55 protein-coding genes, 1 other RNA gene and 1 pseudogene (1 of these 57 cut by a window edge) are annotated in these 55234 nt (G+C 62.9%); 39 read left to right on the top strand and 18 right to left on the bottom strand.

Annotation, left to right across the window (positions count from 1 at the left end; translation table 11 throughout):
- Window positions 1–363, top strand: the end of a protein-coding gene (locus tag AC1D1L_RS18255; protein ID WP_477342882.1) for an ATP-binding cassette domain-containing protein. It extends 435 nt beyond the left edge of the window; 363 of the gene's 798 nt are visible here — the last part of the coding sequence; the start codon falls outside the window, past its left edge; the stop codon is at window positions 361–363.
- A complete protein-coding gene (locus AC1D1L_RS18250; protein ID WP_436260595.1) occupies window positions 360–1400 on the top strand; it encodes an ABC transporter permease in 1041 nt (346 codons plus the stop codon). The genes AC1D1L_RS18255 and AC1D1L_RS18250 overlap by 4 nt, the downstream gene beginning before the upstream one ends.
- A gap of 21 nt (window positions 1401–1421) precedes the next feature.
- Here the strand turns inward: AC1D1L_RS18250 and AC1D1L_RS18245 are convergent, their stop codons facing one another.
- Window positions 1422–4097 (bottom strand): ATP-dependent helicase, encoded by a 2676-nt coding sequence (locus tag AC1D1L_RS18245; protein ID WP_477342881.1) that lies wholly within the window; start codon window positions 4095–4097, stop codon window positions 1422–1424.
- Window positions 4098–4337: 240 nt separating this feature from the next.
- Here AC1D1L_RS18245 and AC1D1L_RS18240 point away from each other — a divergent pair, with 240 nt between their 5' ends.
- Together AC1D1L_RS18240 and AC1D1L_RS18235 are read left to right on the top strand one after the other, a co-directional pair.
- Complete coding sequence (locus tag AC1D1L_RS18240) at window positions 4338–4460, top strand: hypothetical protein (RefSeq protein WP_477342880.1); 123 nt, start codon at window positions 4338–4340, stop codon at window positions 4458–4460.
- Between the two features lie 155 nt (window positions 4461–4615).
- Complete coding sequence (locus tag AC1D1L_RS18235) at window positions 4616–6928, top strand: glucose/quinate/shikimate family membrane-bound PQQ-dependent dehydrogenase (protein ID WP_477342879.1); 2313 nt, start codon at window positions 4616–4618, stop codon at window positions 6926–6928.
- Window positions 6929–6933: 5 nt separating this feature from the next.
- On the opposite strand, the gene AC1D1L_RS18230 is transcribed toward AC1D1L_RS18235, so the two are convergent.
- Both AC1D1L_RS18230 and AC1D1L_RS18225 read right to left on the bottom strand, forming a co-directional pair.
- Window positions 6934–7365, bottom strand: coding sequence for a hypothetical protein (locus AC1D1L_RS18230; protein WP_477342878.1), 432 nt, complete (start codon window positions 7363–7365; stop codon window positions 6934–6936).
- Window positions 7366–7387: 22 nt separating this feature from the next.
- Complete coding sequence (locus AC1D1L_RS18225; RefSeq protein ID WP_162712035.1) at window positions 7388–7528, bottom strand: hypothetical protein; 141 nt, start codon at window positions 7526–7528, stop codon at window positions 7388–7390.
- A 286-nt stretch (window positions 7529–7814) separates the two neighbouring features.
- On the opposite strand from AC1D1L_RS18225, the gene AC1D1L_RS18220 reads away from it, so the two are divergent.
- On the top strand, window positions 7815–8726 hold the full coding sequence (locus AC1D1L_RS18220; RefSeq protein ID WP_477342877.1) for a dienelactone hydrolase family protein: 912 nt from the start codon (window positions 7815–7817) through the stop codon (window positions 8724–8726).
- 86 nt (window positions 8727–8812) lie between these two features.
- Here AC1D1L_RS18220 and AC1D1L_RS18215 read toward each other — a convergent pair whose 3' ends face one another.
- Both AC1D1L_RS18215 and AC1D1L_RS18210 read right to left on the bottom strand, forming a co-directional pair.
- Window positions 8813–9010 (bottom strand): hypothetical protein, encoded by a 198-nt coding sequence (locus AC1D1L_RS18215; RefSeq protein WP_056582983.1) that lies wholly within the window; start codon window positions 9008–9010, stop codon window positions 8813–8815.
- Between the two features lie 146 nt (window positions 9011–9156).
- Window positions 9157–9642 carry a thioesterase family protein gene (locus tag AC1D1L_RS18210; protein WP_112560425.1) on the bottom strand — a complete coding sequence of 162 codons (486 nt, stop codon included), beginning with the start codon at window positions 9640–9642 and terminating at the stop codon, window positions 9157–9159.
- A gap of 120 nt (window positions 9643–9762) precedes the next feature.
- Here AC1D1L_RS18210 and AC1D1L_RS18205 point away from each other — a divergent pair, with 120 nt between their 5' ends.
- The 4 genes from AC1D1L_RS18205 (at window position 9763) to AC1D1L_RS18190 (ending at window position 16801) form a co-directional block, all read left to right on the top strand.
- Window positions 9763–11172 carry an FAD-binding oxidoreductase gene (locus tag AC1D1L_RS18205; protein ID WP_477342876.1) on the top strand — a complete coding sequence of 470 codons (1410 nt, stop codon included), beginning with the start codon at window positions 9763–9765 and terminating at the stop codon, window positions 11170–11172.
- Between the two features lie 27 nt (window positions 11173–11199).
- Complete coding sequence (locus AC1D1L_RS18200) at window positions 11200–11697, top strand: hypothetical protein (protein WP_477342875.1); 498 nt, start codon at window positions 11200–11202, stop codon at window positions 11695–11697.
- A gap of 156 nt (window positions 11698–11853) precedes the next feature.
- A complete protein-coding gene (locus AC1D1L_RS18195; protein WP_477342874.1) occupies window positions 11854–15861 on the top strand; it encodes an AsmA family protein in 4008 nt (1335 codons plus the stop codon).
- Window positions 15862–15865: 4 nt separating this feature from the next.
- A complete protein-coding gene (locus AC1D1L_RS18190) occupies window positions 15866–16801 on the top strand; it encodes a trypsin-like peptidase domain-containing protein (RefSeq protein WP_477342873.1) in 936 nt (311 codons plus the stop codon).
- 56 nt (window positions 16802–16857) lie between these two features.
- Here the strand turns inward: AC1D1L_RS18190 and AC1D1L_RS18185 are convergent, their stop codons facing one another.
- From AC1D1L_RS18185 to AC1D1L_RS18170, 4 genes are all read right to left on the bottom strand, one after another.
- Window positions 16858–17085, bottom strand: a complete 228-nt coding sequence (locus tag AC1D1L_RS18185; protein WP_477342872.1) for a ribbon-helix-helix domain-containing protein — start codon at window positions 17083–17085, stop codon at window positions 16858–16860.
- A 13-nt stretch (window positions 17086–17098) separates the two neighbouring features.
- Complete coding sequence (locus AC1D1L_RS18180) at window positions 17099–17293, bottom strand: DUF4169 family protein (RefSeq protein ID WP_477342871.1); 195 nt, start codon at window positions 17291–17293, stop codon at window positions 17099–17101.
- 13 nt (window positions 17294–17306) lie between these two features.
- Complete coding sequence (locus AC1D1L_RS18175; RefSeq protein WP_112560431.1) at window positions 17307–17852, bottom strand: SspB family protein; 546 nt, start codon at window positions 17850–17852, stop codon at window positions 17307–17309.
- A 133-nt stretch (window positions 17853–17985) separates the two neighbouring features.
- Entirely contained in the window at window positions 17986–18669 is a 684-nt protein-coding gene (locus tag AC1D1L_RS18170) for a TetR/AcrR family transcriptional regulator (protein ID WP_477342870.1), read from the bottom strand.
- A 187-nt stretch (window positions 18670–18856) separates the two neighbouring features.
- Between AC1D1L_RS18170 and AC1D1L_RS18165 the strand changes: the two genes are divergently transcribed.
- Window positions 18857–20062, top strand: coding sequence for a multidrug effflux MFS transporter (locus AC1D1L_RS18165; protein WP_477342869.1), 1206 nt, complete (start codon window positions 18857–18859; stop codon window positions 20060–20062).
- 208 nt (window positions 20063–20270) lie between these two features.
- Here the strand turns inward: AC1D1L_RS18165 and ssrA are convergent.
- Window positions 20271–20630: a transfer-messenger RNA gene (gene ssrA, locus AC1D1L_RS18160) on the bottom strand.
- Window positions 20631–20796: 166 nt separating this feature from the next.
- Between ssrA and AC1D1L_RS18155 the strand changes: the two genes are divergently transcribed.
- On the top strand, window positions 20797–21108 hold the full coding sequence (locus AC1D1L_RS18155; protein ID WP_477342868.1) for a DUF2853 family protein: 312 nt from the start codon (window positions 20797–20799) through the stop codon (window positions 21106–21108).
- Between the two features lie 338 nt (window positions 21109–21446).
- Window positions 21447–22241 carry a thymidylate synthase gene (locus tag AC1D1L_RS18150; protein ID WP_477342867.1) on the top strand — a complete coding sequence of 265 codons (795 nt, stop codon included), beginning with the start codon at window positions 21447–21449 and terminating at the stop codon, window positions 22239–22241.
- A gap of 12 nt (window positions 22242–22253) precedes the next feature.
- Here AC1D1L_RS18150 and AC1D1L_RS18145 read toward each other — a convergent pair whose 3' ends face one another.
- The gene (locus AC1D1L_RS18145) at window positions 22254–22415 is read right to left on the bottom strand and encodes a TOBE domain-containing protein (protein ID WP_477343114.1); all 162 of its coding nucleotides are present in this window, start codon (window positions 22413–22415) and stop codon (window positions 22254–22256) included.
- On the opposite strand from AC1D1L_RS18145, the gene AC1D1L_RS18140 reads away from it, so the two are divergent.
- From AC1D1L_RS18140 to AC1D1L_RS18120, 5 genes are all read left to right on the top strand, one after another.
- A complete protein-coding gene (locus AC1D1L_RS18140; protein ID WP_477342866.1) occupies window positions 22342–22605 on the top strand; it encodes a hypothetical protein in 264 nt (87 codons plus the stop codon). The genes AC1D1L_RS18145 and AC1D1L_RS18140 overlap by 74 nt on opposite strands.
- Window positions 22606–22616: 11 nt before the next feature.
- A complete protein-coding gene (gene modA, locus AC1D1L_RS18135; RefSeq protein ID WP_477342865.1) occupies window positions 22617–23414 on the top strand; it encodes a molybdate ABC transporter substrate-binding protein in 798 nt (265 codons plus the stop codon).
- A gap of 15 nt (window positions 23415–23429) precedes the next feature.
- The gene (gene modB, locus AC1D1L_RS18130) at window positions 23430–24134 is read left to right on the top strand and encodes a molybdate ABC transporter permease subunit (RefSeq protein ID WP_477342864.1); all 705 of its coding nucleotides are present in this window, start codon (window positions 23430–23432) and stop codon (window positions 24132–24134) included.
- Window positions 24131–25243, top strand: coding sequence for a molybdenum ABC transporter ATP-binding protein (gene modC, locus AC1D1L_RS18125; RefSeq protein ID WP_477342863.1), 1113 nt, complete (start codon window positions 24131–24133; stop codon window positions 25241–25243). Before modB ends, modC begins: the two co-directional genes overlap by 4 nt.
- Before the next feature lie 69 nt (window positions 25244–25312).
- Window positions 25313–25654 carry a winged helix-turn-helix domain-containing protein gene (locus tag AC1D1L_RS18120; RefSeq protein WP_112560439.1) on the top strand — a complete coding sequence of 114 codons (342 nt, stop codon included), beginning with the start codon at window positions 25313–25315 and terminating at the stop codon, window positions 25652–25654.
- Window positions 25655–25680: 26 nt separating this feature from the next.
- Here AC1D1L_RS18120 and cobF read toward each other — a convergent pair whose 3' ends face one another.
- On the bottom strand, window positions 25681–26451 hold the full coding sequence (gene cobF / locus AC1D1L_RS18115; RefSeq protein WP_477342862.1) for a precorrin-6A synthase (deacetylating): 771 nt from the start codon (window positions 26449–26451) through the stop codon (window positions 25681–25683).
- A gap of 261 nt (window positions 26452–26712) precedes the next feature.
- Between cobF and AC1D1L_RS18110 the strand changes: the two genes are divergently transcribed.
- From AC1D1L_RS18110 to AC1D1L_RS18080, 7 genes are all read left to right on the top strand, one after another.
- Complete coding sequence (locus AC1D1L_RS18110) at window positions 26713–27732, top strand: DUF4424 domain-containing protein (RefSeq protein ID WP_477342861.1); 1020 nt, start codon at window positions 26713–26715, stop codon at window positions 27730–27732.
- Window positions 27732–28262 carry a dihydrofolate reductase gene (locus AC1D1L_RS18105; RefSeq protein WP_477342860.1) on the top strand — a complete coding sequence of 177 codons (531 nt, stop codon included), beginning with the start codon at window positions 27732–27734 and terminating at the stop codon, window positions 28260–28262. Before AC1D1L_RS18110 ends, AC1D1L_RS18105 begins: the two co-directional genes overlap by 1 nt.
- A gap of 65 nt (window positions 28263–28327) precedes the next feature.
- Window positions 28328–28870 carry a dimethylsulfonioproprionate lyase family protein gene (locus AC1D1L_RS18100; protein WP_477342859.1) on the top strand — a complete coding sequence of 181 codons (543 nt, stop codon included), beginning with the start codon at window positions 28328–28330 and terminating at the stop codon, window positions 28868–28870.
- A 157-nt stretch (window positions 28871–29027) separates the two neighbouring features.
- A complete protein-coding gene (gene hflK / locus AC1D1L_RS18095) occupies window positions 29028–30152 on the top strand; it encodes an FtsH protease activity modulator HflK (protein ID WP_477342858.1) in 1125 nt (374 codons plus the stop codon).
- The gene (gene hflC, locus AC1D1L_RS18090; RefSeq protein ID WP_477342857.1) at window positions 30152–31087 is read left to right on the top strand and encodes a protease modulator HflC; all 936 of its coding nucleotides are present in this window, start codon (window positions 30152–30154) and stop codon (window positions 31085–31087) included. Before hflK ends, hflC begins: the two co-directional genes overlap by 1 nt.
- Window positions 31088–31091: 4 nt before the next feature.
- Entirely contained in the window at window positions 31092–31277 is a 186-nt protein-coding gene (locus tag AC1D1L_RS18085) for a DUF2065 domain-containing protein (RefSeq protein WP_112560446.1), read from the top strand.
- A gap of 143 nt (window positions 31278–31420) precedes the next feature.
- On the top strand, window positions 31421–32938 hold the full coding sequence (locus AC1D1L_RS18080) for a DegQ family serine endoprotease (RefSeq protein ID WP_477342856.1): 1518 nt from the start codon (window positions 31421–31423) through the stop codon (window positions 32936–32938).
- 46 nt (window positions 32939–32984) lie between these two features.
- Here the strand turns inward: AC1D1L_RS18080 and AC1D1L_RS18075 are convergent, their stop codons facing one another.
- Window positions 32985–33557, bottom strand: a complete 573-nt coding sequence (locus tag AC1D1L_RS18075) for a GNAT family N-acetyltransferase (RefSeq protein ID WP_352583998.1) — start codon at window positions 33555–33557, stop codon at window positions 32985–32987.
- Complete coding sequence (serB, locus tag AC1D1L_RS18070) at window positions 33554–34441, bottom strand: phosphoserine phosphatase SerB (protein WP_477342855.1); 888 nt, start codon at window positions 34439–34441, stop codon at window positions 33554–33556. The genes AC1D1L_RS18075 and serB overlap by 4 nt, the downstream gene beginning before the upstream one ends.
- On the opposite strand from serB, the gene miaA reads away from it, so the two are divergent.
- Both miaA and AC1D1L_RS18060 read left to right on the top strand, forming a co-directional pair.
- Entirely contained in the window at window positions 34431–35396 is a 966-nt protein-coding gene (miaA, locus tag AC1D1L_RS18065; RefSeq protein ID WP_477342854.1) for a tRNA (adenosine(37)-N6)-dimethylallyltransferase MiaA, read from the top strand. The two genes, serB and miaA, sit on opposite strands and share 11 nt — an antisense overlap.
- Window positions 35397–35527: 131 nt before the next feature.
- Window positions 35528–36319 carry a GGDEF domain-containing protein gene (locus AC1D1L_RS18060; RefSeq protein ID WP_352559184.1) on the top strand — a complete coding sequence of 264 codons (792 nt, stop codon included), beginning with the start codon at window positions 35528–35530 and terminating at the stop codon, window positions 36317–36319.
- Window positions 36320–36535: 216 nt separating this feature from the next.
- Here AC1D1L_RS18060 and AC1D1L_RS18055 read toward each other — a convergent pair whose 3' ends face one another.
- Window positions 36536–38365, bottom strand: coding sequence for an ATP-binding protein (locus tag AC1D1L_RS18055; RefSeq protein WP_477342853.1), 1830 nt, complete (start codon window positions 38363–38365; stop codon window positions 36536–36538).
- 152 nt (window positions 38366–38517) lie between these two features.
- On the opposite strand from AC1D1L_RS18055, the gene AC1D1L_RS18050 reads away from it, so the two are divergent.
- Genes AC1D1L_RS18050 through AC1D1L_RS18040 form a run of 3 tightly spaced genes read left to right on the top strand, consistent with a single transcriptional unit; the run spans window position 38518 to window position 39940 of the window.
- Entirely contained in the window at window positions 38518–39084 is a 567-nt protein-coding gene (locus tag AC1D1L_RS18050) for a helix-turn-helix domain-containing protein (protein WP_477342852.1), read from the top strand.
- A gap of 4 nt (window positions 39085–39088) precedes the next feature.
- Window positions 39089–39397, top strand: a complete 309-nt coding sequence (locus tag AC1D1L_RS18045) for a hypothetical protein (protein ID WP_477342851.1) — start codon at window positions 39089–39091, stop codon at window positions 39395–39397.
- Between the two features lie 15 nt (window positions 39398–39412).
- The gene (locus AC1D1L_RS18040) at window positions 39413–39940 is read left to right on the top strand and encodes a GNAT family N-acetyltransferase (RefSeq protein ID WP_477342850.1); all 528 of its coding nucleotides are present in this window, start codon (window positions 39413–39415) and stop codon (window positions 39938–39940) included.
- Between the two features lie 10 nt (window positions 39941–39950).
- Here the strand turns inward: AC1D1L_RS18040 and AC1D1L_RS18035 are convergent, their stop codons facing one another.
- Together AC1D1L_RS18035 and AC1D1L_RS18030 are read right to left on the bottom strand one after the other, a co-directional pair.
- Entirely contained in the window at window positions 39951–41753 is a 1803-nt protein-coding gene (locus AC1D1L_RS18035; protein WP_477342849.1) for an NAD(P)-binding domain-containing protein, read from the bottom strand.
- 139 nt (window positions 41754–41892) lie between these two features.
- Window positions 41893–42783, bottom strand: coding sequence for a LysR family transcriptional regulator (locus tag AC1D1L_RS18030; protein ID WP_477342848.1), 891 nt, complete (start codon window positions 42781–42783; stop codon window positions 41893–41895).
- Between the two features lie 121 nt (window positions 42784–42904).
- On the opposite strand from AC1D1L_RS18030, the gene tmpA reads away from it, so the two are divergent.
- The 10 genes from tmpA to AC1D1L_RS17980 all read left to right on the top strand — a co-directional run bounded on the left by tmpA (window position 42905) and on the right by AC1D1L_RS17980 (window position 54825).
- Complete coding sequence (tmpA, locus tag AC1D1L_RS18025) at window positions 42905–44056, top strand: 2-trimethylaminoethylphosphonate dioxygenase (RefSeq protein WP_477342847.1); 1152 nt, start codon at window positions 42905–42907, stop codon at window positions 44054–44056.
- Window positions 44053–44637, top strand: coding sequence for a (R)-1-hydroxy-2-trimethylaminoethylphosphonate oxygenase (tmpB, locus tag AC1D1L_RS18020; RefSeq protein ID WP_477342846.1), 585 nt, complete (start codon window positions 44053–44055; stop codon window positions 44635–44637). Before tmpA ends, tmpB begins: the two co-directional genes overlap by 4 nt.
- A 409-nt stretch (window positions 44638–45046) precedes the next feature.
- Window positions 45047–46828 (top strand): acetolactate synthase 3 large subunit, encoded by a 1782-nt coding sequence (locus AC1D1L_RS18015; RefSeq protein ID WP_477342845.1) that lies wholly within the window; start codon window positions 45047–45049, stop codon window positions 46826–46828.
- Between the two features lie 139 nt (window positions 46829–46967).
- Window positions 46968–47540, top strand: coding sequence for an acetolactate synthase small subunit (gene ilvN / locus AC1D1L_RS18010; RefSeq protein WP_023668352.1), 573 nt, complete (start codon window positions 46968–46970; stop codon window positions 47538–47540).
- A 330-nt stretch (window positions 47541–47870) separates the two neighbouring features.
- A complete protein-coding gene (locus tag AC1D1L_RS18005) occupies window positions 47871–48467 on the top strand; it encodes a LysE family translocator (RefSeq protein WP_477342844.1) in 597 nt (198 codons plus the stop codon).
- 250 nt (window positions 48468–48717) lie between these two features.
- Window positions 48718–50001, top strand: coding sequence for an efflux RND transporter periplasmic adaptor subunit (locus AC1D1L_RS18000; RefSeq protein ID WP_477342843.1), 1284 nt, complete (start codon window positions 48718–48720; stop codon window positions 49999–50001).
- The gene (locus AC1D1L_RS17995) at window positions 49998–53162 is read left to right on the top strand and encodes an efflux RND transporter permease subunit (protein WP_477342842.1); all 3165 of its coding nucleotides are present in this window, start codon (window positions 49998–50000) and stop codon (window positions 53160–53162) included. The genes AC1D1L_RS18000 and AC1D1L_RS17995 overlap by 4 nt, the downstream gene beginning before the upstream one ends.
- A gap of 64 nt (window positions 53163–53226) precedes the next feature.
- Window positions 53227–53832, top strand: coding sequence for a nitrile hydratase subunit alpha (gene nthA / locus AC1D1L_RS17990; protein WP_477342841.1), 606 nt, complete (start codon window positions 53227–53229; stop codon window positions 53830–53832).
- Window positions 53829–54488 carry a nitrile hydratase subunit beta gene (nthB, locus tag AC1D1L_RS17985; protein WP_477342840.1) on the top strand — a complete coding sequence of 220 codons (660 nt, stop codon included), beginning with the start codon at window positions 53829–53831 and terminating at the stop codon, window positions 54486–54488. Before nthA ends, nthB begins: the two co-directional genes overlap by 4 nt.
- A complete protein-coding gene (locus tag AC1D1L_RS17980; protein WP_477342839.1) occupies window positions 54457–54825 on the top strand; it encodes a nitrile hydratase accessory protein in 369 nt (122 codons plus the stop codon). The genes nthB and AC1D1L_RS17980 overlap by 32 nt, the downstream gene beginning before the upstream one ends.
- Before the next feature lie 220 nt (window positions 54826–55045).
- On the opposite strand, the pseudogene AC1D1L_RS17975 reads toward AC1D1L_RS17980, so the two are convergent.
- Window positions 55046–55234, bottom strand: a pseudogene (locus AC1D1L_RS17975) (integrase); the annotation flags it as partial.

The following is a 55234-nucleotide window of genomic DNA, read 5'->3' as shown; positions in this document are numbered from 1 at the left end:
CTCTCGGGCGGCGAACGCCAGGGCGTGGCGATCGCGCGCGCCATCTACAAGCAGGCGGAGCTTATCATCCTCGACGAGCCGACCACGGCGCTGTCGCTGACCGAGACCGCCAAGGTGTTCCACTTCGTGCGCCAGGTGCGGGCGAGCGGCCGCTCGATCCTGTTCATCGGCCACAACATCCACCATGTCTTCGACATTGCCGACCGCTTCGTGGTGTTGGACCGCGGCAAGGTGGCACTGACCGCCGACCGCGCCGAGGTCAAGTCGGCCGAGGATCTCATCAATTTCATGGAAGACGTCGCGCATCCCGGCGGATTGGCTGGCTTGCACGATGCCGGCGACGCGGAGAGGGCAATGCGATGAGCAAGACCATGGAACCCGATCTGCAGAGCCCGCTGGGCGGGGAGGCAGCGCGACCTGAGTGGAAACACCCGTCCGATCACTGGCTGCGCGGCTTCGTCATCGATAATCGCGCCGCTCTCGGCACGCTTGCCGTGTTCATCGTCATGATGGCGGTGTTCCTGGTCGCCAACCCGACCGTGTTCACGACCTGGTATCTCTACAGTTCGGTGCTGACGACGCTGCCGGTCGCGCTGTTCGTGGTGGTGCCGCTGGTCTTCGTCGTCACCTGCGGCGAGATCGACCTGTCGTTTCCGGCAACGATGGGCTTTGCCTCCTGGGTGTTCGCGCTGGTGGTGCAGGCCGGCTATGATCCGTTCCTCGGCATTGCGGCAGCAATCGTCACCGGGACGCTGCTCGGCTTCCTCGTGGGATCGCTGGTGGTCTATGGCGGGCTGTCGTCGCTGATCGCCACGCTCGGCATGAACTTTCTGCTGCGCGGCCTGATCCAGATCATCAACGAAGGCAAGTCGACGGCGCTGACCGGCCTTGCCGACAGCTGGGCCTACAAGATCTTCTCCAGCCAGGTGTGGGGTATCCCGGTGCAGATCTTCTGGGCGCTCGCCTTCGTCGTTTTGTCAGCGATGCTCTACAACCGCCACCGCTTCGGCGCGCAGGTCAGGGTGGTCGGCGACAATCCCGACAGCGCCCAGCAGATGGGCATCGACGTCAAGCGTGTGCGGGTGAAGGTGTTCGTCTTCGTCGGCATCGGCGCTGCGATCGCCGGCACGTTTTCGGTGATGATCAACTTCACCTGGTGGCCAACGGCGGGCGACGGCTATCTCTTGCCGGTTCTGGCCTCGGTGTTCGTCGGCGGCACGCCGACCTGGGGCGGCATCGGCACGGTCGCCGGCGGAGCGATCGGCGCGGTCACCGTCGCCTTCATCCAGACCGGCGTGGTGGCGGCGGGGCTGAGCGGCTTCTATGTGCAGTTCTTCAACGGCCTGATCATCATCCTGTCGCTGCTGGGCCATAAGTGGAACCAGGCGAGGTACAGGTGAGCGGTCGGTAATTCCGGCTACTCACACCGCCGCGACGAACCCATCCAGCACGCGCTTTTGGCCGGCCTTGTCGAAGTCGATGGTCAGCTTGTTGCCTTCGATGGCGGATATGTTGCCGTTGCCGAATTTCTGGTGGAAGACGCGGTCGCCGACGCTGAAGGGGGACGGCGTGTCGGCGACGGATTTGGCGACCAGTTCGCCGTCGATGGTGCGGCCCTTGACCGAGGTGCGGCCGGCGCCGTAGCCGGAGTCGGTCTCGCCATAGCCGATGCGCTCGACCTGGTGGCCGGAGCGCGAGCCCCAGTTGCGGTCGGTCGCCTCGGTGCGGTTGGCCTGCGCGCGCTGCCAGCCCGGCGTCGCATAGGTGTTGGAGAAGGCGCCGGATTTTTCCGCGCCGACATTGTCGAAACGTGAGGCGCCATAGGGGTTCTGGCGGCCGCCACGACCGGAAGCAAACGAGCCGCCGCCATAGGAATTGCCGTAGCCGCCATAGGAGTTGCCGCTTTCGGCGACCTCGACATGGGCGTTCGGCAACTCTTCGAGGAAACGCGACGGGATGGTCGACTGCCACAGGCCGTGGATCTGGCGGTTGGAGACGAACCAGATATGCAGGTTCTTCTTGGCCCGCGTCAGGCCGACATAGGCGAGCCGGCGCTCTTCCTCCAGTCCGGAACGGCCACCTTCGTCGAGCGCGCGCTGATGCGGGAACAGGCCTTCCTCCCAGCCGGGCAGGAAGACGGTCTCGAACTCGAGGCCCTTGGCCGAATGCAGCGTCATGATGCTCACGGCATCGAGCCCGGCATTCTGCTCGGCATCCATGACAAGCGCGACATGTTCGAGGAAGGAGCGCAGCGACTCGTACTCCTCCATGGAACGGATCAGTTCCTTCAAATTTTCCAGCCGGCCCGGCGCTTCGGCCGAGCGGTCGTTCTTCCACATGTCGGTGTAGCCGCTCTCCTCCAGAATGGTCTCGGCGAGTTCGGTGTGCGGCGTGGTTTCAAGCGCCTTCTGCCAGCGCTCGAAATTGGCCGCGACTTCGCGCAAGGCGGCGCGCGGCTTCGGCTTCAGCTCGTCGCTTTCGGCGAGGTTGCCGGCCGCTTCCAGCATCGGGATGCGCAATGCTCGCGCCGTGTCGTGAATCTGGCGGATGGTGGCTTCGCCGAGACCGCGCTTCGGCACATTGACGATGCGCTCGAAAGCGAGGTCGTCGCCGCCATTGGCGACGACGCGGAAGAAGGCCAGCGCATCGCGGATTTCCATGCGCTCGTAGAAGCGCGGACCGCCGATGACGCGGTAATTGAGGCCGAGGGTGATGAAGCGGTCTTCGAAGGCGCGCATCTGGAACGAGGCGCGGACAAGAATGGCCATGTCGTTGAGATTGTGCTTGGCGCGCTGGTAGGTTTCGATGGTCTCGCCGACGGCGCGTGCCTCCTCCTCGGAATCCCAGGCGGCATGGACATGCACCTTCTCGTCGTCCTCGGCGACCTTTTCGGTGAACAGCGTCTTGCCGAAGCGGCCCTCATTGTGGGCGATCAGGTGCGAGGCGGTGCCGAGAATGTGCGCGGTCGAACGGTAATTGCGCTCCAGCCTGATGATGGTGGCGCCCGGAAAATCCTTGTCGAAGCGCAGGATGTTGTCGACCTCGGCGCCGCGCCAGCCATAGATGGACTGGTCATCGTCGCCGACGCAGCAGATATTCACGGTGGCGCGCTGGGATCCCTCCCCCTTGAGGGGAGGGTGGCCGGGCGAAGCCCGGTCGGGTGGGGTCCGTGCGGCAGCGCTCGACGGCCTGGTGGTGCCTTCTGCGGCGACCCCCTCCGCCCGCTTCGCGGGCACCTCCCCCTCGAGGGGGGAGGATTGCGGCCTTTGCGCCAAGAGCCGCAGCCACATGTATTGCGCGGTGTTGGTGTCCTGGTATTCGTCGACGAGGATGTATTTGAAGCGCTTGTGGTAGTCCTTCAGTACGTCCGGATTGGCGCGGAAGATCCGGATCGGATGGCAGAGCAGGTCGCCGAAGTCGCAGGCGTTGAGCGTCTGCAGCCGCTCCTGATAGGCCTTGTAGAGCTCGCGGCCCTTGCCGTTGGCAAAGCTGCGGGCGTCGCCCTCGGCGATATCGGCGGGGCCTTGGCCCTTGTTCTTCCAGCCGTCGATCATCTGCGCGAACTGCTTGGCCGGCCAGCGCTTGTCGTCCAGCCCTTCGGCCTGGATCAGCTGCTTGATCAGCCGCACGACATCGTCGGTGTCGAGAATGGTGAAATCGGATTTGAGCCCCGCGAGCTCGGCGTGGCGGCGCAGCAGCTTCACGCCGATCGAGTGGAAGGTGCCGAGCCACGGCATGCCCTCGACATTGCCTTCACCGATCAGAATGCCGATGCGCTGCTTCATCTCGCGCGCGGCCTTGTTGGTGAAAGTCACCGCCAGGATCTGCGAGGGGAAGGCTCGGCCGGTGGCGAGGATGTGGGCAATGCGGGTGGTCAAGACGCGGGTCTTGCCGGTGCCGGCGCCGGCCAGCACCAGGACCGGGCCTTCGGTGGTTTCCACCGCCAGCCGCTGCTCGGGGTTGAGGCCGCTGAGATAATCGGGCGCATCGTTGCGGCCGCTGCGGGCCGCCATGGCGCGCGCGGCGATCCCCGACGGGCCCGCGGGCCGCGCATTCGGTTCGTCAAAGAAAGGCATGTCTTCCGAAAAGCCGGACATCGTCCCCGAATGTAGTGATTCGGGAGCGAAAGACCAGCAGTGTCTACGTTTTGTTCTGGTTTGGAAGCCAGATTCCCGCGCGCCGTGCGAATATTATCGCCCCAGCGCCCGACAGCCTGTGCAAAACCTTTCGCCCGGCCTACCTGGCTGCTGCCCGCATACGCTCGCCGACCTTGTCGGCGACATAGACGGCATCCCGCGCCGCGCCATGGATCATGGTGGAAGAGGTCGAGTGCTGGAATGAAGATCGCAGACATAGAGGCCGCCAGGGGCGATCCGATCGCCCAGGTGCCGACCGATATGGTCGTTGCGCATGTCCAGCGCGCGACCGGTCAAAATCTCATGGATGTGCTGCACCGCTAAGCCGTCGCGAAAGGCGGTAAAAGGGACCTCCTTGTTCTCACCCTATGCTGGCAGGCCAAGCTTGACACACGCGGCCTGCGGGAGAAAGCTGGCGACAGGGCAGGGACGGCTGCCTGAGAGGCGCCGCAAAGCGCAACAGTCGAAGGAGTATCGTCTTGGCTGTGGTCATCACCTCCCTCATACTGTTCCTCATCGGCCTGGCACTTGGCGGCGGCGGCGTCCGGCTCGTGATGCTGGGCGGCAGCTGGTATTATGTCATCGCCGGTCTCGCCTTCCTGATAACCGCCTGGCTGTTCTTCCGGCGCAAGTCGACGGCGCTGTGGCTCTACGCTGCGATCGTGCTCTGCACGCTTGCCTGGGCGGTGTGGGAAATCGGCTTCGACTGGTGGGAACTCGGCCCGCGCGGCGGCGTCATCGTGCTTCTGGCGCTGTGGTTGCTGACGCCGTGGGCAAGGCAGGGCCTCACCGGCCCCGACGCGCGTGCGCCGCTCATCCTGGCCGTGCTCGCATCGCTCGCAGTGGCCGGCTATTCGATGACCGCCGATCCCAAGGACATCGCCGGCGAGCTCAGCGCCGACAAGGTAACGCCGGCCGCGGATCTCGGCGGCAACGTGCCTCCAGGCGAGTGGCACTTCTACGGCCGCACGCCCTATGGTCAGCGCTATTCGCCGCTCGACCAGATCACGCCGGACAATGTCGCCAAATTGCAGCCGGCCTGGACCTACCAGACCGGTGACGTCAAGGGTCCGGATGACATCGGCGAAACCACCTATCAGGTAACGCCGCTCAAGGTGGGCGACACGCTCTACATCTGCACGCCGCACAATTTCGCCATCGCCATCGATGCCGCGACCGGCAAGGAGAAATGGCGCTTCGACCCCAAGATCAAGCTCGACAAGGACCGCCAGCACCAGACCTGCCGTGGCGTGTCCTATTACGCCGATGCCAAGATCGCCGCAGGCCAGCCCTGCGCGACACGCGTCTATCTGCCGACCTCGGACGCGCGGCTGATCGCGCTTGATGCCGCCAATGGCCAGGTCTGCCCGTCCTTTGCCGAAGCCGGCACGCTGAACCTGTTGACCAACATGCCGTACCCGAAGTCGGGCTACTACTATTCGACATCGGCGCCGCTGATATCAGGCGGCAAGATCATCGTCGGCGGCGCGGTCAACGACAATTATTCGACCGAGGAACCGTCCGGCGTCATCCGCGCCTTCGATGTCGACACCGGCGCGCTTGTATGGAACTGGGATTCCGGTAATCCGGACCAGACGACACCGCTGGCGGTGGGCCAGACCTACACCCACAACTCACCCAACATGTGGTCGACACCGAGCGCCGACGAGAAGCTCGGCCTTCTCTACGTGCCCCTCGGCAACCAGACGCCGGACCAGCTCGGCGCCGGGCGCAGCGCCAATGTCGAAAAGTTTTCCTCCTCGATCACCGCGCTCGATCTTGCCACCGGACAATTGCGCTGGGTGCGCCAGACCGTGCATCACGACCTCTGGGACATGGACGTCCCGGCGCAGCCGACCCTGGTCGACATCACAACGGCTGCCGGCCTGGTGCCGGCGCTGGTCGGGCCGACCAAACAGGGCGACCTCTATGTGCTCGACAGGCGCAGCGGCGAACCGATAATCCCGGTCAAGGAAGTGCCGGCGCCAGGCGGCGCCGTCGAGGGTGATCACACCTCGCCGACGCAGCCGGTTTCGGATCTGTCCTTTAACCCGAAGCCGCTGACCGGCGCCGACATGTGGGGCATCACCATGTTCGACCAACTGGCCTGCCGGATCGAATTCCAGGGCCTGCGCTATGAGGGCCGCTATACCCCGCCTTCCGTGCAGGGGTCGCTGATCTATCCCGGCAATTTCGGCACCTTCAATTGGGGCGGCGTCGCCGTCGACCCGGTGCGGCAGGTGATGTTCGGCATGCCGACCTATCTCGCCTTCAAATCGCAGCTCATTCCGCGCGACCAGGTGCCACCGCCGGATGAAGGTCGCGGCAGCGAACAGGGGCTCAACCGCAATGAGGGTGCGCCATACGCAGTGGTGATGGGGCCGTTCCTGTCGCCACTCGGCGTGCCATGCCAGGCGCCGCCATGGGGCTATGTCGCAGGCGCCGATCTCAGAACCGGCAAGATCGCCTACAAGCACCGCAACGGCACCATCTACGACATGACGCCGTTGCCGCTGCCGCTGAAGGTCGGCGTTCCCGGCATTGGCGGGCCGATGATCACCGCCGGTGGCGTTGCCTTCCTGGGTGCGGCGGTCGACGACTATTTGCGCGCCTATGATGTGACATCGGGCAAGCAGCTCTGGCAGGCCAGGCTGCCGGCCGGCGGGCAGTCGACGCCGATGACCTACACCGTCGCCGATGGCCGCCAGTTTGTGGTCATCGTCGCCGGCGGCCATGGCTCGGTCGGCACCAAGCCGGGCGACTATGTGATGGCGTATACGCTGCCGAAGTAGATGGCCTAGAGTCCGAGATGGCCCTTCAGGCTCGGCACCGAGTCGAGCACTTCGTTGGTCAGCTGCGGCCCTGCGGCGGCTTCGGCCTGCTGGATCAGCGTGGTGCCGGCCTTCTGGATCTGCGCCATGTCGAGGCCGGAGGCTTTGAGCGCGGCGACACCGTTGATCAGCGCGCCGGTCTTTTCGCCAAGCACGCCGCCAAGCGCACCTTGCAGCGACGACAAGAAGCCACCACCGCCGGCAGGGGCGGCAGCCATGACGTCGTATTTCTGGGCGAGCGCGTCAGCGCCCGGGATCTTGGCAAAGAAGCTGGAGACGGTGGTGCCTTCGGCTTCATGTTCGAGCACCGAGAAGATGGTGCCGACGACCTTTTCGGTGACCGCCTGATCGAGGCCGGCTTTCTGCGAGACGATGGTCACGATGCTCTGGGCGTCCATGATATTTCCCCTCGGCTGTCAGTTAGCGGGTTTTCGAACGGCGCCGGTCGACCCGGACCTTCACCATCCGCTTGGCAGCTTCCGACGCGGCGGAGCGCAGGGCCAGCAAGGCGGCTGCGGCAACCACGAGCGCGCTTAAAAGGATCGGAGTAGACAAGGTCATGGCGTTGTTCCTTCTCGTCTGGCTGCCGCAACGGGCGAAGCCACAATCAACTTCCCCTGATATTGTGGCGGCACCATCAACATTCTCTGAAATGACCAAAATGTGATGGCCGCGCGGTGGGCGCAGCTGACTTGTGCCAAATGCACGGCCTGACGACGAAAGCGTCACTGATCCGTGACTGGACCGTGCGAGCTTGCACCCTATCTTGACCCGCAAGGTCATACCGGAGTGACCCGCAGGTCATCCCGGAGTGACCGTGAGGTCATCTCCTAGCGAGGAGCACGCCATGACGAAAGCCGCCGCCGAAGCCACCAAGCCTGCCATCACGACTCCTGCCATTAGCCAGGCGATGATCGATGCCTATGACGAATACACGCATCTGACGCTCGACCGCCGCCGCTTCATGGAACAGCTGACCAGGCTTGCCGGATCGGGCGCCGCAGCCGCCGCGATCGCGCCGCTGCTGGCCGCCAATTCGGCGCAGGCGGCAATCGTCGCCGACAACGATCCGCGGGTGAAGGCGCAGGATATTACCTATCCCGGCAGCAGCGGCGAGATGAAGGGCTATCTGGTCAAGCCGGCGGACCAGTCGGGCAAGCTCGGCACCGTCATCGTGGTGCATGAGAACAGGGGCCTCAACCCGCATATCAAGGATGTGGCGCGGCGGGTGGCGCTGGAAGGTTTCGTGGCGCTGGCGCCGGATTTCCTGTCGCCGCTCGGCGGCACGCCCGCTGACGAAGACAAGGCGCGCGACATGTTCACCAAGCTCGATGCCAGCCAGGTCACCGCCGATGGCCTGGCGACCATCGCCTATCTCAAGGGCGAGAAGGATGGCAATGGCAAGGTCGGCGCCGTCGGCTTCTGCTGGGGCGGCGGCGCGGTCAACGATTTGGCCGTCAATGCGCCCGATCTCGCGGCCGGCGTCGCCTATTACGGCATGCAGCCGAAGGCCGAGGATGCAGCGAAGATCAAGGCGGCGCTGTTGCTGCACTATGCCGGGCTCGACGAGCGCATCGACGCCGGCATCGATGCTTACAAGAAGGCGCTCGACGCGGCGCATGTCGAATACACCGTCTATGTCTATGACGGCGTCAACCATGCCTTCAACAACGACACATCGGCCGCGCGCTACGACAAAAAAGCCGCCGATCTGGCCTGGGGCAGGACGATCGCTTTCCTAAAGGCGAAGCTGGCTTAGCCTTTAAGTAGCCGTCGACGCCCATACGGTCTCGTGGGTGGTGCGCTCGCCGCTAGCTGCGGGTTGTCAAGAACAGGTGAAAAACGTCAGGCGTGGCCGCGTTTCATACGCGCCTGCTTCAGGATGGCGCGCCAGCGAATCATGTCGAACGGGATCGGTTCGTTGCTGTTGGCGATGTGGAAGATCTCGTTGTTGACGTTCTTCAACGAGCGCCAGAAATCATAGTCGGTGATGCGCGGATCGGCAGCCAGCCTGTCCACCTCGACCTTGATGTCGGTTTTCATGCACGTTCCTCGAACCGCCTGTGCCCCGCCGCCCGCATCGCAACTTGGATTGACCCGTTCTCAAACGGTCTGCTGAGTCGTTCAATGGCTCAAATGGTTTGTTAACGTTAAAAGCTCGGTAAGGTTAACGCGGGCACGGAAGCGCATCAAGCGGTCTTGCGGCGAATACCGATCGAACGGCCGGCGCGCTCGGGCATGGGCAGTGCAGAATGGGCGGCGCGCATGGCTTCCACCTTGGCCTGCACGTCGGCGGGGAAGGGCGCGACTTTCGGCCCGGACATGTCGACATGCAGCGACAGGGTTTCGGAGGTGGCGGCGAGCCAGCCGTCGACATGGCGGATTTCCTGATAGGCCCTGAGCCGCTTGTCGTCATGGTCGATCAGCTGGAACGAGACGACGACCTTATGCTCGAGATGCAGTTCCTGGACGTAGCAGACATGCACCTCGGCCGTGTAGATGGTCAGGCGCCGCTCCTTGACATAGTCCAGCCCCATGCCCATTGCCGCAAAGGCTTCATCCGAGCAGCGGTCGAACAGCACGTTGTAGTAGGCCATGTTGAGGTGGCCGTTATAGTCGATCCAGTCCTTCTCGATGTCCATCGGTTTGGAGACGTAGGGGGCAGGGATGGACATTGGAACTTCCTTGTTCTGGTGCTGGACCGAGTTCTGGTGCTGGACAGGCGGCGGTAGGTGAGACTACGCATCCATAATCGCATAACAAGCGTGGACGCTGGTCCATTCGCGGAGGAATTCATGGCTCTGAGCGACCTCAACCCGGTCGAACGCAACGAGGAAGGCATCGCCGCCGTGCTCGGCATCCTCAAGCAGCAGTTCGGCGAACGTTTCCAGACCGGCGCGGCGATCCGCTCGCAGCACGCGCATACCACTACGTATATTCCGACGCAGGCGCCTGACGGTGTCGCTTTCCCGGCGACGACAGAAGAGGTGCAGGAGATCGTGCGCGCCTGCGCCGCGCACCGCGTTCCTGTCATCGCCTTCGGTGTCGGTTCCTCGCTTGAGGGCCACACCAACGCGCCGGGCGGCGGCATCTCGGTCGACACCTCGCGCATGAACCGTATCCTGGCGGTCAACCCTGAGGATCTCGACTGCACGGTCGAGCCGGGTGTTACGCGGGAGGACCTGAACCGTCATTTGCGCGACACCGGCCTGTTCTTTCCGATCGATCCCGGCGCCAATGCGTCGCTGGGTGGCATGGCGGCGACCAGGGCGTCGGGCACCAATGCGGTGCGTTACGGCACGATGCGCGAGAATGTCTTGTCGCTGACAGCCGTGATGGCCGATGGCGAGACGGTGACCACCGGCAAGCGGGCGAAGAAGAGCTCTGCCGGCTACGACCTGACGCGGCTTCTGGTCGGCTCGGAAGGCACGCTCGGCATCATCACGTCGCTTACCTTGAAGCTGCAAGGCATTCCGCAGGCGATCTCCGGCGGCGTCTGTCCGTTTCCAAGTCTGGAGGCGGCCTGCAACGCGGTCATCGCGACCATCCAGATGGGCATTCCGGTGGCGCGCATCGAACTGGTCAACGCGCTGCAGATGCGGGCGATGAAGGATTATTCCAAGCTCGATTATCCCGAGAGCCCGTGCCTGTTCGTCGAATTCCACGGCAGCGATGCCGGCGTTGCCGAGCAGGCCGAAACCTTCGGCGCGATCGCCGAGGACAATGGCGGCGGACCGTTCCTGTGGACCAGCGTTGCCGAGGAACGGACGAAACTGTGGAAGGCCAGGCACGATGCCTACTGGGCGTCGCTGACGCTGCGTCCCGGCACCAAGGGCCTGTCGACCGATGTCTGCGTGCCGATCTCGCGGCTGGCCGAATGCGTTGCCGAAACCGAGGCCGATATTGCCGAAATGGGTCTGGTGGCGCCGATCGTCGGGCATGCCGGCGACGGCAATTTCCACGTGCTGGTGCTGATGGATGTCAACGACCCCAAGGAGATCGCGCTGGCGGAGAAATTCGTCTCGCGGCTCAACATGCGGGCGATCGCCATGGACGGCACCTGCACCGGCGAACACGGCATCGGCCAGGGCAAGATCGGCTTCCTGCGCCATGAGCTCGGCCATGGCGTCGATATCATGCGTTCGATCAAAAAAGCGCTCGATCCGCAAGACATAATGAACCCGGGCAAGATATTACCTGGATAGCCGAAATGTGACCGGGCGAGGGCGGCAATGCGGTACGGGACCAAGACTGTGGAGCCGCTGGTTATAAGGGCATCGCGCGGCAAGACATTGTTGATGCTGTCGGCCAGACTCGTCTTTGTCCTGGGCAGTGCTTTCATGATCTATGTCTCCAAGGACGACGACACCACCGTGCTTTGGTGGTGCATGGCATTCTTCGGGCCATGCGCGCTGGTGTTTGCCTGGCTGCTTGTGCGCCCACAGATGCTGGTGCTGAACGGACAAGGTTTTGTTCTCGGCGGCGGTCTCGTCCGATCGCCGAAACTGGTCCGCTGGCAAGACGTTGAAGGCTTCCACGTCTACAGCCTGCCCAAAGCCGGCGAGATGATCGGCTATAATTTCGCACCGGGCGTCAAGAAAAGCTTCGTCATGCGCAGCATCACCAAAAGCCTGGGGGCTGAAGCAGCATTGCCCAAGGGCTGGCCATTTTCCCCTGAGGAGATGGCCGTGCTGCTGAACGAATATCGCCGAAGGGCCATGACGCGGTAGTTTTGGCGCATAGGCTGGTACCCAGTTACAGGCGTCCGAAAATCTCCGCTCTTCCAGATACATCGGAGATCAAGCAACTCCGCATGAATTGCCTCTTTATCGACACGCTGATGCGGGTAGAGTGCGGCTGACTTTCAATCAACCCGTTCGGAGCTGATGCTCGCACGCCTGTTCGTGATCTTCGGTGGCTTGTTCGTGCTGGTGCTGCTTGCGGCGCTGGTGGTGCCGTATTTTATCGACTGGACCGGCTACCGCGCCGAGTTCGAACGCGAGGCGAGCGCCATTCTCGGCCGCAAGGTGACGGTGCAGGGCGACGCCACGGCAAGGCTGTTGCCGTTCCCCTCGGTGACGTTCTCCAACGTCACCGTCGCCGGCGGCCCCGGCGGCCAGCCGGCAATGACCGTCGAGACGTTTTCGATGGATGCGGAGCTGGCGCCCTTCCTGCGCGGCGAAGTGCTGATCTTCGACATGCGGCTCGTACACCCCAAGGCGACGATCGACATTGCCGATGACGGCACGGTCGACTGGGCGATGCGGCCGTCCTCGCCTTTCGACGTCAACCAGATCTCGATCGAGAAGCTGACGGTGACGGAGGGAGAGATTGCGCTCCGCCATGCCGCCGGCGGTCGCAGCCATCTGATTTCTCAGATCAATTCGACTATCTCTGCCAAGTCGCTGGCAGGGCCGTGGCGCATGGACGGGACGTTGCGGCTCGACGGCCTGCGCTCGACGGTCGTCGCTTCGACGGGGAAGGCCGAGGGCAATGGCCAGATGCGGCTGAGGCTCAAGGTCGATCCGGATGCCTATCCGCTGGTCGTCGAAACCGACGGCAATGCCGGCATCGTCAACGGGGCCGCCGTCTACTCCGGCCAGTTCAAGATTTCCGGTAACGACAAGAATTCAGCTGCGCTGCGCGGCACCGATGGCGAGAGCGTCAAGGTCAGCGCCGGCAAGCCCGATCCGGGGTTCAGGCTGAACGGCAAGTTCTCGCTCGATCACCAGAAGCTCGGCGTCGACGAATTCCGTTTCGAGACCGGGCCACTCGACAATCCCTACACCGCCGACGGCAAGGCTTCGGTCGATCTCGGCCTCAAGCCGAGCTTCGCCATCGAGGCCAATGGCGCGCAGGTGCAACTGGATGAGGCGGTCGGCGCTGAAAAGGGCGCCGGCTTGACACTGGACCAGCGCATTGCCGGGATCGAGCAGGCGCTGCTCGACCTGCCGAAGCCGACCATTCCCGGCACCGTCGAGGTCAAGCTGCCTGCGGTGGTGGCCGGCGACACCACGGTGCGCGACGTGCATCTCTCGGCCGAGCCGGTCGAGGGTGGCTGGTCGGTGAAGTCGATGGCTGCGACCTTGCCCGGGCGCACCACGCTGGAAGCCAGCGGCATGCTTAGCGTGCAAGACCATTTCGGCTTCACCGGTTCCATGCTTCTGGCGGTGGCGCAACCTTCCGGCTTTGCCGCCTGGCTGTCGAAGGATGTCGACGAGGCGATCCGCCGCCTGCCTGCCGCCGGCTTCAAGGCCAAGGTCGATCTGTCGGAGAAGCGCCAGTCGTTCAGCGATCTCGAACTGATCCTCGGCAAGGCAAAGTTTTCCGGCCGCATCGATTCCAGCCAGCCCGACGACGCCAAGCCGTCGGTGCTGATGCGGCTCACGGGCGGCGAACTCGATGTCGACGGGCTGACGGCGTTCGCCTCGATCTTCGTCAGCGACAAGGGCGCCAACCGCTTTTCCGACCGCGACCTCGATTTCCAGATCAAGGCTGGGCCGGTCAGCGCCGGCGGGCTGACCGCCGACACGGTCGATACCGCGCTCCGGCTGCGCGATGGGCTGCTCGAAATCGACCGGCTGTCGATTGGCGGCCTGGCCGGCGCGTCGATCAGCGCCACCGGCCGGATCAAGGATTTCCCGGCGAGCCCGACCGGCAAGCTCGACGCCTCGGTGGTCGCCGTCGATCTAAAGCCGCTGATCGACATCGCTGCGCAACACTACCCCGACAATGATGTGCTGAAGGGACTGGCAAGCCGCACTTCTGCCTATCCCGAGTTGTTCCAGGACGCGCGCGTCGATCTGGTGGCAAGTGCCGCCGACAATGGCGACGGCACGACAGGGCTGGCGGTGAGCGGGCAAGGCAAGGCCGGCGGTTCGGCCTTCTCGGCGTCGCTGTCGGGCAAGGGTGCTGTCGGCCGGCTGCTCGACGCGCCGGTGACGCTGACCTTCAATGCCAAAAACCCAGACGCCACCGCGCTGCTGGCGCTCTACGGAATGCCGGCGCTGCCGCTCGGTATGCTCGGCCAGGCAAGTACCGACATTTCGGCGAAAGGCACGCTTGGCGGCGGCCTGGCGACGAGCTTCAACCTCGCCGCCGATGATTTCAAGGCAACGTTCGACGGCACCGTTGCCGAAAGCCCGCAAGGCGCCACCGTCAAGGGCAAGATCGGCCTCGATGCCTCCGATATCGAGCCCTGGCTGATGACCACCGGCGTCGGCCTGCCGGGCATGGGCACCGGCACATCGACCTCGCTCAGCGCGGATGCCGATTTCGGCAGTGGCCTTCTGGTGTTGAGCAGCCTCAGCGGGTCCATCAACGAAGCGGCGGTGTCCGGTGACATCAATCTCGACGTGAAGCAGGGACTGCCGCACCTTGCCGGTGCGCTGGCGCTCGACGAACTCGACCTCGACCCGATGGCGGTGGCGCTGTTCGGCGACCAATCTTTCATCGCCAGCAACGGCAACTGGCCGACGGCGCCGTTCAGCCAGAAGTCCAGCCTGCCGTTCACCGCCGACCTGGATTTAACGACAGCCACGCTTGCCGTCGGACCGCTGGCGACAGCGTATGACGCTTCGCTGTCGCTAAAACTCGACCAGGAAGGCATCCGCGTTTCGGATCTGAAGGCAAAGCTGCTCGGCGGCGCACTCACCGGTCTGTTCGAATTGAAGAACACCGACGGCAACGGGCTGTTCTCCGGTCAGATGAGGCTTGCCGGCGCTGATCTCACGACTGTGCTGCCCAATGCTGGCCTGAGCGGCAGTGGCGATTTCTCGACTGGCCTGTCGACCACAGGCAAATCGGTCGACGCGATGATTGCCGCACTCTCCGGCTCCGGCACGGCGGCGCTGAAAGGGCTGACCATTGCCGGTGTCAATCCCGATGCCTTCGGCGCCTTGATCGCCAAGGCCGATACGATCGGGCGCGACATCGACTTGGCCAAGACCGCGGGCTTTGCGCCTGACATTGCCGGCGACGGCAATTTTGCCGCCGGTGATACCGACATCGCCTTTACGGTTGCCGGCGGTACGCTCAGGGCGCCGCCGGTCAAGCTGGAAAACGCTGGCGCGGCGTTGTCCGCCGACATCACGGCGGACCTGAACACCAGTACCGTCGCCGCCAGGGGTACGATCACCTACAAGCCCGGCGACCAGGCGCTGGTCGGTTCGGATCCCTCGGTCAATTTCAGCGTCGACGGGCCGTTCGGCGCGATGAAGAAGCTGTTCGACAGCGAGCCGCTGGCGCAGTTTTTGACGCAGCGCGCGCTGGAAAAAGAGCAGCAGCGGGTCGAGGCGATGCAGGCAGCACTGCTCGAGAAGCAGCGGCTGCGGCGCGAGGTGCGCTACTACGCTGCCCTGCAGACCGAACGCGACAACGCGGCTGAGGAATTGCGCAAGCAGGAGGAAGCGGCGCGGCTGAAAGCCGAGGCGGACGCCAAGGCGAAAGCAGAAGCCGACGCAAAGGCACAGGCCGAAGCCGATGCGAAGGCCAAGGCGGATGCGGAGGCAAAGGCAGCGGCTGATGCGAAAGCGCAGGCGGAAGCCGACGCCAAGGCCAAAGCGGATGCGGAGGCAAAGGCGGAAGCCGATGCGAAAGCGCAGGCGGAAGCCGATGCAAAGGCCAAGGCAGATGCGGATGCGAAGGCGCAGGCCGAGCAGCAGGCAGCCGAAGACGCCGCCAAGGCCGAAAACGAACGCAAGAAGGCTGAACAGGCGATGCGGATTGCGTCGCAGGAAAAGGCCAGGCTGGAGGCCGAACGCAAGGCCCAGGAGCAGGCGCCGAAAGTCGACCGCTCACTGCCCGGCGTCAATGACGGTTCGGCCCCGGCACCGCCAAAGCCCAAGATAAATCCGTTCTCGGTCGACAATCTTCTGAAGTCGCTGGGCAACTAGGACGATGTTTCCGGACTTCAAGGCAGAGCTTCAGCGCGTCGTCTTGCCCATCCTCGCGACCGGGGAGCAAGGACTGTTCGAGCCGATCGGCACGGGTTTCGTGGTGGGCGCATTCGGGCGACAGGCGCTTGTTCTCTCAGCTGCCCACAACTTCGATCATATCCGGCGCCTCGATAGACCGCACATTCGGCATCACCCGTCCACACCATTCTTTGTGGAAGAGACCGACGTGACGCTTAGCCGTACGACTATGAGGATGGCCTTCTGGGATGGTGATCGAGGAGTCTTCCTGGCTTCAGTTGACAAGGTTTGGATCAGTAACCCCCTCGACATAGCCGTTTGCTCGGTGCGGCTTGGTGAGGACACTCCGCTTGAAGTCGCCTTTCAAACCAGACTGGCTATTGACACGGCACCTCCCAGCGTCGGTGACCAAATAGCTGCTGTAGGATACGCGGATATGGAGGCTGTGCCGATGGGCGAGGCTGCCGCCTATCCATATGTCGTTCGGATGGAGCAGCGACTCGATTGGCGCGAAGGTGCTATAACCGAAGTGTTCAATCGAACGGGGCCGCGGGGCCAGCCGTGGCCATCCTTCCAGTGCGATGTTGGCTTTGATTCCGGCATGAGTGGAGGACCGATTATTGCCAAGAAACACGGAGAGGTACTAGTTGCGTGCGGCGTGATCAGCACCGACTCTTCACTGGACAGTGAGCGGATGAGGCAGGGTTCGGGACTCGATGCTATCGCTGCGATGCTTTGGCCGGCTATGGTAACCAGCATTCCGATTGAGACAGAGAGCGGGCCGTCTGTCGTTTCACTAATGGAATTACAGCGACAAGGCTTCGTGGATGACCGGGGTGATGCGGCTCGACATATAATCTTCGATCGAGACGCTCAGGGTGAGATAACGACAGTCAGGTGGGCTGCCCTCGAATTGTAAATTTGTAACAAATGTTTGGATCTAAATAGAATTCGCCTTCTTTAAGATTGGGCAATTCACACGGCATTGCTGCCGTGCTTCGCCCAGTCCAGCACATGCAGCCGGAGCGCCGAGGACAAATTGGCGTCGCGCGGCCTTGTCTCGTCGATTTCGGCGACCAGCGCGGCGAGCGTCAGCTTGCGCGCCGCGGCGATGGCGACGAGATCGTCGTAAAAGGGTTTTTCCAGGGAATAGCTGGTGCGGTGGCCGCGGATCGTCACGGAGCGTTTTTCGACCGGGCTCACCGCAGGCTGTCCATCAATCGCCTTGATCTTCAGGGCGTTCGCGTCGATGGCCGGCAACGAAATTCTCGGCCTTATCTGATGTCAGCCGGTCGCGGGTTTTTTCGGCTTTGGAACGGCCGTGCAGAGCGCGGTTCTCGCCGGCGAGCTTTTCCTTATCGGTGCGCGCCTTCTGCTTGCGGACCTGGCGAAGGTTGACGATTTCGCCCATGTCGCGCTGTCCGCTACTTCTTGCGGAAGGCGTCGAGCGACACGACGTCGGCGCCCTTGCCGGCGGCGGCGTCAGCCACGGCGGGCTTTTTCTCGGCTTCGGCCGCAGTGGCCTTCTTCTCGGCCTTCGGCTTTTTCTCGGAGACGATGGCCAAAGGCTCGGGAGCCGGCTGTGCCGGCGCTTCGTCTTCCGAGGGAATGTCGGTCTTGACGTCGAATTCGAGTTCGAAATTGACCGACGGATCGTAGAAGCCGCGCACGGCCGAGAACGGGATTTCGAGTTTCTCCGGAACGTCGGAGAAGGACAGGCCTACCTCGAAGCCGGTGTCGGTCACCTTGAGGTCCCAATACTGGAACTGGATGACGATGGTCATCTGTTCGGGATAGCGCTCGCGCAGCCTGGACGACACGCGCACGCCCGGCGCGCCGGTCAAAAAAGTGATGAAGAAATGATGATTGCCGGGAAGGCCGGTGCGCGCGACTTCGGCCAGCACCTTGCGCATGACTCCGCGCAACGCCTCCTGGGCCAGAATGTCGTAGCGGATGTGGTCGTCGGCCATGTGCTGGTCGGGTTCCGTTGAATCGTCCGCATAGCTGTAATCAAGCTTGAGGGCGGCGTAAACCGCATATAGATCGCTGATGCGCCTAAGCGAGGCCCGTCACGGACGATTTGATCGCCGACTTTAGATTCGTTCAGGCGCTGGCCAACTGCTTTTCCACCGCCGCTGCGGATCTGCGCTTGCCAAAGGCGCGCAGGAAGGTGCGCACGCCGTGGGTGGCGGATTGCAGCACTTCATCTTCCGACGGCATGCCGCCGAGCATGAAGGTGGTCTGCAGTTCGGCGTTGGCCAGCGCCAGGAACTGGCGCGCGGCGACGTCGGGGTCGTCGACCGCGAGGTGGCCGGCATGGGCGAGGCGGGCGAAACGGGCGGCAAGTGCGGGCCAGGTCCGCCCCGGACCCTGGTCGCGCCATTCGGCGAATAGATCGGGATAGCGCTCGCCTTCGGTCTGGATCAGCTTGCGCAGGAAGCGTCCGTCGCGATTGCAGATGCAATTCTGGTTCATGCGCACGGCAAAGCCGATCAAATCGGCCTCCAGATCCCTGGGCTGGTCGGGGAAGCTGGCGAAGGTGGCGAAGATGCCGGCATTGCAGCGCTCGGTCAGGTCGCGCACCACGGCCATGAAAAGCTTTTCCTTGTCGCGGTGGTGATTGTAGATGGTCTGGCGCGAGACGCCGGCCTCCGCCGCGATCAGGTCGATATTGGCGCCGGCAAAGCCTTCGCGGCAAAACACCGAGGCCGCCGCATCGATGATCGACATACGCTTGGCCTCGTGGCCGCGTGGCGGGAAAATGTCAGGAGAAACGGCAGGCTTCATAAAAATATATATAGAGGTGATTGACGAATTAGACAAGACTGTCTAAATTTGTGGACATAAGAAAACGGAAATTTGCTCCGAGGGGACGAATGAATTCGCCCCGGGATGTCGGATTTCCACGGGATGGAACGTCCTGGGGTTAGACGTCGCTTGCCGGCGGCAACCAGATTCGAAAGAAGCCTTTATCATGAGTCCCAAATTCCTCCGCATCGCGGTCGTGCTCGGGTTGTTGTCCGCCATCGGCCCTTTCGCTATCGACATGTATCTGCCCGCGCTGCCTTCGATCGGCGAGGATTTGCATGCCGGCACCGCCGCCGTGCAGATGAGCCTGCTGATTTTCTTCCTGTCGATGGGCTTCGGCCAGATCGTCGTCGGGCCGATCTCCGACATGGTTGGCCGCAAGCTGCCGCTCTATGGCGGCTTGGCGCTGTTCATGGTCGGCGGCATCGGTTCGGCAATGGCGCCGACCATCGAATGGCTGATCGCCTTTCGCTTCCTGCAAGGCCTCGGCGCCAGCGCCGGCATGGCGGTGCCGCGCGCCATCGTGCGCGACCTGCACACCGGCACTGAAGCTGCCAAGCTGATGTCGCTGTTGATGCTGGTGTTTTCGGTGTCACCGATCCTGGCGCCGCTGACCGGCAGCCAGATCATCGAGAATTTCGGCTGGCGCACGGTGTTCTGGACGGTGACGGGCGCGGCCCTGCTGGCGACCATTCTTTTGGCGACCTCGCTCAAGGAGACGCGGCCGGCCGAAGAGCGCGTCGGTTCCTCCTTTGGCACCGCACTCGCCGGCTACCGCTTCCTGATGGGCGACCGCAACTATCTCGGCTTGGTGGCGATCGCCGGCTTCGGCATTGCCAGCTTCTTCGTTTACCTCTCGAGCTCGTCCTTCATCCTGATCGACCATTACGGGCTGTCGCCTTCGGTCTACAGCGTGTTCTTCTCGATCAATGCGGTGGCCTTCATCGGCATGTCGCAGCTGACGGGAATGCTGTCCGAGCGGTTCGGCCTGAAGCGCGTCGTCTGGGTTGCGGTGACCGGTTACGCCACGACGATGGTGGTGCTGTTTGCGATCATGGCGACCGGCGTCGACAGGCTCGGCGTTATGGCGGCGCTGCTCTTCGTCGGCTACGGCTTCCTCGGCCTGGTCATCCCGACCACGTCCGTGCTGGCCATGGAAGAGCATGGCCAAATCGCCGGCACCGCCTCGGCACTGATGGGCACGCTGCACTTTGCCATCGGCGCGCTGGCCATGGGTGTCGCCGGCATCTTCTTCGACGGCACGCCGCTGCCGATGGTGGCCGGCATTACGCTGTGCGCCGTGATCTCCTTCACGCTGGCCAAGCTGACGCTCGGCCGCACGCGCGAAGCGGCGGAAGCACCGGCGGAGTAAGCAAACGACACTCAATGAAAAGGCCGGATCAGCCCGGCCTTTTTCATGTCTGGGATAATCCGGCCTCAGTCAGCGCGAGCTCGAGTCGTGTTTCGACCGGCGCCCGCGGCAGGTCGAGCAACTCATATCCCAATTCGTCGTAAACGCCGACCAGCGAATGGTAGGTACGTTCGCGGCTGCGCTTGGGCGCATGTCTAGGGGAGGGAGAAGTGGAGGTTTCTGTTGCCAGGTACCTCCGAACCCCGCCTAGAAGTGCGAACCTCTAGGGCTTGATTTGAAGCGTTCGCACTGCATTAAGCAGCGAGACGAGCTTCCGCATAGTTGTCGTTGGCAACTATAAGTTTAGCCCGATGACGGTGGTACAATGCCGGGCAAAAGTACGATCTTTACACCTTCGTCGATCCTATTTCGCCCCCAGCAAAAACCGCTTCGTCGTCAAAGCGGCTTTTGGTGGAGGCGCCGGGTACCGCCCCCGGGTCCGAACGGCTTATTTCATCGCCCATTTATCGCCATAGTCGGTCAAGCCGACAAAACGAATATAGGGGGTCGTCGCACGAAATGAAAGGCCGCAATCGCGCTTCTTCCCAGAGCCAAACTGTGACGCCGAGGGTTGACTTGGACACGGTCTCAACCGAAGCTTTGCGCCGGTGAGGAGTATCGACCTAGCGCACAGGTTGCGTAGCGCGCCACAGCCCTCATCGACCGGATCCGTGGCGCCGACGAGGGGAAGTCTGATGGCCGACTATCTTGCGGATGTGAAGAAATACGACGCTGGCGCCAGCGTCGATGCGGTCGAAAAGATCGTCAAACATCTCGGTATTGCGCTGAGGAACCGCGATTCCTCGCTGGTATCGTGTACCGACCCCAAAGAACTCGATCGCGTGAAGACCAACTGGGTCGCCAAGAAGCTCGGCGTCGCCGACGGCGCAAAGGCGGATGCATCCATCGAAAAGACCTGCAAGGCGATGGCTGCCGACAACACCAAGAGCCGCGTGACCTTTTACTATCTCGTCGCCAAGGATCTGGGCAAGCTGGGTTCTTTGTAGAGATTATCTCTGACAGGCAGAGCGCGTTTGATGTGCTCCTCACTGGACGTCAGCGCCGCCCCTCATTGCCCTGCCGGGCATTTCTCCCCGTATAGTGACGGGGAGAAAGGGCTGACCGCAGTCTTGGCACTCTTTCGTGAACGCTTGTGATTGGCGAAACCATCGGCGACAGCGCCCCTCTCCCCGTCACTATACGGGGAGAGGATGCCGGCAGGCAGGTGAGGGGCAGCGCCAACCCTTGAAAGAGTGATGGGACAAGCCGCGTCTGCTGCCTTTTGATGTGTTCGGCGGCCCGCCAGTCGGCTATTATCACGAAACCCCGAATCGAGGCGAAGCCGATGCGCCAATATCTCGACCTTTTGCAGCATGTCCTGGACAATGGCGCCGATCGCGGCGACCGCACCGGCACCGGCACGCGTGGGGTGTTCGGCTACCAGATGCGCTTCGACCTAGCGCGCGGCTTTCCCGTCACCACGACCAAGAAGCTGCATTTGAAGTCGATCATCCATGAACTCCTGTGGTTCTTGGCCGGCGACACCAACATAAAATACCTTAACGACCATGGCGTTTCGATCTGGGACGAGTGGGCCGACGAGAATGGCGATCTCGGCCCGGTCTATGGCAAACAATGGCGCTCCTGGCCGGATGGCCATGGCGGATCGATCGACCAGATTGCCAATCTTCTCAAGGAGATACGCAAGAATCCGAATTCGCGCCGGCTGATCGTTTCGGCGTGGAACCCGGCCGAGGTCGAGGCCATGGCGTTGCCGCCCTGCCACTGCCTGTTCCAATTCTACGTCTCGGAGGGCAAGCTGTCCTGCCAGCTCTACCAGCGCTCGGCCGACATCTTCCTCGGCGTGCCCTTCAACATCGCCTCCTATGCGCTGCTGACCCTGATGGTGGCGCAGGTCACCGGGCTGAAACCTGGCGATTTCGTCCACACGCTGGGCGACGCGCATCTCTACTCCAACCATTTCGAGCAGGCGCGCGAGCAGTTGCGGCGCACGCCCAAGGCGCTGCCGACGCTGTGGATCAACCCGGAGGTGAAGGACCTGTTTGCCTTCCGCTTCGAGGATTTCCGGCTGGAGAACTATTTTGCTGACGCCACGATCAAGGCGCCGATCGCGGTCTGATCCGCCGTTCCTTCAGTCGATACCGACCATGACATCCGATGCCTTGATCACGGCATAGCCCTGGTTGCCTTTTTCGAGCATGAGATCGGCGACGGCCTCGTTGGTGATCGAAGCGGTGACGACCGAGCCGCCGACGTCGATGCGAACATGCGAGGTGGTGGCGCCCTTGACGATCTCGGTGACCGTTCACTTGAGGATCTTGCGTGCGCTGATTTTCATGGGGCTTCCTTTGCAAGGTTCTGTTCCCGTCAAAACCAGAACAATCGATGCCGAACAGACGCTTTCGACGGCTGCGGCCTTCCCTTGTTATATTCATCCGGATATATCGATCGACAGGCGTCGAGCCGAGCGGATTCAAACCTAGGGAGAGTTTTCATGTTGACGCACAGAGGTTTTGGATTGAGGGCGATCACGGTCGGCGGCTTTGCCGCGGCGCTGATGGCCGCGATGCCGGCCGCGCATGCGGAGGACAAGGTGATCGTGTTCGCGGCGGCCAGCCTCAAGGACGGGCTCGATGCGGTGAACAAGGTCTGCGAAGCCGATGTCGGCGAGGCCGCGACTATCTCCTACGCCGCGAGCTCCGCACTGGCCAAGCAGATTGAGGGCGGGGCGCCGGCCGATGTCTTCATCTCGGCCGATCTCGACTGGATGAAGTATCTTTCCGACAAGAAACTGACCAAGCCGGACACCGAGGTGAAGCTGCTCGGCAACCAGATCGTGCTGGTGGCGCCGAAGGATTCGATGGTTGAAACCAAGATCGAGAAGGGCTTTGACCTCGCTAAACTGGTCGGCGACGGCAAGCTCGCCATGGGCGACTTCAAGGCGGTGCCGGCCGGCAAATACGGCAAGGCGGCACTTGAATCGCTTGGCGTCTGGTCGTCGGTCGAAGGCAAGGTGGCGCAGGCCGAGAATGTGCGCGCCGCATTGAAGCTGGTTTCGATGGGTGAAGCACCGCTCGGCATCGTCTATGCGACCGATGCGCATGCAGACAAGGGCGTCAAGGTGGTCGGCACCTTCCCGGAGGATTCGCATCCGCCGATCATCTATCCGGTTGCCCAGATCGCTGATTCAAAGGACAAGGATACGCCGGCCTTCCTGAAGTGCCTGCAGTCCGCCAAGGCGGCGGAGCTGTTTAGGGATCAAGGTTTCACCGTGCTTACGCCGAGCAATTAAGGTAGCGCCTGACGCATGAACTGGCTGCTGGACCTCACTCCCGACGAATGGAATGCGGTCCGGCTGTCGATCAAGGTGGCGACGGTGGCGATGCTGTTCAGCCTGCCGCCGGGCATCGCGATTGCGCTCTTGCTTGCCCGCGGAAAATTCTGGGGCAAGACGCTGCTCAACGGCGTGGTGCATCTGCCTCTGATCCTGCCGCCAGTGGTGACCGGCTATCTCTTGCTGCTCACCTTCGGTCGTCGCGGGCCGGCCGGTGCATTCCTGGCTGAGCATTTCTGCATCGTCTTCTCGTTTCGCTGGACGGGCGCGGCTCTCGCCTGCGGCATCATGGGCTTCCCCCTGATGGTGCGGGCGATCCGGCTGTCGATTGAGGCCGTCGACCGCAAGATGGAAGCCGCCGCAGGCACGCTCGGCGCGAATCCGCTGTTTGTGTTCGCCACGATCACGCTGCCTCTGATCCTGCCCGGGCTGATCGCCGGCTCGATCCTGTCCTTCGCCAAGGCGATGGGCGAGTTCGGCGCCACCATCACCTTCGTCTCCAACATTCCCAACGAGACGCAGACGCTGCCTTCGGCGATCTACACTTTTACGCAAGTGCCGGGCGGCGATGATGGGGCGCTACGACTGACGCTGATCTCCATCGTCATTTCGATGGCGGCCCTGGTTGCCTCGGAAGTGCTGGCGCGGCGCGTTGGCCGGCGGATGGACATCGAATGAGCGTCCTTGTCGACATCAGCCATCGTCTCGGTGAGTTCGCCATCGACGCCCGTTTCGACAGCGCCGGGCGGCTGACGGCGCTGTTCGGGCCCTCAGGCTCCGGAAAGACGACGTTGATCAACATGATCGCCGGCCTGATCCGGCCCGACGAGGGACGCATCGCGGTCGACGGTCGTGTGCTGGTCGACACCAGCGCCGGCATTTTCGTGCCGAAGCACAAGCGCCGCATCGGCATGGTGTTCCAGGATGCGCGGCTGTTCCCGCATATGAGCGTGGCCGGCAATCTGCGCTATGGCCGCTGGTTTACGCCGGCGGCGGAGCGCTATGCCAATATGGACGCTGTGGTCGACCTGCTTGGCATCGGCCACCTGCTTGATCGGCGGCCGGCAAAGCTTTCCGGCGGCGAGAAGCAGCGGGTGGCGATCGGCCGGGCGCTGCTGGCCAGCCCGAAACTGCTGTTGATGGACGAGCCGCTGGCCTCGCTCGACGATGCGCGCAAGGCTGAAATCCTGCCCTATATCGAGCGGCTGCGCGACGAGACCAAGCTGCCGATCGTCTATGTCAGCCACTCCGTCGCCGAGGTGGCGCGGCTGGCGAGCGACGTGGTGGTGATGGCGCAAGGCAAGGTCGCTGCCTCAGGCCCGACCGGCGCGATCATGCAACGGCTCGATTTGTTGCCGGCGGAAGAGCGCGGCGAGGGCGGCGCGGTGCTGGACACCAAAGTGCTGCGCCACGACGAGGCGTTCGGCATGAGCGTGCTCGGTTCGGCGGCGGGCGAAATCCGCGTGCCACGGCTGGCTATATCGGTCGGTGCGCCGGTGCGCATTCGCATCCGCGCCCGCGACGTGATGGTCGCCACAGAACAGCCGACAGGCCTCAGCGCGCTCAACATCCTGCCGGGCATCATCGTCGCGGTAAGTCCAGGTGAGGGGCCAACGGTCGAGGTTGGCATCGACTGCAACGGCGCAACCGTGCTTGCCCGCATCACCGAGCAGTCGCGACACGCGCTGAGCCTCCAGTTGGGGAGCAAGGTGTTCGCGGTGGTCAAGACGGTGAGCTTCGACAGGGCCAATACCGGCGCCGGGCTTCCAGCCGAAGCGGATGGCTGATAGCCGCTATATCGTTTTGGAATAGCGCTGTGGGTCGAGAGAGGCTAATGTGACCGTGGAGGACACGACATGCCGTCGCTGAGCTTGCGGATAAATCTCGATCCGGACGGGCGCATCGGTCCGGGCAAGATCGAGCTTTTGGAGCAGATCGCCACCTTCGGCTCGATCTCGGCCGCGGCGCGCGGCATGGAGATGTCCTACAAGCACGCCTGGGATCTGGTCGAGGACATGAACCGCGTGTTCGGCAAGCCGCTGGTCGCAGCGCAGACCGGCGGCCGCAAGGGCGGCGGCGCGCAGCTGACCTCGGTCGGCCTGGCGGTGGTCAGCCGCTTCCGTGCCATCGAGCGGGCGGCGGCCGCGGCGGCGGCCACGCACATGGAGGCGTTGCAGGCGGAGATTGATGCTGGATAGGGCAGTAGAGCAGTAGAGCAGTAGGCTTAATCGTCTTCTCCTGCCTTGCGCAGCAGATAGGTGTCCATGATCCAGCCCTTCTTCCGGCGGGCTTGTTCACGGATTTTCTCGATCTCCTCGCCGACATCACCTAGGCGGCCGGAGAGAGTGATTTCGTCGGGTGTGCCGAGATAGGCGCCCCAATGGATGATCAGATCCTTGTCGGTCAGCGTGTTGAAGGCGCATTTGCCGTCGAGCATGACCACCGCACTGCCGGCATTTTGCGGCATGCCTTGCTCGGTCAGGCGGCGGCCGGTGGTGATCAGCACGGGGTCGCCGATACGGTTCAGCGCCATTTTGTGGCTGGCGGCGAGCGCCTGGACGGCAGTGATGCCGGGAATGACCTCCAACTCGAACCCGACATTGCCTCTGAGCCACACCCGCTCGAGGATACGCAGCGCGCTATCGTAAAGAGAAGGGTCGCCCCAGATCAAGAAAGCGCCGCAGCCGTTCTCGGCAAGCTCGTCGCGGATCAGGCCTTCGTAGATTTCGGCGATTGCCTCGTGCCAGTCGTCGACGGTCGAGCGGTAGGACGGCGCCGGCTCGGCGCGCACCGGCACGTCGAATTCGACACGGCGTGATTTCGGGTTTTTGACGAAACGGTCGCAGATATGCCGGCGCAGTTCGGCAAGATCGTTCTTTTTCGCGCCCTTGTCGGGAATAAACAGGACGTCCGCCCGGTTCAGGCCATCAATCGCCTGCACGGTCATATGATCGGGATTGCCGGCGCCGATGCCGATGACGAGAAGCTTGCGCATGACGCGAACTCCTGCCCGATCGAAACCTGTTAGTCCAGACCGCCGATTGACGTGTCCAGACACTGTGACGTCCTGCTGGGAGACGGAAGGGCGTTTGAAACGCACATTGAAACGGTAGAGCCGGCTGACTTCAGGTCTGTCAGACCTGAAGCCTGAATCCGCCTCTAATTTAATGGATAGAGCATGATGTCGTCCGAAAACCGCTTCACACTTTTCGGCATCATGCTCTAGGGTCTCGGGCATTCTTGGCGAGGGGCTTCGATGTTGCGATATGTTCTGACTGTAGCGCTGGCGCTTTCAGCCACGCCCGCACTGGCCAATGATTCGACCGCCGAACTCGGCACCGGTGGCCTGATCCTGTCACGCAGCGATGCGGTGGCGATGCAAAGCGAGGATCTCACCATCTCGCCGGAAAAGGTAACGGTCGACTATGTTTTCCACAACAACACCGACAAGGATGTAAATGCCATCATCGCCTTCCCGTTGCCCGACATCGAAGGCGATCCAGAGGAAATGCCGGCCATCCCGGAAAACCAGAGCGACAATTTCCTCGGCTTCGAGGTGACGATCGATGGCGAGCCGGTAAAGCCGCAGCTCGAGCAGAAAGTGTTCGCTGTCGGCGTCGATATCGGCGCCGATCTGAAGGCGCAGAACGTGCCGTTCAATCCATTCGGCGATGCGGCCAAGGCGGCCTTGGCGAAGCTGCCGAAAGCGGTCGCCGAGGATTGGGAGAACCGCGGCATCATCATCGAGGATACGGGCAGCGACGGTACTGAGGCGAACAAGGTCTATACACCGTGGTGGCAGTTGCGCTCGACCTATTGGTGGCGCTCGACATTTCCGGCCAACAAGGATGTCCATGTCTCGCACCGCTACAAGCCCAGCGTCGGCGGGACGTCATCGGTCAGCTTCTTCTATGACGGCCAGTTCCAGGGCAGCCAGTATGCTACCTACAAGACTCGCTACTGCATGGACAACAATTTCGAGAATGCGGTGCGCAAGGCGGCCAAGGACGATCCGGACGGTTATCCCAAATACTATGAGCAACGCATCGCCTATATCCTGACCACCGGTGGAAACTGGGCGAACGGCAGCATCGGCAAGTTCAAGTTGACCGTCGACAAGGGCAATCCGAAAGCGCTGATTTCGTTCTGCGGCGACAATGTCAAAAAGGTCGGGCCGACGACCTTCGAGATGACGGCGAAGGATTTCTATCCCGAGCGCGATATCGACATATTGCGTTTGGAGCCGTCTGATGACGGCGCTGGGGAAGCCAACTGATGGACGTCGCGATCTATGTCGCCATCGCCGAGAACGGCGTGATCGGGCGCGACGGCGGCCTTCCGTGGCGGCTGTCCACCGATCTCAAGCGGTTCAAGGCCGACACTATGGGCAAGCCCGTCATCATGGGCCGTAAGACCTATGAGGGCATCGGCCGGCCGCTGCCGGGCAGATTGAACATCGTGGTGACCCGCGACAAGGCCTGGCGCGCCGAGGGCGTTGAAACAGCAAATTCATTGGAAGCCGCGATCCAGCTGGCCACCGTGCGTGGGCGTTGCATGAGCGGTGTCGACGAAATCTGTGTCATCGGCGGCGGCGAGATCTATGCGCAGGCGCTGCCGCTCGCCGACCGCTTGCATGTCACCCATGTGCTGGCCAAGGTCGACGGTGATGCGCATTTCCCTGACATCGATCCGGGCAGCTGGCAAATTGTGCGTTCGGAGGATTTTCCGGCCGGTGAAAAGGACAGCCACGCGACGCGCTACACGGTTTACGAGCGCAGCCGACCAGTGACACAGGTGTCCTCATGACGGATAACAAGCATCAGCCGCTCGGTGCCTTCATGGATTTACTAAGCGCGGAGATACGCTCGCATATGGGAAATGAACCCGCGCGTGAAGCTGCGCACCAGAGGATCTTCGGCAACACCGCGCTTGAGGCGCCGCGGGCAAGCGGTGAGCGACCCCAGCGTCAGCCGGCTTGTCGCCACCTTCCGGCATGCTTTGCCGAGCTTGAAACGATCGGCGGCAATCTCGGCAAGCTCGCCGCCGCGCTGCGCGAGATCGAGCCGCATCTCAGCTGGAACAATCAAAGCGAGCGTCGCAAGTCGGCGGTGCTGGCCGAGAATTACGCCGATTCCTTCATTGTCGGCCCGGGCGGTTTCGTCCCGAGCGGTCAAATCGAGATCGGAGTGTCGGTCATGGCGCCGCACACGACATATCCAGATCATCGGCATCCGCCGGAAGAGCTTTACCTCGTCCTGTCGCAGGGTGAGTGGCGGCAGAATGCCGAGGCGTGGCATGAACCCGGGGTTGGCGGGGTCGTCTACAATCCACCTGACATTGTTCATGCCATGCGCGCGGATGCCAAGCCGCTTTTTGCCATTTGGTGCCTGCCCCTCGACAACACGCCGCATTGATAGGGCAACTTATTGGAATTTGCTGCTTGCAGCGGCCCAAATCGGACGGTGCAGTGTCGGATCGCGTTGAAAGCGCATCGCGGCGTCCCTATAGAAGAACAACTGGATTTTGCGCCGCAAGGCCGGCGCTGAGGGAATTCCAAGCGAAAGGACATTCATGCCCTGGAACGACAAGAGCGGTGGCGGCGGCGGCCCATGGGGCGGCGGCGGCAACAATCAGGGACCCTGGGGGCAGGGACCAAAGGGGCCTGGCGGCCCGCAAGGGTCACCTCCCGATCTCGAGGACATCATCCGCCGCGGCCAGGACCGGCTGCGGCGCGCGCTGCCCGGTGGCGGCGGCGCCAGCCCGGCCGTCTTTGCGCTGATCGCAGCGGCACTGGTCGTGCTGTGGGCGTTCAAAGCGGTCTATACCGTGCAGCCGGACGAGGTTGCGGTCGAGTTGCGCTTCGGCAAGCCGAAGCCGGAATTGTCGCAGCCGGGTCTGCATTTCCATTGGTGGCCCGTTGAAACCGTCGAGACGGCCAACATCGCCGAGCAGCTCGTCGATATCGGCGGCGGCGGCGCGACGAGCGGCAACACTTCCGGGCTGATGCTTACCGGCGACCAGAATATCGTCAACGTCCAGTTCTCGGTGGCCTACCAGGTCTCCGATCCAAGGGCCTATCTGTTCGACGTCTCCGACCCGGAAGGCATGCTGCAACAGGTCGCTGAAAGCGCCATGCGTGAAGCAGTCGGCCGGCGACCCGCCCAGGACATTTTCCGCGACGATCGCCAGGGCATCGCCGCATCGGTGCGCGAAATCATCCAGACGACGCTGGACGGCTACAAGGCCGGCCTGAACGTCAACGCGGTTTCGATCGAGGACGCGGCGCCGCCGCGTGAAGTGGCGGACGCGTTCGACGAAGTGCAGCGCGCCGAACAGGACGAGGACAAGTTCGTCGAGCAAGCCAACCAGTATTCCAACCAGAAGCTCGGCCAGGCGCGCGGCGAGGCGGCACAGGTCCGTGAAGACGCGGCGGCCTACAAGAACCGTGTCGTGCAGGAGGCCGAAGGCGAGGCGCAGCGCTTCATCTCGGTCTATGACGAATACGCCAAGGCCCCGGATGTGACGCGCAAGCGCCTCTATCTGGAAACGATGGAGAAGGTCCTGAAAGACTCCAGCAAGGTCATCGTCGAACAGGGCAATGGGCAAGGGGTCGTCCCCTATCTGCCGCTGCCGGCACTGCAGCCGAAGGCCCCGGCGCCCGCGCCCCTTGGCGCCACGACCGGAGGAGCCCAGTGATGGCCAATCGTCTTCCCATCCTCGCCGTCATCGCGGCCGTGCTTCTGTTCCTGATCTACTCCTCGGTCTTCGTGGTCAACGCGCGCCAGCAGGCACTCGTGCTGCGGTTCGGCGAGATCGTCGACGTCAAGAATGAACCCGGCATCTATTTCAAGGCGCCTTTCGCCTTCTTCGATGCCGACAGTGTGCAATTGATCGAAAACAGGGTGCTGCGCTTCGATCTCGACAATATCCGCGTCCAGGTTTCGGGCGGCAAGTTCTATGAGGTTGACGCTTTCATCGCTTACCGCATCTCGGATCCGCGCGTGTTCCGCTCCGCCGTGTCCGGTCAGATCACACTGGCCGAAGCCCGACTGAGGACGCGTCTCGACGCAGCGTTGCGCCGTGTCTACGGTCTGCGCGACTTCGAAGCGGCGCTCTCGGAAGAGCGGGCCGTGATGATGCGCGAAGTGCGCGATCAGCTTCGGCCGGACGCGACGTCGCTCGGCCTGCAGATCGAGGATGTGCGCATCCGCCGGACCGACCTGACGGCTGAGGTTTCGCAGCAGACCTTCGACCGCATGAAGGCCGAACGTCTGGCGGAGGCCGAACGGCTGAGAGCGCGCGGCAAAGAGGCCGCGCAGCGCATCACCGCACGCGCCGACCGCGAAGTGGTGGAAATCGTCGCCGAAGCGCGCAAGGAATCGGAAATCCTGCGCGGTGAGGGCGAGGCCCAGCGCAGCGCGACCTTCGCCGATGCCTACAAACGCGATCCGGCCTTCTTCGACTTCTACCGGTCGATGAATGCCTATGGCACGGCGCTGGACAATTCCGGGACGACGATGGTGCTGTCGCCGAACTCGGAGTTCTTCCGCTTCTTCCGCAATCCGGATGGCACGGACGCGAAGCCGGCGGCACCTGCCGCGCCGGCAGCGCAACCTGCACCCGCCCAGTAGGGCGGTGCAGGATTTTCTTGCGGCCATAGGCCTGGTCCTTGTCGTCGAGGGCCTGGTCTATGGCGGTTTCCCCGGCCTTGCCAAACGCCTTGCTGGGGAAGTGCTGTCGATGCCTGAAAATGCGCTGCGCATCGTCGGGCTGGCGGCGATCGCCATCGGCGTCGGGATTGTCTGGCTGGTGCGTGGCTGAGGATCGCTGATATCAGGTGTAACGGAGGATTTATCCTCCTCATGTGGCCATAGCCGCAGATGTGCCGTATTTCTTGCCAACATGACGCGACGCGGCGTTTTGCCGAAGCGCTTTTTCTTTTCAGCAATTCCGGGAGGCTCTCGATGACATCCAACACCCTTCTGCGCGCGGCGAGGCGGACGTTCATCGCAGGTGCTGCGGCACTTATGGTCGGCGCGCTTGCCGTTCCGGCTTTCGTGACGCCGACGGTGGCTGCGGACGGACCGGCTTCGGTTGCCGATCTCGCCGAAGGCCTGCTCGGCGCGGTGGTCAACATCTCGACCTCGCAGACCGTGAAGGGCACGGAAGGTCCGGGCGCGGTGCCGATGCCGCAACTGCCGGAGGGCTCGCCGTTCCAGGATTTCTTCGACGATTTCTTCAAGAACCGTGGCGGCGACAAGGATGGCGGCTCGCAAAAGGTGCAGTCGCTGGGCTCCGGCTTCGTCGTCGATGCCGAGCAGGGCATTGTCGTGACCAATAATCACGTGATTGCCGATGCCGACGACATCGAGGTGAATTTCTCCGATGGCGTGACGCTGAAGGCGACGCTGGTCGGCACCGACACCAAGACCGACGTCGCGGTGCTCAAGGTCGACCCGAAGGGCCACAAGCTGACCGCGGTGAAGTTCGGCGATTCCAACAAGATGCGCGTCGGCGACTGGGTGATGGCGATCGGCAATCCGTTCGGCCTCGGCGGCACGGTGACGGTCGGCATCGTCTCGGCCCGCAACCGCGACATCAATTCCGGCCCCTATGACGACTTCATCCAGACCGACGCCGCCATCAACCGCGGCAATTCCGGCGGACCGTTGTTCAACAGCGTGGGTGAAGTCATCGGCATCAATACCGCGATCATCTCGCCGTCGGGCGGTTCGATCGGCATCGGCTTCTCCATCCCCTCGCAGATCGCCTCGGGCGTCGTCGACCAGTTGCGCCAGTTCGGCGAAACCCGCCGCGGCTGGCTCGGCGTGCGCATCCAGCCGGTGACCGACGACATCGCCGAAAGCCTCGGCATGGCGACCGCCAAGGGCGCGCTGGTTGCCGGCGTCATCAAGGGCGGACCGGTCGACAACGGAACAATTCTCGCCGGCGACGTCATCATCAAGTTCGACGGCAAGGACATTCATGAAATGCGCGACCTGCCGCGCGTCGTGGCGGAAAGCCCGGTCGGCAAGGCGGTCGACGTGATCATCGTGCGCAAGGGCGTCGAGCAGACGGTGAAGGTGACGCTCGGCCGGCTCGAGGACGGCGAGAAGCTCGCCAGCGGCGAAGACGGCACGACCGACGAGGACAAGGGCGGCGACAAGGCGCCGGCGGTGTCGACAGCTTCGGTGCTCGGCATGACCGTCGGCGAACTCAACGACGAGACGCGGACCAAGTTCGGCATCGCGGCCGATGTGTCGGGCGTCGTCATCACCGACGTTACCAAGGACTCGCCTGCGGCCGAGCGCGGTATCCAGGCCGGCGAGGTGATCACCGAGATCGCCCAGGAATCGGTCGCGACCCCGAAGGACGTCATGGACCGGATCGGCGCGCTGAAGGAACAGGGGCGCAAGAATGCGCTCTTGATGCTGGCGTCCAAGACCGGCGAGTTGCGGTTTGTCACGATCCGGATGGATTGAGTCCGGTCAGGCCTGCAACGATCTGATTTCGAAATGAAAAGGGCGGCTAGCGAGCCGCCCTTTTTCGTGCCTGCCAGTCCTTGCGCGATAGGGCGTAGAGGACATGCCGCTTGAGATGCGGGTGGCTGTCAGGGATGGACGGGTGGTCGAAATCGCGAGCCGGGTCAGGGCTCATGCCAAGACGCTCCATGACGGCCGTCGAGCGGCGGTTGGCAGCGACGGCGAAGGAGACGATTTCGTCGCGGTCAAGCGTTTCGAAGCCAAAGGCGAGCCATGCTTCGGAGGCCTCGGTGACATAGCCCTTGCCCCAGAATTCCGGCGCCAGCCGCCAGCCGATCTCGATCGTATCGGAAGGCATGGACGGCACGTGATCGGTCTCCAAGAGGCCGACAAAGCCAATGCATTCGCCCGTCGCGGCAATCTCGGCGGCGGCAAAACCAAAGCCGTCCTCGGCGATCCAGCCCCGAAATTCGTCCATCTTGGCATCCGTCTCGACACGGTCGCGGCGGAACGGAAAGAATTCCATCACCCGCTCGTCCGAATTGATGCGGTGGAAGAGTTCGCGGTCGCGTTCTTCCCAGTTGCGCAGGATCAGGCGTTCGGTGCGCATCGGTTTCATACGACGAATTCCTCCTGCCGGTAGCCCTGCAAATAAAGCAGCGCGGTGAGATCGCCATGGTCGATGCGGACTTTGGCTTCGGCGGCGACGGTGGGTTTGGCGTGGAGCGCAACACCGGTGCCGGCAAGCCGGATCATGTCGAGATCGTTGGCGCCGTCGCCGACGGCAATGGCGTCGGCCGGCGTCAGGCCCAGGCGAGCCGAAATCTCGTTCAGCGCATCGGCCTTGGCGGCGCGGCCGAGGATCGGCTCGGCGACCAGGCCGGCAAAGCGCCCGTTTTCCTCGATCAGGCGGTTGGCGCGGTTTTCCTGGAAGCCGAGCATGTCCGCGATGCGGCTGGTGAACACGTCGAAGCCACCGGAGACGAGTGCCGTCCAGGCGCCATTGGCCCGCATCGTCTGCACCAGAGCGCGACCGCCCGACGCCAGTGTCAGGCGGTTGGCGATGATGCGGTCGACAACGGCGGTATCGAGGCCTTTCAGCAGCGCCACGCGTTCCCGTAAGGCGGGCTCGAAGGCGATCTCGCCATTCATCGATCGTGCCGTGATGGCGGCGACGCGATCTTTGACGCCGATCTCGTCGGCCAGTTCGTCGATGCATTCCTGGTCGATCATGGTCGAATCCATGTCGGCGAGCAGTATTGTCTTGCGGCGCGTGTCGGCCTGCTGGACGATCACGTCGACAGGCTCGGAGGCAAGCGCAGCGCGTAAGGCGGCAATCGTCTCAGTGGTTTCAGCCCCTTCGGCCAGCACCAGATCGCACGCAACGCCTTCACCCAGCCAGCGAACAGCGCTTGCGCCGACCGAGCGTGAGGCCATATTCGCAAGCGAGGCCGAGACAGTGCGGCGGACGGGGTGGGACACAAGCGTGGCGATGAGCGGCATCGAAAATTCCAAGCAGGCGGGCGAGGGCCGCGTGAAGAACGCGATCCTGATAGCCGGGCCGACCGCCAGCGGCAAGTCGGCGCTGGCGCTCGATCTCGCCGAGCGCAAGGGCGGTGTCATCGTCAACACCGATTCCATGCAGGGCTATTCGGTGCTCGATGTGCTGACGGCGCGGCCGAACGCGGCCGAACTCGGCCGCGCGCCGCACTTTCTCTACGGCCACGTGCATCCCTCCACTGCCTATTCCACCGGTGCCTGGCTGCGCGACGTGATGAAGCTGATCGATGACGGTACGCTTGCCCGGCGGCCCGATGGCCCTCCCTTTGAGCGACCGGTGATTTTCGTCGGCGGCACCGGGCTTTATTTTCGCGCCCTTGCCGAGGGCATTTCGGAGATGCCGGACATTCCGCAGCAGGTGCGCGACCGCTGGCGCTACGAGTTGAAGGAGCAAGGCGCGGCCAAGCTGCATCGACTCCTGATGCATGAGGATTCGGCGGTTGCCATGCAGCTGAAGCCGACCGACGGCCAGCGCATCGTGCGGGCGCTGGAGGTGCTTGACGCCTCCGGCCGCTCCATTCTCGAATGGCAAGCGGCGCGTGGCCGGCCGCTGATCGACCGCGACAGCGCGCGTTTCTTCGTCATCGAACCGGACCGCGCGGCCCTTGTCGAGCGGATTGAGAGCCGGTTCGACCGTATGCTCGATCTTGGCGCTCTCGATGAAGTCAAACGCCTTGTGGCGCTTGGCCTCGATCCTGATTTGCCGGCGATGAAGGCAATCGGCGTTCGCGAACTCTCGGCCGCGATGGCTGATAACATCAGCTTCCCTGAGGCCATCGAGCGCTGCAAGGCCGCGACGCGGCAATATGCCAAGAGGCAAACGACGTGGTTTCGCCATCAGCTGGGGCCGGAATGGCTAAGATTGCAGCCTGGTGACGACCTGCAAACCGCGATTTGATTCTCCTGCTGCTAATACAATTAAAGAAACAGGATCCGGAATGAATATTCCCGTTCCGGTTGTCTGGGTTAACTGTCCGTAAGGCGCCGTCATGCCATAAATCAGGCAGGTACTTTTCCAACGGGGAGCAGATGCGTTTCCACAAGGCGGAATCCGCATTTTTCGTCTTTATTTTCGTGATCCTCGCCGCAGGCCTGGTGACACTTCATGCCTATGGCCTTTTGCAGGGCATCGCCGCCGACATGGATACGGCTTCCCGCATCGAGAGGATCGTCTACCTCAACAGGCTGCTGTTCATCACCGGGGTGCTTCTGGCGACGGCGCTGTTCTTCGGTGTGTTCTTCATCTACCCGCTGATCCGCAGACAGGCGACGGAAGAGGGCAAGCTGCGGGCGATGACGGTCTCGCTCAGCGCCCGTTCGGAAACGTTGCAGCATGCGGCGCTGACCGATGGTCTCACCGGCATGCAGAACCGGCGCTATTTCGACGATGCGCTGAAGGAATATCTCGAAGAATTCCGCCGCATCGAAAAGCCCGTCGGGCTGATGATCCTCGACCTCGACCATTTCAAGCAGGTCAACGACACACATGGCCACGATGTCGGCGACGAGGTGCTGAGGGCAGTCGCCAATTGCCTCAAAGGTATGACTCGCTATCACGACGTGGTGGCGCGGCTCGGCGGCGAGGAGTTCGCCGTGGTCACGCCCAACATGGATGCGGAGTTGTTGGCGAAATTCGCCGAACGCATCCGCAAGGCAGTTGCCAATATGTCGGTGCTGTCGGGCAATGTCCGCCTCAAGATCACCACCAGCGTCGGACTTGCGGTCTGGGACCGCAAGGAAACGGCCGAGGAATTTTACCGCCGCGCCGACCGCCAGCTCTATGAGGCGAAGAGGCAGGGCCGCAACCGCGTCTGCGCCTAAAATCCCATCACTGAATTCGTGAGGCTGGCCGCCTGCTGCTGTCTTCGGCGCTTCCGGTGCTCACGGACTGATGTCCGCTCCGCTCCGGTTCTCGAAGACAGCACCATTCGACTCAGCCTGACGAATTTCCTGATGGGATTTACCTAAGCTGGCCGACGAAGCCGGGCCTTGGACGCCGACGCGGCTTTGTTCGGCAAAAGGACGTTACGCTGAAGCTCAATCGTTCTGCGGGCGTATGCCGAAGGTGGCGGGCTTGAGGCCGTAGCGCATGTCGAAATCGTCGTCGGGCTGGATGCGCTGGGCGGTGGCCGGTTTGCGGTAGTCGGGATCGCCGGCCTGCCGGCTGGAGTCCACCACTTCGGCGAAGGCCATCTGCTGCTGCGGCTTCGGCACGTTGCGCAGCCGCTCGACGATGGCGGCGAGATCGACATCGCCGTCGACATCCGACTCCAGATCGTCGCGCTTGGCTGTGCCGGGGATCAGTTCCTGTGCCAGTTTCTCGAATTTCAGACGCATGGTCGTCGCTACACCTTCGCCGAAGGCGATGGCTTCGCGCTGGCCCATGGAGGACAGGAAGGCCAGCGTCGAGGCGGAGGAATCGGCGATCGCCGAGCGGATGATTGCCTGGTCCTGCTCGTTGGCCAGCCGCATGGCGAAGAAGGTCGAACACTGCGACAGGATGGTCGGATCGAGTTCGCCCGGACGCTGGGTGACGACGCCGAGATAGCAGCCATATTTCCGGCCTTCCTTGGCGATGCGCGACAACGCATGCCTTGTCGGCGCGAAGCCGAGCCGCGGATCGGCCGGCATGTAGCGATGCGCTTCCTCGCACAGCAGCAAAAGTTTCAGCCGGCCTTCGCTCCACAGAGCGAGGTCGAAGGCGAGGCGCGCCAGTACCGAGCAGACGGAGTTGACCACTTCGGACGGCATGCCGGCCATCTCGAAGCAGGTCACCGGGCGGCCATGATGCGGCACCCGGAAAATGTTGCCGATTGTCTCGTGGATCGTGTCCTCGATCAGCCGCGAATTGAACATGAAGCGATAGCGCGGGTCGGATGCCGCCGACTCGATGCGCGTCTTCAGCGATTTCAGCGTCGGGCGGTCGTTCTTGCTTTCCAGGAGGCCCATGCGCTCGTCGATCTGCTTGATGAGATCGACCATGCGGTAGGGCACTGGCGTGTCGGCGGTCAGCGCATCGCTGCCGCGCCGCACATAGGAGCCGGAGTTCGGGTTGCGGTAGAGATTCTTGGCGGCGGGGATCAGGTCACGCAGCACATCGACCTCTTCCGGCACGACCTCTCGGCCGCGAAACAGCACCTCGGCGAATTCCTCCAGCCTGAACATCCAGAACGGCAAATCGAGCGTCTTGGAGTCCACCTTGACGCAGAATTCCGGCAGCGACGCGGCGAATTCATTGTGAGGATCGAGGATGAGGATGCGCAAATCGGGCCGGGCGGCGATCGACTTGCGCAAGAGCAGCGAGACCGCCGTGGATTTGCCGACGCCTGTCGTGCCGACAATGGCGAAGTGGCGCGCCAGCGTGTCGTCGATGGCAATGTTGGCGTCGATCGCCTCGTCCTGCGACAGCGTGCCAATGGTGATCGAATGACGCCCGGCGAGGTCATAGACCGCCTGCAGGTCGCGGCTGCGGATGCGGTGGGCAATGGCGCCGATATGCGGATAGGTGGTGATGCCGCGGTCGAAAATCGGGCGGTCGCCGGGCTCGGCGCCGTCGCGCACCTCGCCGATCAACTCGACGTTCACCTCGATCGGGTTCTGCCCCTCATTGCTCCAGGCGCGATCCGACTTGCCGATCTCATAGACCAGGCCAACCGTGCGCGATGTCCCGAGGTTGATGGAGATCATCTTGCCGACCGTCCACAGGCCGGTGACCGCCCCTTCGATGTCGTCGGCGTAGGCGCTGATCGTGGCGCGGGCGCCGTCGCACTGCACGACATTGCCCAGAATGCGCTTGTCGTTCTGCTCGGCGCGGCGGCGCTCCTGCGAGGTCGGTTCGCCGACGGAGGCTTCGCGCTCGACAAACATACGGTCCGATCCCCATTCCCGTGGAGCGTTGACCCTAGACAAATGGGGTTAAGGTGGCGTGATGCGGGATGGTGTAGCAGGCGTTAACCCGTTAGCGAAAATTCAACCGACCGGCCACTTCCTCAGTGCAGAAATTTCGATATATTGGACGAATGACTGGTATAGCGAATGATGTATCTGCCACGATCGGCAAAAGAATCCACGCCGAAAGAACCTTGCGAAACTGGTCGCTGGCGGAGCTGGCGGATCGCTCCGGCGTCTCCAAAGCCATGCTCAGCACAATCGAGCGAGGCATGACCAGCCCGACCGCGGCGCTCTTGGTGCGCATCGCCGCCGCCTTCGGCATGACGCTGTCGACGCTGATTGCGCGCGCCGAGCAGCAAGGCGGCGGCCTGCTGCGCGAAAGCGAGCAGCCGGTATGGCGCGACCCCGGCACCGGTTACGTCAGGCGGCATCTGTCGCCGGTCTCCGACATGCCGCTCGAACTGATCCGGGTGCAACTGCCGGCCGGCGCCAAGGTAAGCTTTCCGGCAGCGTCCTACGCCTTCATCAAGCAGCAGATGTGGCTGATCTCCGGACGTCTCGAATTCACCGAGGGCGATGTCGTGCATAGTCTCGAGCCCGGCGACTGCCTGGCGCTCGGCGCGCCGTCGGACTGCACGTTCCACGCCGTCGGGCCGCAGCCCGCCGACTATCTGGTCGCGCTGGTCAGGGGCTGAGGTCGTGGCAAGACGTCCCAAGCGCTCCGATAATGGCGGACCGCCGCTCGACGACTACAAGGGCCCGCCATGGGGCAAGGGCGATCCATACATCTTCCTCGCCTGGAAGGCAGCGCACGCCAAGGCGTGGAAGGCGCCGAGCCGTGACGTCATGCTGATGCGCATGGAAAAGGCCGAACGGCTCGGCCTGACCTACGAGGAATACACGCTCGAAATCCTCGAACGCGGGCTGCACCTGCAGCCGAAAGATGCCGATCGCATCGCCGCGATCAAGGCAGGACGAAAACGGCGCCGCGTCGCGCGTCTGGATTAGCAAGGGACATCACGCATGAGTTCCATCGAAATCAAGGTCCTGACCCGTGACGCCGCAACCCTGGCCGCGCTGGTCGACACGCTGATCGAGACGGTCGCGGCCGGCGGCTCGGTCAGCTTCATGCATCCCTTGTCCCGGCAGGCGGCGGAAGGCTTCTGGGACCAGTCGCTGACGGCTGCGGAGAGAGGTGAAAGGGTGGTGCTCGGCGCCTGGGCCGGCGATGCTCTCCTCGGCACCGTGACCTTGCTGCTCGACTTTCCGGTCAACCAGTCGCACCGAGCCGAGATCGCCAAATTGATGACCCGGCTCGCACATCGCGGCAAGGGCATTGCGAGCCGGCTGATGCGTACCGCGGAGGCTCTCGCCGTCGAGAGAGGCCGCACGCTGCTGGTGCTGGACACGGCAACCGAGGAGGGTGCTTCCGGCCTCTACGAAAAACTCGGCTTCACGCTCACCGGCGAAATACCGGACTTTGCCCTGAAGCCGCATGGTGGCCTGACCGGCACGCTCATCTACTGGAAGCGCATCGGCCAGTCTCGGTAACTATCCTTCGCTAACCCTTGTGGTGCACCTGCTGCAGTCCGTAGACCGGCGTCGCGATGCCTTCCATCCGCGCCTTCAGCTGCAACGACAGGAACTGCGAATAGTGGCGTGACTGATGCAGGTTGCCGCCATGGAACCACAGCGCCTCCTGCTGCGTCGGCTTCCACATGTTGCGCAGCTCGCCTTCCCAGGGCCCGGGATCCTTGGTGGTGTTGGAGCCAAGGCCCCAGCATTTACCGACCTTGTCTGCGACCTCCCGTGAGATCAAATCGGCCGCCCAGCCATTCATCGAGCCGTAGCCGGTGGCGTAGACAATGAGATCGGCCGGCAGTTCGGATCCGTCGCTGAGCAGCACCGAGTGCGCCTTGACCTCCTTCACCTCGACACCGCTCTTCAACTTGATCGAGCCGTCGATGATCAGGTCGGAGGCGCCGACATCGATATAGTAGCCCGAGCCGCGCCTCAGATACTTCATGAACAGGCCGGAACCGTCATCGCCCCAGTCGAGCATGAAGCCGGCCTTCTCCAGGCCCTTGTAGAAGCTGGCGTCGCGCCTCTTCATCTCGGCGTAGGCCGGGATCTGGAATTCGTGCAGGATCTTGTAGGGCAGGGAGGCGAAGACAAGGTCGGCCTTGGCGGTGGTCATGCCGCTCTCGACCGCCTTTTCCGAATAGAGCGAGCCCAGCCCGATCTCCATCAGCGTGTCCGACTTGACGATATGCGTGGTCGAGCGCTGCACCATGGTGACGTCGACGCCGGCCTCCCAAAGGGCGGCCGCGATGTCGTGGGCTGAATTGTTGGAACCAATGATAACAGCCTTCTTACCGACATAGGCGTCGGGGCCGGGATGCTTCGAGGAGTGATGCTGGTCGCCCTTGAAGCTTTCCATGCCCTTGAAGTTCGGCATGTTGGCCTTGCCGGACTGGCCCGTGGCCAGCACCAGCTGCTTCGGCTTCAGCGTGATGTCCTTGCCGTCGCGGCGCACGACAACCGTCCATTCCTTCTTCTTGTCGTCATAGACAGCGCTCTTGGCCTCGGTCGAGGACCAGTAGTTCAGCTCCATCACTTTGGCGTACATTTCCAGCCAGTCGCCGATCTTGTCCTTGGGCGCGAAGACCGGCCAGTTCCTGGGAAAATCGATATAGGGCAGATGGTCGTACCAGACGGGGTCGTGCAGGCAGAGCGACTTGTAGCGCCTGCGCCAGCTGTCGCCGGCGCGCTCGTTCTTCTCGACGATGATGGTCGGCACGCCGAGCTGCCGCAGACGCGCGCCGAGCGCGATGCCGCCCTGGCCGCCGCCGATGATCAGCGTGTAGGGCTGCGTCTTGAAGCCGAGTTCGGCGGCTTCCTTCTCGCGCTCCTCCTTCCACGTCGGCCGGTTCTTGCCATGGCCGTGCTTGGCGCCGAGCGGGCGGTCGAAGCCGGCCGGTTCCTCATGGCCCTTGAGCTCGACCATGGTGGTGAGCAGCGTCCAGATCTTGCCGTCCTTCAGCCTGATATGACCGAAGCCGCGCGCCACCGAAGTCTCGAAGCTGATCCAGCCGTCGAGCACGCCGTCACTTTCGGTGGCATCCTCGCCCTTGGCGATCGCCCAGTTCGACGGTTTGGTCTTGGCCAACTGGCTGACCAGCATCTCGCGCACCTGGTCGCGCCCTTCCATCGTCTTGATGTTCCAGGTGAAGGTGACGAGATCGCGCCAAAAACAATCCTCCTGGAAGCAGGCGACGGCCTTGTCGATATCGCCGGCGGCAAGGGCTGCGCCGAAGCGATCGAGCAGGTCGGACAGCTTCTTGTTGGGGGCCTTGTCGAGCATCGAATTTCCTCCGCGATTTTTTTCTGGCCGCCTGTAGCGGGCGGAACCCTGCCGAAGCTTGACGTCCGGCCTTGCGCAGTATCGCGGCAAATTATGCGCCGCGTCACGTCATCCAATAGTTTGGCGCGTATTCAGGGACTTATCGGGAAATCGGGGTGCCGAAGACTGTGGCGAACCAGCGGCGGACAGCTTCCTCGGCTGGGCTCAGATGCGCGCCCGAGGGTGCCGTCAGATAGTGGCCGGCGCCGCTCGACAGCGTGAAGCCGGAAAGCGTGACGAGCGATCCGTCGAGCAGCGCCGCATCGGCCAGCGGGCGCGAGCCTAGCACCATGCCGGCGCCGTGCTTTGCCGCCTCCAGTGCGGTAACGAAACTGTCGAATTTGTGCGTCGGCCCGATTGCCGGCTTCATCCGCGCGACGGCAAACCATTCGCCCCACATTTCTCGCGCGCCGACGACCGTCAGGCGCGGCAATCCGGTCCAATCCGGCGTTTTGGCAAGGCCGGGCGCGGCCATCGGTGTCAGTGTTTCGCGGGTCAGGCGGTCGGCCTGGCGTCCGGCGAAGGAACTGGAGCCAGCGCCGAAACGAATGTCGAGCCCGCCGGAGCGCTCATTGTAGTCGGCCGGGGTGTGGATGGTCTCGATCTGCAACTGGACGAAGGGCAGGTCTCCAGCCATTTGCGGCAGCTTCGGCGCGATCATCAGCACCGCGAAAGAGATCGGCGAGCGGATCGTCACGCTCTGGATGGTCCTGGGTTCGAACAGCTCGCGCGTGCTGTTGGCGATCGTGGCAAAGGCCGATTGCAGATGCGGCAGGTAGGCGGCGCCCTCGGGCGTCAATTCCACGCCGCGCGCCAGGCGGGTGAACAGGGGATGCTTGAGCCGCCCTTCGAGCAAGCGGATGTGCTGGCTGACGGCCGCCTGGGTCAATCCGAGTTCGGCCGCGGCGGCGGTGAAATTCGACAACCGCGCGGCGGCCTCGAAACTGCGCAGCCAATCGAGCGGCGGCAAGGGCAGGGTTGATTGAGGCATAAGTAGTTTATGGTCTTTGGCCGCAAAATGATAACTTGAATTATGCCTGCTGCGCCTTCACCATGCAATCAGAAACCCTACGGAACCCGCTGCGGGGACGCAGCGGACAGGAACGGATTTTATGCTCACCCACGCGCAGATCGGTGACGAAGGCAAAACAATAGACCTTGGCTGGCAGGACGGGACGCGCACCCGCTTTCACGCCATGTGGCTGCGCGACAATGCGCTGGACGACAAGACGCGCAGCGCCGGCAACGGCCAGCGGCTGATCACCATTCTCGACATTCCGGCGCAAACGCGGATCGGCACTGCGGCGATCAAGGGCGATGCGCTCGAAATCAGCTTCGTACCGGAACAGAAAACAGTCAGCTTTCCAGCGACCTGGCTGAGTGCCAACGCCTATGATCGCAATGCCGCCCGCGAACCCGGCTGGACCGGCGAGGCCACGGTGCGATGGACCAAGGCCTCGATGCAAAATTCGGTGCCGCGCGCTGGCTACGTCGCTGCCAGCCGCGACCGCGCCGTGTTGCGGCAATGGTTGTCGGCGGTGAAGACCTATGGCTTCGCGGTGATGGACGATCTGCCGGCCGAATCCGGGGCACTGTGCAAAGTGTCCGATCTGTTCGGCTATATCAGGGAGACCAATTACGGCCGCTGGTTCGAGGTGCGCGCCGAGGTCAATCCGAACAATCTCGCCTACACCAATCTCGGCCTGCAGGCGCACACTGACAATCCCTATCGCGATCCGGTGCCGACGCTGCAGATCCTGTCCTGTATCGAAAATACGGTTGAAGGCGGCGAATCCAGCGTCGTCGACGGTTTTGCCGTCGCGGCCGCGCTGCAGGCCGAGAACCCCGAAGGTTTTCGTCTGTTGAGTTCATATCCGGCACGCTTCGAATATGCCGGCTCGTCGGGCGTGCGATTGCAGGCCAAGCGGCCGATGATCGAGCTCGGGCCGGATGGCGAACTCATTGCCATCCGCTTCAACAACCGCTCGCTGGCGCCGACGGTCGACGTGCCATTCGCCGACATGGAGGCCTACTACGCCGCCTATCGCCGGTTCGCAGAACTGATCGAGGATCCGTCCTTCGAAGTGACCTTCAAGCTCGAGGCGGGGCAGGCCTTCATCGTCGACAACACCCGCGTCATGCATGCCCGCAAGGCGTTCTCCGGCACCGGCAAGCGCTGGCTGCAGGGCTGCTACGCCGACAAGGACGGCCTGTTGTCGACGCTGGCGGCAATCGAACACGGCTTCAAGGAGGCCGCGGAATGAGCGGCCAGGATTTGAACGCGGACAACATCGTCGAGTTCATCGCCGATATTTTCGAGCGCCGAGGGGCGGAATCCTATCTCGGCGAACCGGTCACCATGTCGGAACACATGCTGCAGGGCGCATGGTTTGCCGAACAGGACGGCGCGCCCGATGTGCTGGTGGCGGCAGCGCTGCTGCATGACATCGGCCACTATACCAGCGAGTTCGGCACCTATTCGCCCGACGATGTCGAGGACAAGCACCATGATGAAGCCGGCGGCGAAGTACTGGCGCCGTTCTTTCCGCCTGTCATCGTCGAATGCGTCCGGCTGCATGTCGCCGCCAAGCGCTATCTCTGCGCCACTGACCCGACCTATTTCGGCAGACTGTCGCAGGCCTCGGTCCATACGCTGTCGCTGCAGGGCGGGCCGATGAACCCGCAAGAGGTGGCCGAGTTCCGCAGGAATCCGTTTTACGAGGAAGCGGTGCGAGTCCGCATCTGGGACGAGGCCGGCAAGGTGGCCAACATGAAGACGCGGACGTTTCGCGACTACGTGCCGCTGCTGCAGAGGGTCGTCCGCGACTTCGCCAATCGCACCTGATTGCAAATCCACACCCGAGAGGGAACGGCCATGTGCTTCCGCTTCGATGGTCAATGTGCTGTCATGGCTTACAGGCCGGATCAATGCCGGGAGCGCGCGCTCCCGGCCAGTTCCTCCGAGCCGTCGCCTTTTCGTGACAAAGTGAGCGAACCGGATATTGCGGATGGATCTGAACCCACAGCGGCTGCGCGGATTGCCCGTTGACATCCGCGCAAAACCAATTCTATTGTCCGCCACGATGAAAAAGGCACTCATTCTCGTAGGAAAGCGCGTGGGCAAGGCGGTGTAACCGCCGGGCGAAAACCTCCCATGCGCAACACACAGGCTCCCTCGGGGGCCTTTTTTATTGCCCGAAACACGACTAAACGACCAGCAATCGCCCAAAGGCGGACAGTACGGGACAGGACCGATGAGCAACGGACAGAGTGAGCGGCGTGAAATGACTGGCGCCGAAATGGTGGTGCAGGCGCTGAAGGACAATGGCGTCAAGCATGTCTTCGGTTATCCCGGCGGCGCGGTGCTTCCGATCTATGACGAAATCTTCCAGCAGGACGAGGTCGAGCACATTCTGGTCCGCCACGAGCAGGGCGCCGGTCATGCCGCTGAAGGCTATGCGCGCTCGACCGGCAAGGCCGGTGTGCTCTTGGTGACGTCGGGGCCGGGCGCCACCAATGCGGTGACGCCGCTGCAAGATGCGCTGATGGATTCGATACCTCTGGTCTGCCTGACCGGACAGGTGCCGACCTCGCTGATCGGCTCGGATGCGTTCCAGGAGTGCGATACGGTCGGCATCACGCGGCCCTGCACCAAGCACAACTGGCTGGTGAAGGATGTCAACCAACTCGCCGCCACCATCCACGAGGCTTTTCATGTCGCCACGACCGGCCGTCCCGGTCCCGTGGTGGTCGACATTCCGAAGGACGTGCAGTTCGCCAAGGGCATCTATGTGCCGCCGCAGACGGCGCCGCGCACCAGCTACCAGCCGAAGATCCAGGGCGATCTCGACAAGGTCAAGGCCGCGGTCGAGCTGATGGCGAGCGCCAAGAAGCCGATCATCTATTCGGGCGGTGGCGTCATCAATTCCGGCCCGGAAGCCAGCCATCTGCTGCGCGAACTGGTCGATCTCACCGGTTTCCCCATCACCTCGACGCTGATGGGGCTCGGCGCCTATCCGGCATCGGGCAAGAACTGGATGGGCATGCTCGGCATGCACGGCACCTATGAAGCCAACATGGCGATGCACGATTGCGACGTGATGATCTGCATCGGCGCGCGCTTCGACGACCGTATCACCGGACGGCTGACCGCGTTCTCGCCGAACTCGAAGAAGATCCACATCGACATCGATCCGTCCTCGATCAACAAGAACGTCCACACCGACGTGCCGATCATCGGTGATGTCGGCCGCGTGCTGGAAGATATGGTGCGGCTGTGGCGGGCAAGCGCCAAGGCCGACAAGAAGGCGCTCTATCCCTGGTGGGAACAGATCGCCAAATGGCGCGCGCGCGATTCACTCGCCTACAAGATGAACAACGATGTGATCATGCCGCAATACGCGATCCAGCGGCTTTACGCGCTGACCAAGGACATGGACACCTACATCACCACCGAGGTCGGCCAGCACCAGATGTGGGCAGCACAGCACTATCATTTCGAGAAGCCGAACCGCTGGATGACATCCGGTGGCCTTGGCACGATGGGCTATGGCCTGCCGGCAGCACTCGGCGTGCAGATCGCGCATCCCGATGCACTGGTCATCGACATTGCCGGCGACGCCTCGGTGCAGATGACGATGCAGGAGATGAGCGCTGCGGTGCAGCACAATGCGCCGATCAAGATCTTCATCCTCAACAACCAGTATATGGGCATGGTGCGGCAGTGGCAGCAGTTGCTGCACGGCAACCGTCTGTCGCATTCCTACACCGAGGCGATGCCCGACTTCGTCAAGCTGGCTGAGGCCTATGGCGGTCACGGCATTCGCTGCGAGAAACCGGACGAACTCGACGACGCCATCAAGGAAATGATCGCGGTCAAGAAGCCGGTGCTGTTCGACTGCCGGGTGGCGAACCTTGCCAACTGCTTCCCGATGATCCCATCGGGCAAGGCGCATAATGAAATGCTCCTGCCGGACGAGGCGACCGACGAAGCGGTGGCCAACGCCATCGACGCCAAGGGCAGGGAACTGGTCTAGGGCATGATGCCGAAAAGTGTGAAGCGGTTTTCGGGCGACATCATGCCCCATCGATAACACAAGCCGAGGCAGGGCTTGTCAAAAGAAGCCGTGCGCAAACAGAGAATTAGCTCAAAAGTCTGAAATCGAGATTCACGTCATGAACGCACAGCTTCAACCGACCGGTTCCGCTTATTTCATCGCCAAGGAAACCGAGAAGCCGGAGAACCATACGCTCTCCGTGCTGGTCGACAACGAGCCGGGTGTACTTGCCCGGGTCATCGGCCTTTTCTCTGGCCGCGGCTACAACATCGAAAGCCTGACCGTCTCCGAGACCGAACACGAAAAGCATCTGTCGCGCATCACCATCGTGACGCGCGGCACGCCGCATGTGCTGGAGCAGATCAAGCATCAGCTCGAGCGCATCGTGCCGGTGCACCGCGTCGTCGATCTGACCGTGCGCTCGCACGAATTCGGCCAGGAGCGGCCGCTGGAGCGGGAACTGGCGCTGGTGAAAGTGGCAGGGACGGGCGAGGCTCGCGTCGAGGCGCTGCGGCTGGCGGACGCTTTTCGCGCGTCGGTCATCGACGCCAACACCGAGCACTTCATTTTCGAGATCACCGGCAAGGGTTCGAAACTCGACCAGTTCATCGCCATCATGAAGCCGCTCGGCCTGGTCGAGATCTGCCGCACCGGCGTGGCGGCAATGAATCGCGGGCCGCAAGGCATGTAGGCATTCATACGAAGTTCAAGTTCTGCATTGCCCATGCTTGGGTGACGATGACAGTCCTGGTCGGACGAACCCGTGAATGGGTCGCCTTTGCGGATGATCCAGAGAATTTTTGGAACTGGGTCTTGTACTACGCTCTAAACATCCTCCTCTTTGGTTGGCTTCTTTGGGCACTGAAGTATCGCCGTCGAGACTGATCTCTCGAACTCATCCGATCAGGCGCGCTGGGGATATCAGTCGTCGGGTTGCGTCAGGCGTGTTGGACCAATCGAATGGAGTTGCGTCCGACGCCCGGTCGATTTAAGTCAGCATTACTGACCTTTGTGAGCCGTCATGTCCCTCGACGCCTTCCTTGCCCTTTTGGTCTACGCCTTCGTGACCTCGATCACGCCGGGGCCGAACAATCTTATGCTTTTGGCCTCGGGCGTTAATTTCGGCATCGTCAGGACCATTCCGCATATGTTTGGCATCAGCATCGGCTTTTGCGTGCTGTTGCTGGCCGTCGGTTTCGGCCTCGGCGCGGTGCTGACGGCGTTTCCGGCGCTGCACACGGCACTCAAGATCGCCGGCGCCGCCTATCTTCTCTACCTCGCCTGGAAGATCGCCATGTCGCGCTCCATCAGCGCCAAGGGCGAGGCGGAGGCCAAGCCGATGCGCTTTATCGATGCTGCCGCCTTCCAGTGGGTCAATCCCAAGGCCTGGGTGATGGCGATCACCGCCATGGCCGTCTACACCAACGCCGACCATCCATTCCTGTCGGTGGTGTTGATCGCTTTTGCCTTCTCGCTGGTCAATTTGCCAAGCGTGTCGATATGGGCGGGTTTCGGCACGGCGCTACGCGGTTTCCTGTCGGATCCGGTGCGGCTGAAATGGTTCAACATCGCCATGGGCGTGCTGCTCGCAGCGACCCTTTGGCCGATGCTGAAATAGGATATGCTTGATGTTCAGGTGAGGCTCGCCGGACCTGAATCTCAACCACATCCTGGCTGGCTTTCCGACTCCTGAGCCGGCTGCCCATTCATTGTGCAGTGCACATTAAATCTTCGTAATGCCGCGTTTTGGCCCTTTTCCGACAAAGGCGTGTCCTATCTAGTTCCGCAAAATCGCCGGCAAGGCGCCGTGATTTGCGGTAGAATGAGACCACCGGGTTCGGCGTGTCGGATCATAGGGCTTGTAGTCGATGCGCGGGAAAGTCGTTCTGGCGTTGGTAGTGGCAGCGGCCTGTGTCGCCGCTACATGGGTCTATTTTTCGCCAGCGGCGATGAGCAGTTTGCAGCAGATGCTGCCGGGCGCCAAGCAGACGGACGCGGCGGACAAGCCGGCTGCATCAGACAAGACTTCGGCTGACAAGGCTGCGGGCAAATCCGGCGCCGGCGCCGCCCGTTCGGCCTCGATCGTTTCGGCCACCGCGACAACGGCCGATTTCCCGATCCGCCGCTATGCCATCGGCTTCGTATCCTCGCCGGCCGTGGTCAACATCAATGCGCGCGTGTCGAGCCAGATCGTGTCGATCGACGTCAAGGACGGGCAGATGGTGAAGACCGGCGATCTGCTGTTCTCGCTCGACGACCGGTCGCTGAAGGCGCAACTGGCCAAGGACCAGGCGACGCTGGTCAAGGACCAGGCGATGCTGGTCAGCGCTCAGGCCGATCTGCAGCGCGCCAGGGACCTGGTCGCCAAGCAGGCCGGCACGCAGCAGACCTACGATCAGGCGCTGGCCGCGCAGAAGGCGGCGGCCGCAACCATCGACGCCGACAAGGCGACGATCGATGCCGATACCGTCCAACTGAGCTACGCAACGATCACGGCGCCGATCTCGGGCCGGCTGGGCGCCGTCAATGTCTCGGTTGGCGACCTCGTCACCGTCAGCAACGGCAACAGCACCACGGCGACGCCGCTGGTGACTGTCACCCAGATGGATCCGCTGCAGGTCAACTTCAACCTGCCGGAAAGCAATCTCGCGCTGCTGCACAAGGCGCTGGCCAACCCGCAGCAGGGCGCGGTCACGCTGACCAAGGACGGCGACCCGACGCCGATCGGCAAGGGCACGCTCGACTTCGTCGATTCCAGCGTCGACACTGCCTCCGGAACCATTGCGACGCGGGCAAGCATACCCAATGCCGATCTGTCGCTATGGCCCGGACAGTATGTGAACGTCATCCTTGACGCCGGCATCATGCCGCAGATGACCTCGGTTCCGACGGTCGCGGTCCAGCCCAGCCAGAAGGGCCCCTTCGTCTATGTGGTCAAGCCGGACAACACGGTCGAGATGCGGCCGGTGCAAGTGGCGCTGACCGAAGGTGAAAACAGCGCCATCAGCGAGGGCGTCAAGTCGGGCGAGAAGGTGGTCGTCGAGGGCCAGACCAGGCTGAAGGACGGCGCCGCCGTGCATGAGGGCAAGGCGGCTGGCGGGGATCAGGCCGCGCCAAAGGTCGCGCAAGCCGAGAAGGCTGGCGCCCAATGATTTCCGAATTCTGCATACGCAGGCCCGTCGCCACGCTGCTGATGTCGTTCGCCCTCGTGCTGGGCGGGCTGTTTGCCTACAAGTTCCTGCCGGTGGCGGCGCTGCCCAGCGCTGAATTTCCGGTCGTGAACGTCTCGGCGTCGCTGCCCGGCGCGTCGCCCGAAACCATGGCGACCTCGGTGGCGACGCCGTTGATCAAGCAGTTCGCGACGATCGCCGGCATCGATTCGATCTCGACCACCAACTCGCTCGGCCAGACCTCGATCGCCATCCAGTTCGTGCTCAACCGCGACATCGACGCTGCCGCCGCCGACGTGCAAGCGGCGATCGCGCGTACACAGAAATCGCTGCCGCCGGAGATGACGTCGCCGCCGAGCTACCGCAAGGTCAATCCGGCCGACGCGCCGATCCTTTTGATGTCGCTGGTCAGCGATACGGTTCCGTTGACCGATCTCGATGCCTTCGCCGAAAACGTCATCTCGCCCTCGTTGTCGACCATCGACGGGGTGGCGCAGGTCTCGATCTACGGCCAGCAGAAATATGCGGTGCGCATCCAGATCGATCCGACCGCGCTTGCCGCGCGCGGCATTTCGATCGACCAACTGCAGACGGCGATCGCGTCTGCCAACAGCAACACGCCGCTCGGCGTCTTACAGAGCGACAAGCAGCAGCTGACCATCACCGCCAACACGCAACTCACCAACGCCGCAGGCTTCTCCAACCTCATCATCGCCACCAAGGATGGCCACCCGGTGCGGCTGGGCGAAGTGACCCGTGTCGTCGATTCGGTGCAGACGACTACGACCGCGAGTTGGTACGACGGGACCCGCGCGATCATCATGGCCGTGCAGCGCCAGCCCGACGCCAACACGGTCGACGTCGTCGACAAGGTCAAGGCGATGCTGCCGTCCTTCCAGGACCAGATGCCGGCCGCTGCCCAGATCAAGCTGCTCAATGACCGTTCGACCTCGATCCGCCAGGCCGTCGACGACGTGCAGTTCACGCTGCTGTTGACCATCGCTTTGGTGGTGATGGTGATCTTCGTGTTCCTGCGCCGTGTCACCGCGACCATCATCCCGGCCGTGGCGGTGCCGATCTCGCTGATCGCCACCCTTGGCGCGATGTTCCTGTTCGGCTTCTCCATCGACAACATATCGCTGATGGGGCTGACGCTTGCCGTCGGCCTCGTCGTCGACGACGCCATCGTCATGCTGGAGAACATCTTTCGCCACATGGAGGAGGATGGGTTGTCGGCCTTCGATGCATCGCTGAAGGGCGCGCGCGAGATCGGCTTCACCATCATCTCGATCTCGATCTCGCTGGTGGCGGTGTTCATCCCGGTGCTTTTGATGGGCGGCGTCATCGGCCGCATCTTCAATGAGTTCGCCGTGGTGGTGACGGTCGCCATCCTGGCGTCGATGTTCGTGTCGCTGACGCTGACGCCGATGCTGTGCTCGCGGCTCCTGTCGGTGACCAAGGCCGATCGCGACAAACATGGCCCTGGCCACAAGCAGGACTTCGTCACACGTGGCTATGACCGGCTTCTCACCTTCTGCCTGCGTCACACTTTCCTGGTGTTCCTCGTCTTCATCGGAACCGCGGCAGGCTCGGTGTGGCTGATCGAGGTGTCGCCAAAGGGCTTCTTCCCGCAGGAGGACATCGGCCAGATATCGGTGACGACGATCGCGCGCCAGGACATCTCGTTCGACGCCATGTCGAAGCTGCAGGGGCAGGTGGCCAGTGTCTTTTCGCATTCGCCCTATGTCGATCATGTGGCGTGGTCGGCGGGCAGCGGCAGCAATGCGCTCAACCAGGGGCAGCTTTTCGTCCAGCTCAAGGGCAAGGACCAGCGTCCCGATATCGAGAAGGTGCTTGCGGATCTAAGGCGGCGACTGGCCGGCGTGGCGGGTATCGAAACCTACATGCAGCCGGTGCAGAACTTGCGGCTCGGTTCGCGCTCGTCAGCCAGCGCCTACCAGCTGGTCGTACAGGGCCTCGATACCGGCCAGACCGACATCTGGGCGCAGAAGCTGAATGACGCGATGGCGGCCGACCATGCGAATTTCACCGACGTCACCAGCGACCTGCAGAACAATGCCCTGCAGGCATCGCTGGTGGTCGACCGCGACAAGGCCGCCCAGCTCGGCATCGACACCGACACGCTGCGCACTGCCCTCTATGGCGGGTTCGGCACCGACCAGGTTTCGACAATCTTCGGTTCGGCCGACAGCTACGAAGTCATCACCGAGCTCGATCCCAACATCGAATGGTCGCCGGAGCGCATGCTCGCCATCCAGATGAGGACGGCGAGCGGCAGCCTGGTGCCGCTTGGCGCCTTCGCCCGCGTCGACCGCACGGCCGGCGCCCTGACGGTCAACCAGCTCGGCCAGCTTCCGGCGGTGACCATCTCCTACAATCTGCCACAAGGCGTGGCGCTCGGCGACAGCACGGCCCGCATCGACGCTTTGAAGGAACAGATCGGCATGCCGAAGGCGATCTCGACCAGCTTCGCCGGCACCGCCAAGACCTTCCAGGATTCGCTGGCCAACCAGGGCCTGCTGATCGGCGGCGCCATCCTGACCATCTATATCGTGCTCGGCATTCTCTATGAGAGCTTCATCCATCCGCTGACCATCTTGACCGGCCTGCCTTCGGCGGTGCTCGGTGCAGTGGTGGCGCTGCGCTTTGCCGGCATGGATCTTTCGGTGATCGCGGTGATCGGCATCCTGATGCTGATCGGCATCGTCAAGAAGAACGGCATCATGATGGTCGACGTCGCGCTGGAACTGCGACGAGACGGCATGTCGGCCAAGGAGTCCATCCACAAGGCGTGCCTGATGCGGTTCAGGCCGATCATGATGACGACGCTGGCAGCACTGATGGGCACGTTCCCGATCGCGCTCGGCACCGGCGCAAGTGCTGAACTGCGCCAGCCGCTCGGCGTCGCCGTTGTCGGCGGTCTGCTCGCTTCGCAGGCGCTGACGTTGTTCGTCACGCCGGTGATCTACGTCTATTTCGAGAATTTCTCCGGCTGGCTGATGAGCTTCTTCTCCTCGAAAAAGAGCCGGCCGGCGCTGCATGCTGTCGAGAGCGGCGAGCAGGGCTCGCTGTTCGGTCCCGAGGACCGGCTTGTCGAACCGCAAAAGGCCGCCGCCGAATAGGCAGCGGCCCGTGGCCCAAGCTGTCATGCTTGCCGAGTCGTTCCGGCAATCCTAATCTGCGGTCATGTCCCACGATCATGACCACGACAACGAGCTCGACCCGTTTGCGGCGCGGGTGCGCGCGCTGGAAACCATCCTCACTGAAAAAGGCCTGATCGATCCGGCGGCGATCGACGTCATCGTCGACACCTATGAGACCAAGATCGGGCCGCGTAATGGCGCCAAGGTTGTGGCGAAAGCCTGGAGCGACCCGGCCTATGCCGACTGGCTGAAGCGCGATGCGACGGAGGCGATCGCCTCGCTGAGTTACACCGGCCGGCAGGGCGAACACATGCAGGCGGTGTTCAACACGGAAGAGACGCACAACCTCGTCGTCTGCACGCTGTGCTCCTGCTATCCGTGGTCGGTGCTCGGCCTGCCGCCGGTCTGGTACAAAGCGCCGCCTTACCGCTCGCGCGCGGTGATCGATCCGCGCGGCGTGCTGGAGGAGTTCGGCCTGACCTTGCCGGCGGAGAAAAAGATCCGCGTCTGGGATTCGACCGCCGAGCTGCGCTATCTCGTGGTGCCGATGCGGCCTGAAAACACCGAGGGCTGGAACGAGGAACAGCTAGCCGAACTGGTCAGCCGCGATGCGATGATCGGCACAGCGCTGGCGAAGGAGCCGGCATGAACGGGCCGCAGGATCTCGGCGGGCAGATGGGCTTCGGGCCGGTCGCGCCCGAGAAAGATGAGCCTTATTTCCATGCCGCATGGGAAAGGCGGGCGCTTGGCGTGACGCTGACGGCCGGCGCCATGGGCGCCTGGAACATCGATGAGAGCAGGCACGCCAGGGAATCGTTGCATCCGGCGGTCTACTATTCATCGAGCTACTACCAGATTTGGATCAAGGCGCTGGAGGTGCTGTTGAAGCGCCACGGCTTTATCAGTGAGCGCGATCTGGCCGAGGGCCGGGCTGTCGATCCGGCAGCAACGCCCAAAAGGGTGCTGAAGGCAGAAAACGTCCCGGCTGTGCTGGCCAAGGGCGGCCCTTGCGACCGGCCGGTTGCGACACCGGCGCGGTTCAAAGCGGGCGATCCTGTGCGGACGAAGAATTTCAATCCCACCGGCCATACGCGCCTGCCGCGCTATGCGCGCGACAAGCAGGGCGTGATCGAGGCTGTGCGCGACGGTTTTGTCTTCCCCGACAGCAACGCGCATGGCAAGGGCGAAAACCCGCAGTGGGTCTATACCGTCGTCTTTGATGGCCCTGAAATTTGGGGCGAGGGCGCCGACCCGACGCTCACCGTCTCGATCGATGCCTGGGAGAGCTATCTTGAGCCGGCATGACGGTGCGTTGCCTAGAGGTTTCGACGAGCCGGTGTTTGCGGAACCGTGGGAGGCCGAAGCCTTCGCCATGACAGTGGCGCTGCATGACAAAGGCCTGTTTTCGTGGAGCGAATGGGCGGACGCCTTGTCCGCTGAGGTAAAGAAGCCGGGCGCGGCGAGCGACGGCCACGATTACTACGAGCATTGGCTGGCAGCACTGGAAAAGCTGCTTGCGGCCAAGGGCGTCGCGGGAAAAAGCGATGTCGACACACTCGCCGCCGCCTGGGAGCGCGCCGCGCACGCCACACCGCACGGCAAGCCGATCCTGTTGGAGAACGATCCGGGACAAGTCGATTAGGCTCGTCTTTCGACAAGGGATGAAGTCTTTGCGGCGTTTGCGCTGCCCCTCACCTGCCTGCCGGCATCCTCTCCCCGTATAGTGACGGGGAGAGGGGCGCTGTGATCGCCGGTTTCGCTAATCTCCGGCATCTCATGATGGCGCCGAGGCTGCGGCCAGCTGTCCAGCCGATAGATGGGTAACAGAATGAACCGGATACATAGGTAACACTTCTCTCCCCCTATGCGTCCGGCGCAGCGCCAAGCGGTTTGGTTGGCGCGGCGCTGCGGCGGACAAGCTTCATACGCCTGGTGTCGATGATGCCGAGCGGATGGGCATGGAAGGAGAGTGTCCATTCGCCGTCCTCGGTCTGCGCGGCTGCGACCGGCTCGCCGGCCAGCGCTTGCGAGACATAGATGAAGCCGCCATT

This window comes from Mesorhizobium sp. P2_D6, assembly GCF_056404315.1.
The sequence above is the reverse complement of the archived record's forward strand: the minus strand, read 5'-3'. Positions and strand labels throughout refer to the sequence as shown.

Excerpts from the sequence above, each read along its gene's own strand:
- AC1D1L_RS18195 (WP_477342874.1), top strand. The coding sequence starts at position 11,854 with ATGCTCGCACGCCTGTTCGTGATCTTCGGTGGCTTGTTCGTGCTGGTG.
- miaA (WP_477342854.1), top strand. The coding sequence starts at position 34,431 with ATGAGCGGCATCGAAAATTCCAAGCAGGCGGGCGAGGGCCGCGTGAAG.
- AC1D1L_RS18180 (WP_477342871.1), bottom strand. The coding sequence starts at position 17,293 with ATGGGCGAAATCGTCAACCTTCGCCAGGTCCGCAAGCAGAAGGCGCGC.
- AC1D1L_RS18175 (WP_112560431.1), bottom strand. The coding sequence starts at position 17,852 with ATGGCCGACGACCACATCCGCTACGACATTCTGGCCCAGGAGGCGTTG.
- AC1D1L_RS18105 (WP_477342860.1), top strand. The coding sequence starts at position 27,732 with ATGGACGTCGCGATCTATGTCGCCATCGCCGAGAACGGCGTGATCGGG.
- AC1D1L_RS18190 (WP_477342873.1), top strand. The coding sequence starts at position 15,866 with ATGTTTCCGGACTTCAAGGCAGAGCTTCAGCGCGTCGTCTTGCCCATC.
- modB (WP_477342864.1), top strand. The coding sequence starts at position 23,430 with ATGAACTGGCTGCTGGACCTCACTCCCGACGAATGGAATGCGGTCCGG.
- AC1D1L_RS18170 (WP_477342870.1), bottom strand. The coding sequence starts at position 18,669 with ATGAAGCCTGCCGTTTCTCCTGACATTTTCCCGCCACGCGGCCACGAG.
- AC1D1L_RS18005 (WP_477342844.1), top strand. The coding sequence starts at position 47,871 with ATGTCCCTCGACGCCTTCCTTGCCCTTTTGGTCTACGCCTTCGTGACC.
- AC1D1L_RS18050 (WP_477342852.1), top strand. The coding sequence starts at position 38,518 with ATGACTGGTATAGCGAATGATGTATCTGCCACGATCGGCAAAAGAATC.
- AC1D1L_RS18230 (WP_477342878.1), bottom strand. The coding sequence starts at position 7,365 with ATGGACGCCCAGAGCATCGTGACCATCGTCTCGCAGAAAGCCGGCCTC.
- AC1D1L_RS18200 (WP_477342875.1), top strand. The coding sequence starts at position 11,200 with ATGCGGTACGGGACCAAGACTGTGGAGCCGCTGGTTATAAGGGCATCG.
- hflC (WP_477342857.1), top strand. The coding sequence starts at position 30,152 with ATGGCCAATCGTCTTCCCATCCTCGCCGTCATCGCGGCCGTGCTTCTG.
- AC1D1L_RS18150 (WP_477342867.1), top strand. The coding sequence starts at position 21,447 with ATGCGCCAATATCTCGACCTTTTGCAGCATGTCCTGGACAATGGCGCC.
- hflK (WP_477342858.1), top strand. The coding sequence starts at position 29,028 with ATGCCCTGGAACGACAAGAGCGGTGGCGGCGGCGGCCCATGGGGCGGC.
- AC1D1L_RS18060 (WP_352559184.1), top strand. The coding sequence starts at position 35,528 with ATGCGTTTCCACAAGGCGGAATCCGCATTTTTCGTCTTTATTTTCGTG.
- AC1D1L_RS18215 (WP_056582983.1), bottom strand. The coding sequence starts at position 9,010 with ATGAAAACCGACATCAAGGTCGAGGTGGACAGGCTGGCTGCCGATCCG.
- AC1D1L_RS17995 (WP_477342842.1), top strand. The coding sequence starts at position 49,998 with ATGATTTCCGAATTCTGCATACGCAGGCCCGTCGCCACGCTGCTGATG.
- modC (WP_477342863.1), top strand. The coding sequence starts at position 24,131 with ATGAGCGTCCTTGTCGACATCAGCCATCGTCTCGGTGAGTTCGCCATC.
- AC1D1L_RS18040 (WP_477342850.1), top strand. The coding sequence starts at position 39,413 with ATGAGTTCCATCGAAATCAAGGTCCTGACCCGTGACGCCGCAACCCTG.
- AC1D1L_RS18245 (WP_477342881.1), bottom strand. The coding sequence starts at position 4,097 with ATGTCCGGCTTTTCGGAAGACATGCCTTTCTTTGACGAACCGAATGCG.
- tmpB (WP_477342846.1), top strand. The coding sequence starts at position 44,053 with ATGAGCGGCCAGGATTTGAACGCGGACAACATCGTCGAGTTCATCGCC.
- AC1D1L_RS18055 (WP_477342853.1), bottom strand. The coding sequence starts at position 38,365 with ATGTTTGTCGAGCGCGAAGCCTCCGTCGGCGAACCGACCTCGCAGGAG.
- AC1D1L_RS18210 (WP_112560425.1), bottom strand. The coding sequence starts at position 9,642 with ATGTCCATCCCTGCCCCCTACGTCTCCAAACCGATGGACATCGAGAAG.
- ilvN (WP_023668352.1), top strand. The coding sequence starts at position 46,968 with ATGAACGCACAGCTTCAACCGACCGGTTCCGCTTATTTCATCGCCAAG.
- AC1D1L_RS18205 (WP_477342876.1), top strand. The coding sequence starts at position 9,763 with ATGGCTCTGAGCGACCTCAACCCGGTCGAACGCAACGAGGAAGGCATC.
- AC1D1L_RS18220 (WP_477342877.1), top strand. The coding sequence starts at position 7,815 with ATGACGAAAGCCGCCGCCGAAGCCACCAAGCCTGCCATCACGACTCCT.
- modA (WP_477342865.1), top strand. The coding sequence starts at position 22,617 with ATGTTGACGCACAGAGGTTTTGGATTGAGGGCGATCACGGTCGGCGGC.
- AC1D1L_RS18225 (WP_162712035.1), bottom strand. The coding sequence starts at position 7,528 with ATGACCTTGTCTACTCCGATCCTTTTAAGCGCGCTCGTGGTTGCCGCA.
- AC1D1L_RS18015 (WP_477342845.1), top strand. The coding sequence starts at position 45,047 with ATGAGCAACGGACAGAGTGAGCGGCGTGAAATGACTGGCGCCGAAATG.
- AC1D1L_RS18000 (WP_477342843.1), top strand. The coding sequence starts at position 48,718 with ATGCGCGGGAAAGTCGTTCTGGCGTTGGTAGTGGCAGCGGCCTGTGTC.
- AC1D1L_RS18080 (WP_477342856.1), top strand. The coding sequence starts at position 31,421 with ATGACATCCAACACCCTTCTGCGCGCGGCGAGGCGGACGTTCATCGCA.
- serB (WP_477342855.1), bottom strand. The coding sequence starts at position 34,441 with ATGCCGCTCATCGCCACGCTTGTGTCCCACCCCGTCCGCCGCACTGTC.
- nthA (WP_477342841.1), top strand. The coding sequence starts at position 53,227 with ATGTCCCACGATCATGACCACGACAACGAGCTCGACCCGTTTGCGGCG.
- AC1D1L_RS18120 (WP_112560439.1), top strand. The coding sequence starts at position 25,313 with ATGCCGTCGCTGAGCTTGCGGATAAATCTCGATCCGGACGGGCGCATC.
- AC1D1L_RS18110 (WP_477342861.1), top strand. The coding sequence starts at position 26,713 with ATGTTGCGATATGTTCTGACTGTAGCGCTGGCGCTTTCAGCCACGCCC.
- AC1D1L_RS18100 (WP_477342859.1), top strand. The coding sequence starts at position 28,328 with ATGGGAAATGAACCCGCGCGTGAAGCTGCGCACCAGAGGATCTTCGGC.
- AC1D1L_RS18155 (WP_477342868.1), top strand. The coding sequence starts at position 20,797 with ATGGCCGACTATCTTGCGGATGTGAAGAAATACGACGCTGGCGCCAGC.
- nthB (WP_477342840.1), top strand. The coding sequence starts at position 53,829 with ATGAACGGGCCGCAGGATCTCGGCGGGCAGATGGGCTTCGGGCCGGTC.
- AC1D1L_RS18030 (WP_477342848.1), bottom strand. The coding sequence starts at position 42,783 with ATGCCTCAATCAACCCTGCCCTTGCCGCCGCTCGATTGGCTGCGCAGT.
- cobF (WP_477342862.1), bottom strand. The coding sequence starts at position 26,451 with ATGCGCAAGCTTCTCGTCATCGGCATCGGCGCCGGCAATCCCGATCAT.
- AC1D1L_RS18075 (WP_352583998.1), bottom strand. The coding sequence starts at position 33,557 with ATGAAACCGATGCGCACCGAACGCCTGATCCTGCGCAACTGGGAAGAA.
- AC1D1L_RS18035 (WP_477342849.1), bottom strand. The coding sequence starts at position 41,753 with ATGCTCGACAAGGCCCCCAACAAGAAGCTGTCCGACCTGCTCGATCGC.
- AC1D1L_RS18250 (WP_436260595.1), top strand. The coding sequence starts at position 360 with ATGAGCAAGACCATGGAACCCGATCTGCAGAGCCCGCTGGGCGGGGAG.
- AC1D1L_RS17980 (WP_477342839.1), top strand. The coding sequence starts at position 54,457 with ATGCCTGGGAGAGCTATCTTGAGCCGGCATGACGGTGCGTTGCCTAGA.
- tmpA (WP_477342847.1), top strand. The coding sequence starts at position 42,905 with ATGCTCACCCACGCGCAGATCGGTGACGAAGGCAAAACAATAGACCTT.
- AC1D1L_RS18240 (WP_477342880.1), top strand. The coding sequence starts at position 4,338 with ATGAAGATCGCAGACATAGAGGCCGCCAGGGGCGATCCGATCGCCCAG.
- AC1D1L_RS18165 (WP_477342869.1), top strand. The coding sequence starts at position 18,857 with ATGAGTCCCAAATTCCTCCGCATCGCGGTCGTGCTCGGGTTGTTGTCC.